General features: G+C 42.1%; 27 protein-coding genes (1 of these 27 running past the window's edge). 2 read left to right on the top strand and 25 right to left on the bottom strand.

The genetic code is table 11. The features are described 5' to 3' along the window. The 11 genes from ABZD21_RS02755 to ABZD21_RS02705 form a co-directional block, all read right to left on the bottom strand. Positions 1 to 159, bottom strand: partial view of a sulfatase gene (locus tag ABZD21_RS02755; protein ID WP_372772733.1) — the beginning only. The gene continues 1278 nt to the left of window position 1, outside the view; only the first 159 of its 1437 coding nucleotides appear in the window; it begins with the start codon at positions 157 to 159; its stop codon lies off the left edge, out of view. Between the two features lie 21 nt (positions 160 to 180). Then, positions 181 to 1566, bottom strand: a complete 1386-nt coding sequence (locus tag ABZD21_RS02750) for a cellulase family glycosylhydrolase (RefSeq protein WP_372772732.1) — start codon at positions 1564 to 1566, stop codon at positions 181 to 183. A 106-nt stretch (positions 1567 to 1672) separates the two neighbouring features. Then, the gene (locus tag ABZD21_RS02745) at positions 1673 to 2701 is read right to left on the bottom strand and encodes a DUF5627 domain-containing protein (protein ID WP_372772730.1); all 1029 of its coding nucleotides are present in this window, start codon (positions 2699 to 2701) and stop codon (positions 1673 to 1675) included. A gap of 41 nt (positions 2702 to 2742) precedes the next feature. Next, a complete protein-coding gene (locus ABZD21_RS02740; RefSeq protein WP_372772729.1) occupies positions 2743 to 4461 on the bottom strand; it encodes a RagB/SusD family nutrient uptake outer membrane protein in 1719 nt (572 codons plus the stop codon). 24 nt (positions 4462 to 4485) lie between these two features. Then, complete coding sequence (locus ABZD21_RS02735; RefSeq protein ID WP_372772728.1) at positions 4486 to 7518, bottom strand: SusC/RagA family TonB-linked outer membrane protein; 3033 nt, start codon at positions 7516 to 7518, stop codon at positions 4486 to 4488. 40 nt (positions 7519 to 7558) lie between these two features. Beyond that, the gene (locus ABZD21_RS02730) at positions 7559 to 9385 is read right to left on the bottom strand and encodes a RagB/SusD family nutrient uptake outer membrane protein (protein WP_372772727.1); all 1827 of its coding nucleotides are present in this window, start codon (positions 9383 to 9385) and stop codon (positions 7559 to 7561) included. Between the two features lie 13 nt (positions 9386 to 9398). Next, complete coding sequence (locus ABZD21_RS02725; protein WP_372772725.1) at positions 9399 to 12554, bottom strand: SusC/RagA family TonB-linked outer membrane protein; 3156 nt, start codon at positions 12552 to 12554, stop codon at positions 9399 to 9401. Between the two features lie 326 nt (positions 12555 to 12880). Next, positions 12881 to 16429: a family 78 glycoside hydrolase catalytic domain gene (locus ABZD21_RS02720; RefSeq protein ID WP_372772724.1), complete on the bottom strand. Its 3549-nt coding sequence runs from the start codon at positions 16427 to 16429 to the stop codon at positions 12881 to 12883. Between the two features lie 640 nt (positions 16430 to 17069). Further along, a complete protein-coding gene (locus tag ABZD21_RS02715) occupies positions 17070 to 17915 on the bottom strand; it encodes a hypothetical protein (protein ID WP_372772723.1) in 846 nt (281 codons plus the stop codon). Positions 17916 to 17932: 17 nt separating this feature from the next. Then, a complete protein-coding gene (locus tag ABZD21_RS02710; protein ID WP_372772722.1) occupies positions 17933 to 18565 on the bottom strand; it encodes an indolepyruvate oxidoreductase subunit beta in 633 nt (210 codons plus the stop codon). Positions 18566 to 18567: 2 nt separating this feature from the next. Then, complete coding sequence (locus ABZD21_RS02705; protein WP_372772720.1) at positions 18568 to 20373, bottom strand: thiamine pyrophosphate-dependent enzyme; 1806 nt, start codon at positions 20371 to 20373, stop codon at positions 18568 to 18570. A gap of 219 nt (positions 20374 to 20592) precedes the next feature. Between ABZD21_RS02705 and ABZD21_RS02700 the strand changes: the two genes are divergently transcribed. Further along, the gene (locus tag ABZD21_RS02700) at positions 20593 to 20766 is read left to right on the top strand and encodes an AraC family transcriptional regulator (protein WP_372772719.1); all 174 of its coding nucleotides are present in this window, start codon (positions 20593 to 20595) and stop codon (positions 20764 to 20766) included. A gap of 308 nt (positions 20767 to 21074) precedes the next feature. On the opposite strand, the gene ABZD21_RS02695 is transcribed toward ABZD21_RS02700, so the two are convergent. The 4 genes from ABZD21_RS02695 to ABZD21_RS02680 all read right to left on the bottom strand — a co-directional run bounded on the left by ABZD21_RS02695 (position 21075) and on the right by ABZD21_RS02680 (position 30586). Then, positions 21075 to 24335 (bottom strand): family 78 glycoside hydrolase catalytic domain, encoded by a 3261-nt coding sequence (locus ABZD21_RS02695; protein ID WP_372772717.1) that lies wholly within the window; start codon positions 24333 to 24335, stop codon positions 21075 to 21077. 14 nt (positions 24336 to 24349) lie between these two features. Beyond that, positions 24350 to 27586, bottom strand: a complete 3237-nt coding sequence (locus ABZD21_RS02690; RefSeq protein WP_372772715.1) for a family 78 glycoside hydrolase catalytic domain — start codon at positions 27584 to 27586, stop codon at positions 24350 to 24352. Positions 27587 to 27636: 50 nt separating this feature from the next. Then, positions 27637 to 29097: a sulfatase gene (locus ABZD21_RS02685; RefSeq protein ID WP_372772714.1), complete on the bottom strand. Its 1461-nt coding sequence runs from the start codon at positions 29095 to 29097 to the stop codon at positions 27637 to 27639. A 70-nt stretch (positions 29098 to 29167) separates the two neighbouring features. After that, on the bottom strand, positions 29168 to 30586 hold the full coding sequence (locus ABZD21_RS02680; RefSeq protein ID WP_372772712.1) for a hypothetical protein: 1419 nt from the start codon (positions 30584 to 30586) through the stop codon (positions 29168 to 29170). Positions 30587 to 30664: 78 nt separating this feature from the next. On the opposite strand from ABZD21_RS02680, the gene ABZD21_RS02675 reads away from it, so the two are divergent. Further along, complete coding sequence (locus tag ABZD21_RS02675; RefSeq protein ID WP_372772710.1) at positions 30665 to 31603, top strand: AraC family transcriptional regulator; 939 nt, start codon at positions 30665 to 30667, stop codon at positions 31601 to 31603. A gap of 98 nt (positions 31604 to 31701) precedes the next feature. Here the strand turns inward: ABZD21_RS02675 and ABZD21_RS02670 are convergent, their stop codons facing one another. The 10 genes from ABZD21_RS02670 to ABZD21_RS02625 form a co-directional block, all read right to left on the bottom strand. Beyond that, a complete protein-coding gene (locus ABZD21_RS02670; protein ID WP_372772709.1) occupies positions 31702 to 34227 on the bottom strand; it encodes a family 78 glycoside hydrolase catalytic domain in 2526 nt (841 codons plus the stop codon). An 11-nt stretch (positions 34228 to 34238) separates the two neighbouring features. Further along, positions 34239 to 37505 (bottom strand): glycosyl hydrolase, encoded by a 3267-nt coding sequence (locus ABZD21_RS02665; RefSeq protein WP_372772708.1) that lies wholly within the window; start codon positions 37503 to 37505, stop codon positions 34239 to 34241. Between the two features lie 64 nt (positions 37506 to 37569). Further along, complete coding sequence (locus tag ABZD21_RS02660; RefSeq protein WP_372772706.1) at positions 37570 to 40398, bottom strand: glycosyl hydrolase; 2829 nt, start codon at positions 40396 to 40398, stop codon at positions 37570 to 37572. Positions 40399 to 40424: 26 nt separating this feature from the next. After that, positions 40425 to 43313: a glycosyl hydrolase gene (locus tag ABZD21_RS02655; RefSeq protein WP_372772704.1), complete on the bottom strand. Its 2889-nt coding sequence runs from the start codon at positions 43311 to 43313 to the stop codon at positions 40425 to 40427. 13 nt (positions 43314 to 43326) lie between these two features. Continuing rightward, a complete protein-coding gene (locus tag ABZD21_RS02650; RefSeq protein WP_372772703.1) occupies positions 43327 to 46803 on the bottom strand; it encodes a glycosyl hydrolase in 3477 nt (1158 codons plus the stop codon). Between the two features lie 22 nt (positions 46804 to 46825). Next, a complete protein-coding gene (locus ABZD21_RS02645) occupies positions 46826 to 49585 on the bottom strand; it encodes a family 78 glycoside hydrolase catalytic domain (protein ID WP_372772702.1) in 2760 nt (919 codons plus the stop codon). Positions 49586 to 49851: 266 nt separating this feature from the next. Continuing rightward, complete coding sequence (locus ABZD21_RS02640) at positions 49852 to 51291, bottom strand: sulfatase (protein WP_372772701.1); 1440 nt, start codon at positions 51289 to 51291, stop codon at positions 49852 to 49854. A 41-nt stretch (positions 51292 to 51332) separates the two neighbouring features. Next, positions 51333 to 52814: a sulfatase gene (locus ABZD21_RS02635; protein ID WP_372772700.1), complete on the bottom strand. Its 1482-nt coding sequence runs from the start codon at positions 52812 to 52814 to the stop codon at positions 51333 to 51335. A 299-nt stretch (positions 52815 to 53113) separates the two neighbouring features. After that, positions 53114 to 54616 (bottom strand): RagB/SusD family nutrient uptake outer membrane protein, encoded by a 1503-nt coding sequence (locus ABZD21_RS02630; RefSeq protein WP_372772699.1) that lies wholly within the window; start codon positions 54614 to 54616, stop codon positions 53114 to 53116. Between the two features lie 50 nt (positions 54617 to 54666). After that, positions 54667 to 57671 (bottom strand): SusC/RagA family TonB-linked outer membrane protein (locus ABZD21_RS02625; protein WP_372772698.1); only part of this gene is annotated, 3005 nt, incomplete at its 5' end.

The following is a 57671-nucleotide window of genomic DNA, read 5'->3' as shown; positions in this document are numbered from 1 at the left end:
GTTTCCCATTGCCCCCATTCCATCCCATCGCTGATCATCGGTTAGCAAGAAAATAATGTTCGGTCGTTGTTTGGGCTCCACTTTTTGCTCTGAAAAACCGGATATTGAACTAGTTAACCCAAGCATTAAACAAGCTGCAGTTCGACTACTCTTATACATTATATTGTTTTTTGTGTGTGATTATTCATTCCAATTACTTGTTCCCGGGACGATTCTTAAATGCAAGTCTGCTTGATCTAGCGGCCATTTCAGTACAACCAATTGCTGCCGGCTGCTGTCCCAAACAAAATCTTCAGGCTTGCTGTTTCTATCGGATTTGCGGACCTCCAGTCCGGTATTTTTCAGGGGATTGTGACATAAAATGAAGGAATCGTTTACGACAATCGTAAATCCATCGGGGTAATGTCGGTCTGCACCAACAAATATTTTTGAAGCGCCTTTGCTATTATCCGATCTTAGATACAGATCGAAGCTACGGGTCGCGAATTCGTATTTGAATGATTGAATATCGCCTGCAATGCATTGAGGATATGGACGGGCGATGATATCGGTAATATATTTTCGTTCAACCGTTCCAACGGCATTTTTATCGCTAAAAATAGCCCAGGTGGAACGCCCTCCGGGCAGAAAGTTTTGCATTGTCGGATTTCCTGAAAACCAAGCCTTTATTGAATTCACGCCCAAGCTGTCGAACAACTCGGCTGTTCGGATATAGAAATCCATATAATTCAATTGCCCTAACTTTCCGTTCATGGTTGAATCGGTTGTAGCGAAGGTTGGAAATCCCCATTCACCAATAAAAACCGGAGCATGAAGCATCTTGGATTCTTTTTCGAACCGAAGCATGGTATTCTTCACCAAGTCCTTCTTTTCCTGATAAATATGAGGTGCAAAAAGAATATTTTTTCGTTTTATAGAAGCGGTGAATTCGGCATATTGGTTACCGTTTATCGCTTCTCCTTTATTCATAAAAACAGATTGGATCAGGCAGTATTTGGAGGGATTTATTTTTTGGCATTCATCGATTAAACGCTGATATAAAGGGATGAGGTATTGATTGGTTAAATCAGTGTACGAAATATCCATCGTTAGCTTTCGCGGTTTGTTTACAATGTCGTAACCAAGAACCGACGATTCATCTTTATATCTTTCCCAAATTACTTTCCAGGCATCGATATAAAGTTGATGTTCATTGTTTTCATTTACCCAAAATTCTTCCCATGAAAACTGACTCACACCATAAACCGTCATTTTAAAGACTGTTTTTAAGCCTGCATTTTTTCCAAATTGAACAAGCGAATCGAGTTTTAACAAATATTCGGGGCTGAGTTTTGCTCCCGGTAAGCTGCTTAGTTTTCCAAGTTCTAACCGAATAACCTGCGAATTGGCACCCAACCGAACCATACGGGCATAATCGTCGTTGGCGAAGTTACCATCATTCGTTACCACAACAAACCCACGATAGATGGCCTGGCGGCCATTTTCATCGCGAAGAGCATGTGGCAATTGAGCAGACAGAGTTAATGTGGAGCAAATTAACAGGCTCAACAGGATTAGGTTTTTCATGTCGGAATAGATTAGATTGAACGAGAGATTCATCGAAAAAAAAAGGCTGCCCAATAAACATGTCTGGACAGCCTCTCATACCTAAAACAACTTATCCATTAAACTATTATTCAGAGAGTTCAACTGTGAATTCTTCGAATACAACATTTCTATCTCTAATAACCAAAGTATCTTTTACGGTGTGGGTTTCATTGTTTGCAGCATCAGTATAGCTGTAATCCAAATAGATCACATCTTGCTTCTCGCCGCCCCATTCATCACCGTCAACAACAAATTTTCCTGAACCGGAAACATTGTAAGCATCTTCGCCGAAGCTACTGATGGTACAATTACCATCCTCACTAAATGCCAACTCAATGTTCACATTTCCAGGACTCGATAGTGAGCCCCTGCGAACAAGATTTGACAATTCAACATTGTTTTTCCCTGTTGTGGTGATGGTTACCAGCTCGTCTCTTTCAACATATTCCGCATGATATACGCTGCTCTCTTTTTCGCCGGCAGAATTTGTCATTTCGTCAACTCCGCGGCGCAAATACATGCCTTGGTATTTATTCATGAACTTAATTCCGAAAAGCGTGTAATCTTTAGGCAAAACTTCCCAATCGTCAGCTACAAACCTGTTCGGATTGCTAACCAGTGGTACACCTGTTAAAAGAGAGTCTAATCCTTCGATTTCGGTTATCAAAAGAGGGATTACATAATTAATCTGGTTTACACCGGCAAACGAAAGCGGATCATCGAAGAACGCATCGTTAAGTTGTACCGGAATGCGTCCTTTAATAGAGCCAGCTGGAATAGTTACCGGGCTTTCGGCCTCGATGGTATAATAGCTGGAAGGCAAAGCTTGTACATTGGCAACTCCATCCAGTAATTCAGGAGCCAGCTTATAATATACTTTCCGGTCTTTGTCATTGCTGTAAACACCCGTCATGGTGACACCGATTTCAAATCGGTGATTGTTGTCGTTGTCATTAAATCCCAAATCATATTCACCCAAAATCAACGATCTCGCAGGCGTTTGATATGGAAAATAAACTGAAGTACTACCATAATCGTCATAATCTATATCCTGGTTTTCACAAGCCACGAAACTTAGAGCGACAGCGAATAGTATTAATAATTTTGCTTTCATATTTAACGTTTTATCTTGTTCAATTAAATTATTCATTAATCCTACCAACCGCTATTCTGAACTAATTCTGAATATTTCAGAACTTCCTGATACGGAATTGGCATATAGGTAGCATAAGATGGATAATTTCGTGTTTCAACAGCTGGAATTTCAACATAAGCAGTTCCGTCATGGAAATAACCTTTAGCTGTTTCAGTTAGTGATAAGCCCCATCTTCTAAGATCCCAGAAGCGGTGTCCCTCGAAACAAAGTTCCAAACGACGCTCATTTCTGATCAATTCGCGCATAGCCTCTTTGGTACTAACAGTAGCCAAATAAGCATCTGGTTGCGTAATTCCTGCTCGCTTACGAATTGCTGATATAACATCCATTGCTGATATTCCATTCACACTATAATTGGGACCTCCAATTTCGTTGGCTGCCTCAGCAAGGATCAGAAACAGTTCGGTATATCTGAAATAGACATCGTAGTGCGGTTTACCAACAGTTGATCCATCATTATTGATCCGTACGTCAGGACGAAGCAATTTTTTAAGATAATAACCAGTCGTGGTTGATTGTTCTGAGATTGAATCCAATCGGTCAATTCCACCGCCAAAACCGGTATTGATTGTGCCTCCTCCGAAAGAAGAGCCATTAAGAACAATGTATTTCGCTAAACGAGGATCCCTGTTCGCGTAAGGATTTTGCGGATCAAAACCATTTTCTTCAGTTGCCGGCAAACCACTTTTCATCGGGAAAGCCATCACCAGGTTGTGTGTTGGATTAATCTCGCCTTTACCATTTACAGAAGGAGGGAACATTCTTGCTTCATAGGTTGAACTATTACTACCAATTGAACCTCGCCATAGCATTTCGCCGCTGTCTTTGCCATTGTCTGATGTATAAAACTCAACACCACCTGCAACCAAACCGGAGGTTCCACCAATAGTACTTAATACTTCACTCGACAGGTTTGCTGCGATTTCGTAATATCCTGCACCGTTTAAAAACGACGGACTAGCGGCAAATAAAGCCAAGCGAGCCTTTAGCGCTTTTACAATCCGACCTGAAATACGGAGGTCATACTGTGATCCGTTGACTACTTTATATTTTTCGAAATCGACATTTGAATATTTAGCATCAACATCGGCTTCGCTATCCGAGTAGTCAGTTGGCAATAAATCAAGCGCTTCATCAAAATCGGCCATAATTGCTTCTACGGTTGCCTCGAATGACAAACGTGGAAGATTGAAGTCACCATCAGAACCAATAAACTCGGTAAAGTATTGGATTCCCAACAATTCACCTGAAGCTGATTTACCTGCATGAGCCTGCAATACATAAAAATGATACAATCCCCTTAGTGCAAGCGCCTCTCCTTTTAAACGCTCGTTGAATAGCTCATTGATCTCCGCGTCCCGGTTCCATAGTACTTCACCTTCTTCAACAATATCAATAAACTGATTCAGGTAAAACACTTTTTCATACTTAGTCCAATTCGAAGCAGGATTATATTGCGCCGTCAACTCACCGTTAGCCATTCGCTTGTATCCATTGCTCTGTTGATTATTTACCGCATCATCGGTTCCGGCTTCCGAAAATATAAATTGATCGTTCAGCGAGGTGTATCCCTGCAACAATATTCCTTCTGCTGTTTCAGGGTCAGATCCAATATAGTCAATGGTTAAACGGTTTTCATCAACCGGTTCGAGCATGTTGCAAGCAACCATACCAGCAAAAGCCAGCACAATCGTTGTATATTTTATAAACTTTCTCATTTAATCTTAATTTTTGTGATTGAATTAAAATGACGTTCTTAAACCAAGCGTATAAGATCGAAATTGAGGATTTCCACCAATATTCAACTGACGAATATCGCTGTTCTTAGCTAGTTGCAAGAGATTAGATCCGGCAAGACTTACACTTAGTTTGTTCATCCCAATTTTCTTGCAAACATTCTTGCTGAATTCATAGGTTAACTGAGCACGTCTTACTGAGAAATAACTATTGTCGTACATCCAAAATGTTGACCGCTGGAAGTTGTTTTGATTTGTTTGCGACGACAATCTTGGGAAGGTAGCTGTACTGGCAGTCTCGGGAGTCCAACGTCCCAATACTGTTTCAGAGTATTTATCGTTACCATCAACCCAATAATAGTCGTCCGACAGATTTCCTTCGCTTCCAAACTGACCGGAACCAAGAACAAACAAACTAAATCCTTTGTACTTAAGCTTAAAGTTTACGCCATACGACCAAGGGCTGCTGGTTTGTCCAATGTGTTTTTTGTCTGTATTGTCAATCACATTATCACCATTTTGATCCAGGTATTTTATGTCGCCTGGTTGCACGGTACCATATGAGGGAACAGCCATGTCTTCCTGCAAGGTTAAGTTTCCTTCCCCGTCAACAGTAAAGTCATTTTCAGAATAGAAACCATCGTCGACCAAACCAAAGATGGCACTTGTAGGTTTTCCAACTGTATTCTGGTAATCGTAGGCGTTAATTTCGTCGCGCTTGGCCACTTCGGCTTTAGCGTACAAAATATTCGCGCCAATATTTACAGTAAAATCGTTACTCGTTTTCTTGTAATCAATCCCAAGTTCAAAACCACTGTACGAATCCTTATCGTAGTTGTTTAATGGTCTAAAGTCGGTATAATAAGAAGGGTACACGTTCGTCAATGAAGTCAACTGCTTATCCATGTCTGTTTTAAAGTAGTTAAATTCAACCCAGAGTGATTTAAACAAATAACTTTCAAAACCTAGGTTCAAGTCAATGCGTTCTTCAAATCCCAAATTGCGGTTCGCACCTTGTCTGAGGTTTTTTGCACGGTTTGAGCTTTGTCCGTCAGCCCAGGTAACCGTAGAACCATTGCTGTAGTCTTCGTTGTATAAATAGTAACCACTAATTCCTAAATCAGACTTAATAATTCCACCTGTTGCTTTCACTTTCAAAAAGTCGATGAAATCGATATCCTTAATAAATTGTTCCTGACTAAGAATATAAGCAACACCTAAAGTTGGTGATAGCCCACCTCGGTTACCTTCAGGCAATTTGATTGAGTTGATGTAAGCTGCATTAATTTCAGCGAACAATTTCTTCTTGTAATCGTAGGCTACCTGAAGTCCCACATGTGCATTCCGATCAGCCTGAATAACACCCTCTTCACTCTGTGAATTTACATACCCCAACAGTGTTGTATTAAGCGAGTGGTTCTCTTTAATCGTTGTTTGATAATTCAACAATCCATAAAACCCAAAACGTGATACTAAACTATTGGTACTCACATTTTCTGTTAAATCCTTTTCATCAACATCGCCATAAGGTGTCAGTCCAACAATCCGGTCTCCATCCCATGTTGGTTCGTAAACTGAATATTTATTGTTCAGAGTGAGGTTATACGCATCGTAGAAATCAAAACTCAAATAAGTTTTTGCCGACAAACCTTTCGTGATCATATCCAGGTCGAAATCGATTGAATTGTTGAACTGTGTTGAGCGGAAAATTGAATTTCGATAACCACCGGCAATAACATCGGCAACCGGAGCGTCTTCTTTAAACTGTTGAGATCCGCCAAGTAACATGCCACCATATTGCCCTGCTGCTGCCACTTGTGCAGCCAATTCGGGGTTTCCGGTTGTGTCAATCATTGAAACAGGAAACAAAGGAGCATACAAATTGGGTTTAAAGGTGGTCCCTTCGTCTAATAAATTCGACAAGGAGCTTTTGCTCGAACTGACGATTGCTACCGCATCAATACTGCTTCGGATAAAGTCGTTTACTTTAAAATCGATATTACCTCTAACATTGAAGCGGTTTGTACCGGCATTCGCATCCGGATTGGTTTTAACCAGCGACTGATCGTAGTTCCAGCCCATATTCACGTAATACTGGGTTTTTTCATCCCCTCCTGAAAACTCCGTAATAATGTCGGCTGAATTAGTAAACGAACGCAGATATTCACTGGAATAAAAATCGGTATTCGGGTAACGGTATTTATTTGTACTGGTTGCGAATTCTTCGATCAATGCCGAATCATAATAGTTATCCAAACCATCATTGTTTCTGGCTTCGTTGTAGAGCTGCATGTATTGGGTCGATCCCAGATATTTCGGTAACGAGATTGGCTCATTCATTCCGTAACGAATACTTACGTTCGCCTGTCTGTTGTTTACAGCTCCTCGTTTCGTGTTAATTACAATAACACCGTTCTTTGCCTGATTACCGTAAAGTGCAACTGCGCTTGCATCCTTAAGAACGGTTATTTGGTCGATCTCTTCGGTATTCAGGATATCGGGATTACGCCCAATTACACCGTCGATTACAAAGAGAGCAGTACCTAATCCTCTGATGTTATTAGAACCTTTAACGCCGAGCAATAAACCATCAATATAGTCTTTAACCCGCTGCGTGTGGTCGTAGGTCATGTTGTCATTGGGAGTAATCGATGAAACCGCGCCAACCATATCGCGTCTGTACTGGGTGTTGATTCCCATCTTTACTTTATCCCTTTCAGAAGCAAGAAATATCGACTTCTTTAAGGTAATATTTCCGGCTAGATCAGCGATTGAAAGGTATTGAGAATCGTAGCCTTTTTTCTCCACAACGATTGCCTTATTCCCTTCAACCGTGATTTCAAAATTTCCATCAGCATTGGTTGTTGCCTGAACTCCTTTGGGGGCGAAAATATCCACCCCGCTAAGCGGAACTCCTTGTTCGTCAACTATCGTTGCTGTTACATTTGTTCCTTTTGTTTGAGCTCCCGCATAATTAGCAAAACAAAATATAGCCAGGACCCCCAAAAAGAGTAACTTATATAATCTATTTTTCTTCATTTTTTCTTCTTTAAATTAATTAAAACAAATCGATCGGAATTTACCAGCCTGGGTTTTGAGGGAACCCTTCGTAGAACTGGGTTTGATTTGCTTCAAATGGCAACCAAAAGTGTTTCGGATAATCGCATACCCTGGTCGTCAGCACATATTCACGGAAATAGGAATGATCCTGTGGAAAATCCAGCGCTGTTTTAATTTTATATTTATCCAAGTGGGCTACTCCCCAGCGACGAATATCTACCCAGCGGTGGGCTTCATACGATAATTCAACACTACGTTCACGTCTCAATTCATCCATAAATTTATTGGCATTGGCTACAATTGCAGAATTAACGCGAGGAATACCAGCTCTGTCGCGCAATGCATTAATCGCGCCCTCTGCTGTCAGGTTGTATGAAGTAGGGGCTGTAGTTGCTCCTTTTGCCGCGTGTAGTGCTTCGGCATACATCAAGTATACATCCGTAAGTCTCATGTGCAGACGCATTCCGATGTATTGACTGATAATGTTATTCCATCTACTGTGCAGTGTAGGATAAAATTTCTTCTGAAAATAGCCTGTTTTGGAAGTATTGTTCCTTACACGGTGCTCACCGCCTGTATAAAGTTGAGCAAATTTATGCTCGTCGGGAGCAGTTGCTTTGGTTGCCAACACATCACCGTCGGCAACAATCCATTTATAAAAACGCGGATCGCGGTTTTCGAATGGTTCATTCGGATCATAGGTTGGGGTTCCGTAGGCGCCACTCATATCATCTTCGATTGACAAGCCATTGGCCATTCCAAAATTATTATAGATAAAGTTATGCGTAGGGCTCTGCATTGCAGATCCTGAAATTGCAGTGATATAAGAGTCCATCCCTGCGGTCATAAATCGTCTGGCCGACATTTCATGTCCTCCGGGTGCGGTAAAAATAAGCTCGGTACTGCCTGGCCAAACTCTGCGACTTGGGCTTTTCCAAAATACCTCTTCATACTGATCAAATGGCACTAAGGCATACACCCCCTCGTCAACCAGGTCAAGCACTTTTGCAAATGCATCAACGGCCATATTGCTCAACTCGGTATCGTACACATAAGTATCAATACTGGATTCATTATTAGAATGCATTAAAGGGCTGGCTGCAAAAAGAAGGTTTTTACCTTGAAAAGCGTAAGCAGCACCTTTCGTAACCCGACCTTTATTTTCGCCTAACGTTTTTTGCCCGTATGGCATTGTATCCCAATCAACAGGCAACAACTCGATTGCTTTCTTATAATCCTCATTGGCTTCCAATGCACATTCTTTGTAGGTTGCAGGACGAGGAAGTTCGTAATCATCGGTAATCACTTCTTTGATGTATGGGAAACGTCCCCAGAATTTCATGATCTCGTTATGGAAAAAAGCCCTGAAGAAATAGGCTTGTCCAAGAATAACGTCTCTTTCGTCCTGTGTTGCATTGACCATCAGATCAATATTCTGGATCGCTATGTTTGCTTTACGAATCCCCTGTAGGCTGGCATCCCAAAGACCAGGTCTGTTACGGGCCTGAGAATTACTGATATCATCTGTTCCGTTACCATTGAGATAACAATATTTGTGGCTCGACCAAAATGCCAGGTTTCCCCGATCAATATTGCTGCTTGCCTTAAAGGTCGCTTCAGAATAGGCGTCATCGCCAAATATGTATTCCTGGAACGTATGCCCGGCTGTACCGTAGTCAACCACAAGCATATAGATTTCTTCAACAAAACCTTGGGCATGATCGAAGTCTTTAAAGACATCCTCCTCGGCCAATGTTGATTCCGGAGCTTTGTCTAAGTAATCCTCACATGAAAATGAGAACAAAAGCGCCAGTATAAATAATGAATTTATGATATATCTTTTCATCTGGTCTTAGTTTTTAGAAATTTAAGTTTAAACCTAGATTAAATCTTTTCATCGTCGGATAATCTCCCCTGAAATCAGAGTCGGCTGTCGTAGTACCGTTATATTCACGATCATCAGGCAAGTCAGTCCATAGTGCCAGGTTGTTACCATTTACGTATACTTTCAGTGAGCTAACGCCTAATTTTTCACAAAAGTTTTTCGGTATATCGTACGAAAGCTCAACAGTTTTAAGTCTTAAAACCGATGCGTCATAATAGTTGGCTCTAGGATCGGTTGCTCCTTCTGTAACCCGCCAGTCATCAATTGTCTTGACTCCGTCAGGATTTTCTTTTGACCAGTAGCCCAAATCCTGTTCGAAAATTAAATCCGTTTGATTTGTAAAAGTTCTACTTCCAAAGTTTCTGGTAGAGTTTTGCGCTCCGTAGAGTTGTACCATTACATTGAACCCTTTATAACCAGCACCCGCAGTTAGGTTCCAGGTTTTTTGCGGACGTTCAGTATAACCAAAAGGTGCGTTATCGTATGCGCTATTGTATGATCCATCGCCGTCAAAGTCAACAACATCGTAGTAGCCTAAACGAGTATATTGCTGACCCGACACTTTTGGTGTGGACATGTATACATCGTCCCAACTAGTCATTATTTCTGTTGGTATTGCAGTTCGTATCTGCCCAATTGGGTATCCTTCAGCTTTTTGGTAAAACGGACGCAATGCCGGATCCTCTCGGTAAATAACTTCATCTTTGGCGTTGGTTAAGCTGTATTTAGCCCAAACATCAATCCCATTATGGAATTTATGATTTACGCCTAACACCAACTCATAACCTTTTACTTCTACCTCTCCACTGTTATAATCCGGTGGAGCTGTTCCATACAAATCAGGGACACTGCGCTGATCTCCGGAAATAAGAATATTGTCGCGATTCTCCGTGAAATAGTCAAAATCAACCGTTATCGCGTTTTCCCATATTGATACTTCGGCTCCGATGTTTGACTTAACCGCTGTTTCCCACTGAAGATCGGGGTTTCCAACACTCAATTCTTGATACATCAGATAAGGAGAACTTGCGGTATAGTTACTGGGAACCAGGTAGGCATTTCCTCCACTACCCCATTGAGTCAGATATTTCCATCTTCCGTCGAAGTTATCGTCACCAACTAAACCGTATGAACCTCTTAGTTTTAATTTGTCGAGCCAGGTTAAACCACCCATAAATGATTCATTTGAAATCATCCAACCCAAAGCGGCCGAGGGGAAAAGATCGAATCGGTAACCGGGTCCAAATTTTTCAGAACCGTTATACGCCCCATTCACATCGAGGAAATATTTTGAATCGTAGTTATAGGTTAAGCGCCCTACCCAGTCTTCGCGAAAACGAGGGAACATATTCCCTTTTGCATACTCTTCGCGTTTCATCAGAAATAATGCGGAAACATTATGCACCTTGGCAAAAACATTGGCATAATTCAGAGAAAGCTCATAATTCACGCGGCGCTCCCGCGTGCCGTCCTGAACTTCCGGCGTTCCTAAACTCCATGGCTGCACAACAAAGTCGAAGTCATTCACTCCACTTGGAGACAGAATAGTCTCGGTTTCACCGTCATACACCCGATAAATCACATTCTCAAGTCCATCAGATCCACTATCAGATAACGATTGTTTACTGGTCATGCTGTTATCGAACGAAAACTTCCCTTTAAAAGATAAGCCCTTGGTGATAAAATCAAGTTCTTGCTCCAGCATGAAATCACTGTTTATCTGAAACTTATTGTAGGTATCGTAGCCCGTGTTGGTTAAACTAACAATCGGATTTGTTATCCCAAAGGCGTCATTTTTGTATTGTCCATAGTAACCATCAGGATATACGGGGGTATACAGGTTCGGAGCAATCTCATAAATTCCGTTTACCACTGTATTCAAATTACTGGGTTTCTCCTGGATTCCCAAGTAACCTGAAAGGTTCACCGACACTTTTGTAGTCTTTGTAATATTAAAGTCGATATTACTTCGGTAGTTAAATCGGTCGTATTTATATTCACCTAAATACCCTTTTCCGCTATCGTAATTTGATCCATCGAAAATATCACTTACCGACTGGTATGATAAACTTCCGAAGTACTTTGCAAAATCAGATCCTCCACGTACCGATAAATTGATTCGGAAATCCTGAGCAAAGTCTTTAATGATTTCGTCCTCCCAATCCACATTCGGATACATGTAGCTTTCTTCTTCCGTTAAAGGGTTGCGATATTTTTCAATTATGCTCATTGGAGTATAATCAGCCCATGATTCATTAGAATACATCACTTCGTTCATAATGGCTCTGTTAGCTTCCATTATCGCGTCATATGAATCAAGTTTCTGTGGCAGCTTTGACACCATCTTAATAGTCGTGTTAGCCGACAAGGAAAGTTGTGCTTTACCGGTTTTTCCACGCTTGGTTGTAATCAGGATTACACCGTTTGCTCCTTTCACACCGAAAACGGCTGTAGCCGATGCATCTTTCAAAACTGAAATCTGGTCGATCTCGTTCATGTCAATATCACTCATGGTCCTTTCAACCCCGTCAACAAGGATCAGTGGTTGACCTGAACCGTTCCATGAACTTTGACCACGAATATAGATTTTCATATCGTTCTCGCCAGGAATACCACTACCTTGCAGGGTTGTGACACCGGGAAGGCGTCCTTGCAGAGCTTCGCCCACATTGGTTACACCACCTGCTTTTTGCAAGTCTTCGCCTGTTGCCTGGGTAATTGCTCCGACAACACTCTCCTTCTTTTGAACACCATAACCAACCACTACAACCTCATCAACACCAATAGAAGTCTCTTCTAAAACGATATTGAATTTTGTTGTTTGGCCGATGACGATTTCCTGAGTTGTAAAACCGACAAAAGAGATAGACAGAATTTTGGCACCATCCGGAACATTAATCGTAAAGATTCCATCGAAATCAGTAATCGCGCCGATGGTAGTTCCCTGAACAACGACTGTTGCTCCTGGGATGGGCTCACCTTGTCCGTCTTTAACTACACCGGTCAATTTTTTTTCTTTCTGCAGCGAACTATTATCGAGATTATTCTCCTGCAGATTCTGCTTGCTTCCGTCGTTAGCGCTTAATTTTGTTGCAGACACAAACAAAACAAGCAAACTCAACGTTATCATTAGCAGTAATTTTCTTAAGTTCCTGACTAAAGGAACCCAACCAATATTTTTTTCCATAAATTTGATTTGGTTTTGATTTGCACTAAAAAAGTAAATAAGATTTGCGGTTAAAACTTTGGGCAGGATATATTGCAACTATAGCCTGTCCTTTTTCATTTCCAAATTTTCCTTTGTTATTAAGCATTTTTAAGTCATAGTTATTAGCGTTTTTAAGTTCATTACGTTGTCAGAAAAAAGCAATTGTGACACCTACATAAATTCAAGTCGTACTCATCAGTTCCCTATATTGCTTTTCAATTAGTCGTATCGTACTGTTTAAAATCCGGTCAAAAGGTATTCACTGTAAGTCCGATCCTATTAGCTCCCGGTTTCAACATAATAAATCCCATGGCGGTATTAACCGTTTCTCCATTTAAGGTCACTACGTCTTCCGATGACAGGTTCAGGTGAAACTTACCTCCCATATTTGCAGGCAACTCGATTGTGTATGAGGCCGATCTATTATTTATCTTCCTGAATTCGGCTCTAATTTGCCCTTTGATTGTAGGCACAACAATGGAGTTCGATTTCAACGATCCCATTTGCGGTCTAATCTCGACAATATCAAATCCGGGTTTATTTGGCTTTATGCCCCACATCCCCCGGGGAATAATATTCGCTGGTACTGCCCCCCAGGCATGGTTCCAGTCGCCATTCGATTTGTATTTCATATCCCATGCTTCCAGTGTCATGGTTGCACCAATCTTTATCATGTTGTACCAGCTGCGATCGTGCGTTGCTGTCATTAAATCGAGGGCATAATCAGCTTCGCCAGCATTATATAATGCCTCCATCAAATATTGGGAACCGTAAACACTGCAGGCCATACCTCGTGATTTCACATATTTGACGACACTCTCTTTTCTGGCTTCCGGCACGACGTCAAAAGCAAGTAAAATCATATTGGCATGTAACGAGGCATGATCGGTACCAACACCATCAACGTAATACCCCTTCTCTTCATCGAACATGCGTTCGTTTATCGATTTTTTAACTTGCGCAGCTCTGAATTCGAAGTCCAAGGCTTCGTTCGCTTTATTTAAAACAGTCGCAAATTGAGCCATGATTTTCATATTGTGGTAATAAAAACCATTGACCACAGTATTGATGCGTTTAAACACGTAGCCATCTTGCTCTCCGGGAATTGGACCTTTACCACCAAAATTTTTCGATGGAGGTGGCCAGTCGACAATGTCTCTTAAACGCCTCGTTGTATCCGGGAAACCAAGCTCTAATAAAAAGTCGGCATTGTGATTTGGCGATTCTGTGCTAATAAAACCTTCTTCAACTTCAAGATCCATCAGTGTTTTCACCTTCAAACGCTCGTAATATTTTGCAATCAGCTCAGTATTACCGGTGTACATGTAATCCTGATACATCATCATAGCGACGTGCATTTGCCACTCTGTCGGCCAGGTTGGTTTGCTTTCAAAAAAATACTCAATCGTTTTTCTGGCGATTGCATATTCATTGTCCACACTATAATGGCTCAATTGATTCAAATAGGCATCCGCTTCATAAGGAATTCGTTCGCGATCACCATCAACGTAGTATCCGGTAAACGAGGTGCCTTTCATGGTATATTTACAGATATCCCAAACTTGGTTTAAAATTGGGTTTGAACTGTTAAACGAGCTTGTGGTATAATCGAAATACCCAAAATAAGCCAGCTGAAGAGCCTGCTTTGACTCAAAATTTTCCTCAAGTCCTTCTATTTCAGCATAACGAAATGGCATAATTACCGGAAATGAATCGGGCATAGCCACCGCGAGCTCATTTGTATTTCGCTCGTCCGGAACAAGTTCGAGCAGGTAAGTCTCTTTATCGGGTGTAACTACAAGGTTTACCTCCTGATAACGAATCGTCCCTCCCGGATTCCGATCAATTTTTCCATCCAGCAATTTCTCTCCCAACCTTACGGTTAGTGTTTGCCTGGCTTTTGGTTTATAATGCAGTTCCAATGTGCCAAAGGCATGTTTTCCGAAATCGAAAAAATAACTGCCATCGTTATTTTGGGTTGAATTAACCGGTTCAATTCGTTCTATCTGAAAAAAGTTTGACGAGGTTTTCTCCTCTTTCAATGTGCCTGTTTTAAATTTCTGTACAGCAGAATATTCTGATACTCTGTTGCCTTCATCAAAAATTCTAACTTTCCAAAAATAGGTCGTGTTTGGTTTCAATGGCGCGCTGCCCAATTCCACATCGGTAGATTTATTGCTGCGCACCTGACCGCTATTCCACACATCACCAATATTTTTTTCAATCAGTTCGTTCGTTGAAGAAACCAAAATCTGGTAAGCTTTTTGAATCTCTGCTTGCTCAGGTACAATCCAGCTAAACTCCGGTTTGCTGTCTTCGATCAGGGTTTTTGAAGGTTCCCGGATAAATTCAACATTTAATCCGATCGGAATTCCGGAATACGGATCGGCATATTTTTTCGCCAATTCATTGTTTTTAGCACGAAACTCCAGCAGTTTGTCGCTGTACTTTGGATTATTAGCGAGATTATCGATCTCTTTCGGATCCTTCTTTAGATTGTATAGTTCTTCTATCGACTTATCATTCACGTATCGCAAGTACTTCCATTCGGAAGTCCGCACCCCTTCACTTGGAGGAATACTTTCAAATTCCCAGAGATGCTCAACCAAAACAGTATCACGCCCGATTGATTTTTCGGTTCCTTTAACAATAGGCATTAAACTTTTACCATGCCATGATTTTGGGGCTTCAACTCCTGCCAAATCAGCAATAGTGGCTGGCACATCGGTGTTTAGAGCCATCTCGTCAATGTCCTGATGCTTTTGAACGCGGGGATCATAAATAATTAGCGGAACCCTGACTGAGTTATCATACATCAGCCATTTCCCCGAAACCTGACGTTCGCCAAGAAAAAAGCCATTGTCGCCCATTAAAATAATTACGGTATTATCGGCAAGCCCCTTCTCTTCAAGCTTCTTGCGTATTTTAGTAATCTCCAAATCAACCCCATAAAGCATTCGATAATAGCCCTTTACACTGTGCTGATATTTCTCTGGTGTATCGTATCTCCAATACCAGCGGGTACGATTAAATCCATCCCTTACAATCTGGGGCAGAGCATTAAAATATTTATCGTCGGCTAACTCCGGATCAGGCATGTTCATGTTCTGATACAGTTTATCCTCTTCTTCATCCCAGAAATATTGCTTCGGAGCTCCGTCATGTGCATGCGGTGCACTAAAGCACAACGACAGAGAAAAAGGCTCATCGCCGGAAACATTGTCAATAAAATCGAGCGCTTTTTGTCCGGTGTAACGAGTCAGGTGAACGGTGTCACCATTTAACGTTTTATAATAGTAACCTCTATAGTCTTTATATTGATTTGCCCGGTCGTAATCTTCAATAACGTCGAATAGTTTTTCTTTTTCAGCATACTTTACACCGAATTTTCCAAAAAAACCGGTATAATATCCGGCTTGCTTTAAAAGCGCCGGATAAGATGTCGCCATAAACTCGCTACGAATATCTCCTGTTTGGAACGTGTATTTGTGGGCACGCTCCTGCACCCCTGAAATGATACTGGCCCGACTTGCAGAACAAATGGGCGTTGTTGCAATAGCATTTCTAAAGTAGGTTCCGTTTTCGGCCAGATTATCCATCTCCGGAGTTGTGGCATATTTGTTTCCGGCATAACCTAAAGCACTCCAGCGCTGATCGTCGGTTAAAATGAAAATAATGTTGGGCTTTTTCGAAGTATTGTCTGGCTGGTTTGCTAATTGTTTTCCGGAGGCACTAGCACCAAAGCATAACAGTTGCCCGATAATTACAGAAGTTATTTCAAAAAATTTTCTGTTCATAGTTTGATAGGTTTAATCTCATTCGATTCAAGCTTTGCGGATAACCAAACTTATCCCTCAAATCTGTTTACCTCAAAGCTACCACGAGTAAGCATGTTATTATTATATTATTGTTTCATTAATAGCATGATTGTTTCACTTTTTCAATATTGTGCTAATGTGCAACAATAGTCCTAATATATTGCGAATAACCAGCTGATTTTACTCAGTTTGAAATGGACAATGGAAGATTGTTTTCTTAAAATTCGATCGCTACAATCGGGTGGTGAAGTAAAAAGAGACCATACTGGCGGGTCTGAAACAGGACTGATCCGGTTAATTATTTTGTAACAATAGCTATCGATTTGGGAAACGAATTAGCCTGGCGGACTTCATTTCAGTTGTCTTTTTACAGACTTATGGTCCACAAATTAAAACGAGCGAATTAAAACGAGCGAATTAAAACGAGTACTTTAAATCATAGAATACAACGAAACAAAAGAGTCTCTTAAATTCAATTTGACGACTAAAAAGTACTCCCAAATTTAAATGGAGATCTGTCGCGTTTGGTTTTAAGGTTAGCCAAAAAATCGTCAAACATCATCACCACGTTTATCACTTGGGAGCGATAACAGGTACTAAACGCTCTAGGGTTTCGAGGTTAAATAAATTTGATGGCTTCTTTAACCATCATTTTTTCTTCGATGTTTCGGGACTTTGCCAATTGATTGCAAAGAGAGATCGTTCCGTTCACCAGTACGTCTTGCCCGTTAAAAATTTCTGCACTCATACAGTCTACCGTGCAGGCCAGAATTCCGGCATCGTTTAAATATTCGAGACTTTTTACACCGGCATTATTTTTACCGATTCCGGCATCGTTGAAAAACACGGCCTTAACACGGTGTTTTTGTGCATAATGTCCGGCACTCATACCACCATGAGATCCACAGACAACGATATCGCCGGCATTGTTCTCATTTAAAAAAGTGATACTATCGGTGACGGTGATGGGCACTCCATCAATTTGTACTTGAGCTTGTTTCTTTAAGTCTGCCTTGCTCGCCTTTTCTTCATCGTTATTGCCAGCATCAAAATTCGCGCTTGACTTTGGCGATAAAGGTTGATTGATACTATCGCCTATTTTGGCAACGGCCTCTTTTACTGAATTACCGATTTGGATTCCCGCTGCTTCCGCTTTGGAGTTGATGTGACTAATAATTCCACTTTGCCAGGTATCGCTGGCAATACCAATTTCGGCACTATTGCGATCAACAGCACAGGCCAGAATATTCTCAGCCTCGTAATGTATGAGACCTCTAATTCCTGCCTGGTTTTTTCCAATCCCTGCATTGTTAAGAAAAACCGCTTTAACATGGCAATTCTTTACTTGTCGGGCAAGAGCGCTGTTGCCTCCACAGTGTGATCCACAAACCAAAATCGGGCTGATATTGCCCGGTTGCAAATCACCTAAACTATCCAGCAACACAACACCTTCAGGTAATTCCATATTGTTCCGCTTATGCTCTAGCAATTTACTGCAACTGACTCCCTTACAGCGAGTTCAATGCGGGCAATCTCTACACCCTTCTTGTAGGCCTTCATATTTCCTTCAACAAACTTTGCAGGGACGTTTTCCTTAACAATCTGAATCATTTCATCATGCGAATAGCCTCTGAACTCAGCATAGTAGCCAAGCATTACAATATTCATCATTTTGCTGATATCAAAATCGGAACTTTTGTTCTCATCGGGATCAATAATAAAAGTCTTCTTTCCCGACCGCTTTATCAATTCTGTTTTCGATTCGGGCATATCTTTTTCCAGCTTGGTATTTACACTGGAAGTGCTCAACTCAAAGGTGCTTGAAAAAACGATACCGGCATCTTTCAGGCAATGCAAATAGCGGAGCGTTTCCGTTTGCTCAAAGGAAATCACGTAATCAACATCGCCAGCCTTGATGAAAGGAGAATAGATTGGTTGGGTTGAATATCGGAAATGGCTTTCAACACCTCCGCCGCGCTGGCCTAATCCAATCACATCAGATATTTTCAGCTCGTAGCCATGTTTTAAATAAAACTTGCTTAAGAGGTTGCTGAAAAGGAGAATTCCTTGTCCTCCAACACCAGCTATGAGAATATTTTTTCCTGTATCCTGCATTTTTATGAATTTATGCCATTAAACTTACATGCAGTAGAACAAAGTCCACAGCCCACACAAAGATCCTTGTTAATCACTATTTCAACCTTTCCGTCCTTGCCTTTTTTACTCTCGATAGCCAAACACCCAATATTGATACACTTCCGACATTTCGTGCACAGATCCTGATCAATATATCGAGGGGCATTTTTGGGTAGTTTGAATTTTGTAACACATGGTTTTTTAACGATCACGACAGAATTTGTCTTTGCATTTACCGCCTTTAGAATAGCTTCTTCCAGGTTTTCAAATTCGTAAGCGTCAACCGTTACAATATCTTTTACCCCAATGGCTTCGCATACTTTCGCTATTTCGAGTTTATTTTCAGGTTTGTAATTAAACCCAAACTCACTGGAGGCTATATGCTGACCACCGGTCATTGCCAAACAACTATTGTCAACAATAATCACTGTAGATTGACTGTCGTTGAATATCAGATTCATTAGTCCATTGATTCCGGTTGCCCAAAAGCCCCCGTCACCAATCATTGCCACAAAATTTTCTTTGTGATCTGTTGCAACGTTGTAACCATGAGCCAGCGCAATACTCGACCCCATGCATTTTTGCAGCGAATAGGACTCCATATGCGGAAAGCAACCAATCAGGCCACAGGTAACATCGGCAGCTGCCTTTATTTTGTGCTTTCGTAATATTTGTGATATGAAGAGATGCGAACATCCGGCACAACTAACTGGAAGCCTGAACGGAATACCTTCCATAACAGTTCTTTTTGGTGCATTCGGAACAAGTTTTTCCTCAATGATATCCGGAGTAAAACGAGTCATTTCGGGGAATTTCGGGAATAATTCTTTTCCAATTACCGAAACACCCAGGTCCTTGATGTTCTTTTCCATCAAATCATGACCATCTTCAATCACATAAAGCTCATCCACATGATCGGCCAATTTCCGAATCAACTTTTCAGGAAGCGGCATAACAAGCCCCAACTTTAAAATCGACGCTTCGGGTAGAACTTCTTTAGCATAAAAGTAAGGAGTACCTGCTGTAATTATCCCAATTTTTTTGCCATTCAATTCCAGTTTATTGATATCGAAGCCATTGCAGTCTGATGCCAGGCGCTTCATGTGCGCCGGAAAATCATTGAAGCATTTAGTCAACTTTGGATGCTCGGAGCCTTTGGCATTCATCATCATGGTTGTCATAATAACCTTGCTGAAGCTTACGGGATATCTAACGCTGCATTTTGCCTTGTAAGTATAGTCTTCATCAATGATAACGCTACTGGTAGTCTTACAGATCACGGATGTAATTTTTAGTATTACTGGCGTAGTGTATTCTTCGCTAATCTCAAATGCTTTAACCATTAGGTCTTTAGCCTCTTGGCTGTCGCTTGGCTCCAATACCGGTATATTGAACATATTTCCATAATGACGTACATCATTATAGTCATCACCAGCAATACGGCCTACATCATCGCCAACAACCAATACCAAACCGCCATTAATCTGGCTTCCGGCAGCTCCCCCCAATGCATCGGCTGCTACATGTAAGCCCACTGTTTTCATTACCGCCAAGCTGCGATAGCCCGCAAAAGAAGCGCCAATGGCTACTTCTAAACCCACTTTCTCATTGGTCGACCACTCACAATAGATATCGGGGTATCTCTGCTGGGTATAATCCATTACTTCTGTGGAAGGTGTACCCGGGAAACCAGAAGCAACTTTTACGCCTGCTTCAAAAGCGCCTCTGGCAACTGCTTCGTTGCCATTCATCATTTGCATTACTGTAACCTCGTTTTCTATCTCCATATGTCAAAAGTAATTCCTCTCATACTGAGGATATATCTACAGATTTTTAGTGATTGGAGGCAAAAATAGATTAATTATAGTTTTATTGAAACTTTTACTGATAAATTGATAAAAGAAAGTGGGATTTTTATCTTAATTACAACAATAAGATCTGTAGCCAAAGTTGTCTTTGAGGCCACAAACGAGCTGTTTAACATGGCTTAAGATTTACAGTTTGCAGTGAAACCTTCAGTCGCATTTAAGTTAAAAGCGAGTTCATTAAATTCATCAAAGGCCAAATATCAATTGGCTGATTTAATGCACATGAGTCGCACGAGTTTTTACAGAAAATTTAAGAGTATTACAGATATTTCACCGAAAGATTACATTTTCAATTTCATTCAAAAAAGTTAAAGGAGTTTCTCCGCTTCAGTTTAAACGAATAAAATAATTGCAGCAGAGTAAAATCTTGTACTATCCTCCTGACTTAAACTGCTTCAGAAAGTCATCATCCAGTAATTCTTCTTCTCAGTGTAATTTTAAATTAACGAAAAATACCGGGAGATAACCCTCGGTATTTTAATTTTTACACAGTTAATGAGATAATACTTAAAATCTTGTATCTATTCTACATGCTGTCTGATTTCTGACTCGACTTTCTTATTTGGTTGGATTGGCATTGGTATCACTATCGGTCTGTTGGTGAATTTGGCCAACTCCCTTTATTGTGCCGACATAAGACTCGGGTTTGCCTTTATGATTGCCAACTCGCCTATTGATGGTCTTTCCTTTGCATTGCTGATATATATGCGACATTTGCCCGCTGTTACTGGAGAAAACGCAAGAGTCTTTTCGGCTCCAATCAAGTCGCCCTCAACAATGTCAACCCAAGTCTGATTATTCCAGTATTGAATTTTATAGCGTTCAATACTATTGCCTACCTCATGAATAACAACTGAATTAAAGATCTGTGGTTTAAGCCATTCAACCTCCAGCCATTCATCACTCAAACCATTCGCTTTCCAAGCTGTTTCCTTGTTTTCATCATTGGCTTTAAAGGCTTCGAAACCCGGATCTTTTTCCGTTTCAATATACATCGATGAAGCATTCATGCGTCCAATTACGGACAGGTTGTAGCCGTTATAAATCGGATCGGGAAATGTAGTTTCAGGCAATTGGTTTACCTTGAAATTGTAAACTCCGGAGACTGCTTCAAATACGACATAGTTACCCATAGCATCGCTTTTTTCTGTCCCTAGGTAAGTTACACCCTCAGCGTTTTCAGCCGGAAGATCTCCTTCCAACACCTTTTCCTTAGCAACAGCCGGAAGATATATTTTAGATGAAGTGTTAACCGGGATTTCAACATGAAATGTGGCACCATCACCGGATTTTTCCCAATTCACCACTACTTTTCCATACATCGATTCAAAAGAAGTATTCGCGTAAGCTAAATTCCCAACAAGAGCTGGTTTGATGATAAAATCTTGCATTCCACCGTTCTCGCCTGAGCGAATGCCACCAAAACCTTTGATAAAATAGCCCCCAATACCCGTATCGCAAGTATGAATTTGACTATTGCCTACAGCCGACCACCGCTCGGGCCAGGTGGTATGTCCCTGGCGCAGAAAGTAGCCATAACTTGGGTGACGGGTATCTTGCAGGAGTTCGTAAATCAAATCCATGCGCTCGCCCCCCTCGATAAAATAGCGCGTATAAAGTGCCTGACCCGAGCTCCCGGTATCGTAGTATGGGAAGCGATAAAGCATGTTATCTTCCAGTTGTGCCGTAACTTTAGCCACTTCCTCCGGCGGAGTGACGCCGGATAACAAGGCAAAAGCCTGATTTACCTGACGGCCATCGAGGTATTTGCCCGTGGCCGCATCGTACGACAATGCATGTGTGGCTTTTTGTTGTACTATTAGTCGGTCTGCAAACACTTCAGCATCGTCACTTTTGCCCAATGCTTCGGCCATTTTCATGGAACACTGAAGCATAAACGCGTAAACACAGTTGTTAAAATGTGCCGCTTCGGGCGAATTGCTGCTGTCCCAAAAATTGCCGCGTGGCGTACACCAGTCGCCCAAACCGGGCATTTCGCGCAAACCTTGTGTGCCAATTTTAAGCGCGCCTCCGGTTTCATAGTTGGAAGCATTGTGCATCCAGGTCATCCATTTTTGCATCGATTCGTAATTGTTTTCCAAAAACGATTTATCGCCGGTGGTATTGTAGGTTTCCCACAGGGTAATGGGGCTATTGGCTTTCCACATTAGAAATGGCCGATCCTCCTCGTTGAGCACCGCCCGTGTTTGTCCGTCATTAAACTGAGCATCGCGCATGTATTGCGCATATTGATCCATATAGGCCCCACTTTCGAAGTTAGGAAAGGCATCGCCATACATGGCCGCTACGGTAACTTCGCCCCATCCACGGCGTTCGCGGTGTGGACAATCCACCAAAATACCGTCCATGGTGTTGGCAAGGTAGGTATTCAGGTTCACCTGATAAATTTGGTTGAGCAGGGTATCTGAACTTTCGAAACGACTGATTTGTTGGCGATCGTTAGTCACCACATAGCCTTTGATATCTTTCAATACGGGCTTGTAATTCAATCCGTAAACCGTAATCCAACGCCCTCCTGCCACATTAAAACGGTTGGAGAATGTTCCCTTTCCGCTTTGGCCATAAATGTATTTGCTTTTCTGTTTCCAGTTCATTACCACTTCGGTTTGATCGCTAATTTCGAACAACACAGAATCGCCTTCGTGGCCATTGTACAAATTCATTTCAAAGAAGCCAGTATAGTTCTCCCCCATATCGATACGGTAGGTGCCGTCGGCGTTGTCTTTTACTTCTATAGCATCTAACTCTTTAAACTTCACTTGCGGCTCCACCATTTGTGCACTTAATTCGGCAGTAATGGGTCTGTATTCGGCTCTTAAGGTTCTATTTTTAGCTGAATTAAGCGCAAAGCTGATGTTATCGCCCTCAGGTAATTTTTCGTTGAGTTGCTTGTAATCATACACCACCGCATTTTGCCATGAAGAGTCATCATATTCGGCTGTATTCCAATCGTCCTCGCGGTTTCTATCATCGATAGTTTCGCCCCCAAAGCGAAGAATGTCCCAATCGCCGTAATATTCGCTATAACTTTTCTTACACTTCCAGCTTTCGTCGGTACCCAAACTTAGGTGTTCGTTGCCGGCAGTAATCTCTAGCTGTGCTTTAAAAACGAATGGAATGTTTCTGTATTCGGAGATACGACGCCAACGCGCCCAACCTGCCGCGTGCCAAACGGCAATTACATTATCGCCTTCTTGTAACTTATCGGCAATATCGTAGGTCAGATAAGGAATCCTTTTTTTCATGTAGGAGGATACCGGATTCAGCACATTTTCAGTTACTTTTTTACCATTCACATACAACTCGTGATAGCCAAATGAGCCCACGTAAACCAAGGCAGATTGCGGCTTGTCTTTTAACTCAAAATTTTTGCGGTACCAGTTGTGATCGGTTTTAAGCTGATCTTCTTTTAGGATCCAATCGCCTGTCCAATCTTCCGGATGTAAAAGACCGACAGTGAATTTGGCAGGAGTACTCCAAGCAGAAACGTTTCCATCCTTATCCCACACCCGTACTTTCCAGTAGCACTCTAGGTTGGAAGTAAGCTCAGCCCCCTGATACACAATATTTACCGACTGATTCGATGCGTTTTTACCCGAATCCCATAAATCGCCCTTATCCTTTTTTAGGTTACTCAAACTATTGGAAACCAACACTTGATAAGCGGTTTGATTTTGTCCACGCGTATTTTCACTGTCAATTATTTTCCAGCTTAAGCGCGGACTAGTATTGTCAATGCCTAAGGGATTTTCACGGTATTCGCAACGGAGATCGTTGACCTGCATTGAGCTTGAACTACATGCTACCATAAACGTGGCTAACAGGACTACCAGCACACTATTTTGAAATATTGATTTCATCTTCATTGTAAATTTTATTTGCACCAAACGTCAAACTCTGCAATTGTTGGTTTGTCTGTGGCATTTAGAATTAATACTCTACACTTGTTGGAGGAAACGTCTTTGAATCGGTGTTCTTTTTGTTCTCCCATAGTATTCGCAGATATGATGTCCATCCACTCACTACCTTTTTGATATTGTAATTTATACGATTCAATATGATTTCCTTTTTCTCTGATACGGATTTGGTTAAATACTTGCGGTTTTACCCATTCGATTTCCAGCCATTCGTTGTTTGCCTGATTAGCTTTCCATGCCGTTTCCACGTTTTCATCGTTGGCTTTAAAAGCCTCAAAACCGGGGAGTTTTTCTGATTGAATAAACATGGACGAGGCATTCATTCGACCAATTGTAGCTAGATTATTTGTTGGATTGAGCGGTTCCGGATAACTTGTTTCAGGCACTGCATTTACGGTGAAATTATACTCCCCTGAGCCTAGTTCATAAATCACATAATTCCCCACTGCATCGCTTTTTTCGGTGCCTATGTAGTTAACGCCATTTACTTTTTCAGCCACGATTTCGCCTTCCATCACATCCTCCTTATGCTTGGCAGGAAGATATACTTTTGCCGTGGTATTTACCGGTATTTCAAGGTGATAGTGCACTACTGTGTCGCTTCTCTCCCAATTCACCACAATCGTTCCGTACATCGATTCGTATGAGGTATTGGCATAGCTTAGATCGCCCACCGGTGAGGGTTTAATTAAAAAATGTTGCATACCATAAGCTTCCGAATCGGGCCGAATACCACCAAAGCCTTTAATGAAGTATCCGCCAATTCCGGTATAACAAGTGTGAATTTGACTTCCGCCTACAGCCGACCAACGCTCTGGCCACACAGTTTTTCCTTGCTCAATAAAGTACCCATAGCTTGGGTGTGATTTATCTTGCAATAATCCATAAATCAAATCCATACGTTCGGCATACTCGGTAAAGAAACGGGTGTAAAGTGCCTGTCCCGAGCTCCCGGTATCGTAATAGGGGAATTTATACAACACCTGATCGACCAAATTCGCATATACTTTCTGCCTTTCGGGCTCAGGCGTCACACCCGAAATCAGCGCAAAAGCCTGATTTACTTGATGCCCTTCGCCATATTTTCCCGTTTCCGGATTGTAGGTTTGCTGATGCGTGGCTTTTTGTTGTACGGACAAACGAGCGATATATGTTTTTGCTTCTTCGGTCTTGCCCAACACTTCAGCTATGCTTGTAGCACATTCGAGCATATAGGCATAAGTGCAGTTATTAAAATGAGCTGACTCTGGCGAATTACTAGCCGACCAGAAATTACCACGTGGCGTACACCAATCGCCCAAACCGGGAAATTCCATTGAGCCCTGTTCTCCAATTTTAAGTGCGCCTCCGCTTGTGTTGTCCGAATGCGCGTGGAGCCAATCCATCCATTTCACCATTGTGGTAAAATGATTCTCCAACAAGCGTTTATCGCCCAACATACGGTAGGTTTCCCAAATGGTAATTGGGCTGTTAGCCATCCACATCAGAAACTGAAAATCGTCTCCGTTTATCACAGCCCGCATCTTTCCATCATCGGCCTGAGCATCTTGCATGAATTGGGCGTATTGCGCCATGTAAGCCCCACTTTCGAAGTTGGGTAAGGCATCGCCATACATGGCCGCAACCGTTACCTCTCCCCAACCACGACGTTCGCGGTGCGGACAATCGACTAAAATGCCGTCGATGGTATTAGCGAGGTAGGTATTTAGGTTGATTTGATAGATTTTATTTAATAGTTCGCTCGAACTTTCAAAGCTACTAATCTGCTTGCGGTCATTTGTAATCACATAACCTTTAATATCTTTTAACTCTGGCTTATAGTTGATACCTGTAATGGTTATCCATCGGCCACCAGCCAAATTAAAGCGGTTGGTGAAATGACCAGTGCCTGATTTATCAAAGATATACATGCTCTTCTGCTTATAACTAGATGAACGCCCTGTTTGGTCGGCTATTTCAAACATGACAGTGTCGCCCTCTGAGCCATTGAATACATTCATTTCGAAATAGCCTGTATAACTTTCGCCCATGTCAATTACATACGAGCCGTCATTGTTTTTCTGTACCCCAATAGGCTTTATTTCTTTGAACTTTACTTGGGGCTCCACCATTTGAGCGCTAAGTGTGGCAGTAATTTTACTGGTAGGTGGGTTATCATCGGTACTTGGCACCAACACTGCACCTTTGGGGCCTAAGGTTATATCAGCAACGCCAACTTCAGTGGCTGTGGATTGATCGAAAACTACGGCATTGGCCCAATCAGAATCATCGTATTCGGCCGTATTCCAATCATCCTCTCGTAAACGTTCGTCAATAATTTCGCCTCCGAAACCTAAAATATCCCATCTTCCGCTATATGAGCTGTAGCTTTTTTTACATTTCCACGATGTGTCGGATACCAGTATTTGATCTGAGTTGTTAACAGAAATCTTAGCCTGAGCTTTAAACACAAATGGTGGGTCGTAATACTCCTCTACTCTGCCCCAGCGCGCCCAACCGGCAGCATGCCAAACTCCAATAACATTATCACCTTTCTTTAGATAATCTTTAATATCGTAGGTGAGGTAAGGCAAGCGTTTTTTCATGAACGAATAGACGGGATTCATGACGCCTTCGCTTACTTTTTGCCCGTTTACATAAATTTCGTGATAGCCGAATGAAGCTACATAAACCTTGGCCGAAGTCGCCTCATCGTCTAAGGTAAAATTCTTGCGGTACCAGTTATGGTCTTTTTTGTTTTGATCTTTCTTATAAATCCAGTCGCCTTTCCAATCGTTAGGATAGAGCAATCCGATGGTAAATTTAGCAGCATCGCTCCAATCAGAAGGTTCTCCGTTTAAATCCCAAACGCGCACCTTCCAGTAACAGGCTTGTTCTGAAGACAATGCATTGCCTTGGTAAAGCACATTTACAGATTGATTAGAATTGGTCTTCCCCGAATCCCACAGGTCGCCTTGATCTTGAGCTAATAATTCAGGGCTACTGGCTACTAACACTTGATATGCCGTTTGTTTTTGTCCGCGTGTATGTTTAAAATCTACCAGTTTCCAACTTAAACGAGGAGAAATATTGTCGATACCTAAAGGGGCGACCCTGTATTCGCAGCGCAGGTCGGTTAGTTTTACGTTATTGGCTCTGTTCCCGCATGAAACCATGAAGAAACAAAACAGAATAAAAAGAATTGGTTTTATCATGTTAGTTTTGGTATGTGCGTTAAGCACCCGTTTGGGGCGCATACGAGTGATTAGTTTAAGCCAGGCGATTGCACGACACCCGTACCTTCATTGAAACCCCAATAATTAATGGCGTGTTTTTTTTGATCCAGCACATAACCCCATTTTTGCATGTAATAATCACGCGCTTTAAAGTCATCGCCTATCATCTCCAATTTGCTATTTAAATGCTGATCCAAATCCTGTTGAACTAATGCGAACGCTGGTTTATTCACCAAATTATCCATCTGAAAGGGATCATTCAGGTTGTCGAAAAGCATCGCCGCACCTTCTGGCGTACGTGCATAGGTGTACTGTTTTGTGCGGATAGCGCGATATTCCTGATCTTTATAATTACCCCCAAATGGAGCAGGATTCATCACCAAAGCAACTCTATCGACATTTGGATCGGGCTGCTTAATCAACTGGGCTAGATTTTCGCCCTCAATGGTTGGTGGTATCTGCAGGTTTGCCAACCCCAGCAATGACGGAAGTATATCGGGGGTGTTAATTGGTGCATTAACGACTGCCCCTTTATTGTTGCCAATGGATGGATAAGAGATTAGGAACGGGACCCGGATGGATTCGTCCCACGCGAGTTGTTTAACAAAAGGTTTTACGCCGTGAGCCCCCATCATTTCGCCATGATCGGATGTAAATACAACGATGGTATTCTCCATTAAATTGAGGGTTTTAAGTTTTTCGAGAATAGTTCCAATGGCTTTATCGGTAGCAGTACAATGACCGTAGTATCCTTGCAACTCCTTACGCGTTTTTTCTTCCATTTCTGCCGGAACGTTGGGACTAAGTATTAATTGATCCGTTGGATACATGTCCTTCATCTCTTTGGGGGCCGATCCGTGTGGGTAATGTGGTGTGGCAATAGAAACAAACAACAAAAACGGTTCATCGCCGGAGGCATGGTCTGTCAGGTAATTATTTGCCTCGTTTGCAATGGCGTATGGAGAATAGCCTTCCCAATATTTCATCTCGGGATCGTTGTTGGCATAATAGGGCTCCTTGCTATAATCATGCGAGCATTCCAAACCCTTCCAAAAGTCGAACCCCTGGCGCCTTTCCGGCTCAACATTGTTCAACCTGCCATGCCCGTCGAGATGCCATTTGCCAAGGTATGCGGTATTGTATCCTTCAGCCTTAAAAATTTCGGCCATACAAAGCTCCTCACTTGGCAAATACAAGTCGTTTAAAAACATACCAGTTGTAGTTGGATAGCGACCTGTGAGTAGAGATGCGCGGTGGGGAGTACATACCGGCGCAACCGACACCGCGTTGGCAAAATTCACTGCCTCTTTTGCGAACTGATCCAGATGGGGTGTTTTTACATTTGGGTCACCGGCATAGCCCAATGCCGAACCACGCCACTGGTCGGTGAGAATGTAAACAATGTTGGGCTTTACCTCCGGGTCTTTTTTTTGACAACTAAAAAAGAGGGGTAAAAGCAGTATTGAAAAAGCTATTTTATTGTTTCCCATAACGTAAACTCGTTTGATATCTATTAAATACAGCAACTCATAATCCAATTGAAACCACAATCCGCACTCATTAACAAACCCGAACTACATCTAACCCAAGGATATGTCCCAGTTTCTCAATCTTATCAGCAATATGCCCAACGCCAATTGCGCAATGATGCGCGGGTCCTTGTTTTGACCATTGATTCATAAATTCTTTGGCACCAATCGGGAAACGATAGCGACTGTTGGTGTTTCCAATTTGCAATACAGGGCCTTTAACGGATTCTCCTTCGGCAACCAACAAGAAAACCTTTTCGCGATCTTCAACAACCGATAGAATGGTGACCGGACCGTGTTTTACAGTCATCTGAATCGACAGACCTTTACCCGGTTTTCCGTGATAAATTGGAAGCGGAACCAGTTGGACATTTCCTTCGGCAATGGCAACGTGTGCCGGGCCATCGTGACCAAGCATCACAATATCGTCGTTAAAATCCATGGCGTAGAATTCGGAGAAAGAACCTCCAACTCCAAACGAATCCATGATCTTCATAGCCTGCGCATTCTTAACTTCGCACTCACCGGCTACCGGGACATTACGACCTGTTAGCAAGGTATTTCCGGCAATAACCGAAGTTACTATGTTTTCATAGTCATTCCCACTTTCACCCTCGTAATAGTAAGCCATGGACCCCAGCTGATGTGCTTCAACCAATTTATCGAGCGCAATCGATGTGCGTGCTGCACGCTCAATTTCGTCTTGCTCGCACGCTTCAACCACCTCAAATGTGCTATGGAACTCCTTAATTTTTTCTTCCATCTCGGTATCCGTTACAGCATCGCGGAATTTTTTCACTTCGCACATTTCTACGAGCTCAATATGGGTACCAAAGGCAGCCGCTTGCTTGGTTAAATCGGTGTACACATCCAACATACCACAATAATAATGACCCAACACGCCTAATCGGTTGTTGCGCATTACTGCTGCCACATTCGCTGCATCAATCCATCCCTGAATATCATCCCAAACAGCCTGTTCTCCTAAATAACCGGTTACAAACTCGTAGCCAATACCGGCACGATTGAATACGTTGGCTAACTCAGGAACTGAACAAGCCTGACAATGCGCCAACCATTCGCCGGTCATTTTTCCCCGATCGCCCAATTTATTGAAATTTTCATAGTCAATAGCGGCAACGGGTTGAATGTTTAAAATAATAATCGGGCATTTTAGCTTTTGTGCGACTGGCAAAACTGTTGATGACAAAGCATAGGTTGAAACGTAAAGAAAAACGATATCAACATCACTTGTTTTTAAGAAATTACCAGCTTCTCTTGCTTTTTCGGGAGAGTCAACTAATCCCGCATCGACCACATCTGCTCCAAATTCCTGCATTTTTTCTGCAATTTGCTTTTGGTAGCCGTTTAATCGGTCCAGTAATCCTTCAAACTGATCCCAATATGTATCTAATCCAATTCCGAACAGTCCTATTTTTGCTTTGTTCATGTAATTCCTTTTAATAAATTAAATCACTTTTTGATATTACTTTAACTAATTTTGAACACAAACTTAGACTTACAATCAATGGTTTCAAATATAGAATCTGACAAATCGATAGCACAATATGACAACTCAAAACGAAATTTCAAGAAATATCTTGTCATATCAGAGCTGGACCTTAAGTGGGGTTTTGTTATTAAAGATAGCGGCTATACCACTTACCCTGAAAATTCGGTTTATCCGGCACAAGGCCATCCGGGCACTTACATGTTTTCGTGGAAAACAGGACGTGTCTTAAATGAGTATCACCTGGTACTTATTTCTAACGGTGAAGGGATATTTGAAAGTCAATCAGCAGGGAAACAAAAAATACGCTCCGGTGATGGCTTTTTACTATTTCCGGGCGAGTGGCATCGATATAAGCCGCTGAAAAAGTCAGGGTGGACCGAACACTGGGTGGGTTTTTCAGGTAAAATGGCTGATGAATTAATTAAGGAATACTTTTTCAAAAAAGAGAACCCAATTGCAACTAAGTTTAACAATCAACTCGTATCAAAACTCTTCAAAACAATTCACCAACTGATCGAAGAAGAACCATTCGGATTCCAGCGAACGGCTTCAGGGTTGTGCATCCAACTTATGATTGAGTTTTGCAACACGCAATATAAACCCGAGCTCAAACGAGAGTCATCTATTTCGCGGGTGAAATACATCATGAACGAGAAAGTCGACGAGAACATTGACTTTAAAACACTTGCAAAAAACCTTGGAATAAGCTACTCGAAATTACGAAGTGACTTTAAAAGCCAGACCGGCTTGCCACCGCTGCAATATTTTCTACTTCTTAAAATTGAAAAAGCCAAAGATCTTTTACAAAGTACAACTTTAAGTTCGAAGCAAATTGCTTTCAACCTTGGCTTTGAATCTGATTTCTATTTTTGTCGTCTATTCAAAAAGAAAGTAGGTTTAACTCCCCAAAAGTTCCGTGAAAACGAGTGGGCAAAAATCGAAAAAATGAGTTGACCAGCCCTCTGAAATATTTCATTTCCATTCCGAACCGGTCTTCTCAATTCTAATTTCTTTCTGTAAGCTCCTCTTAAATTTCGCTATCATCATCCGGATCATTGCGAAATTGATATCTGATATTGTCCCGCGTTCAGTGTTATCCTATTGTCCTCAACCGGTTGCCGATTCAGTTTTATTTGTTCGTTTGTATAGTCACCGAGCTGAACATCTGCTGAGGTATTTTCAGGAACAGTTACCGACCAAATAATCACACCCTCTTCGCGCTTCCATGAACTTTTGATTAATCCATGCGGAGAACGGTAAGATACTTTTACCCACTCCAAATCGGGTAAAAAACAAGGCTTCAAAAAGAAGTGCTTGAATCCGGGATGGTCTGCATCCGGACGAATTCCTCCTAAACTTTCGTGAAACGATGCAGCAAAACCACTGTTCATTGGATGGTTAAACGAGTTTCGATAATAGCGTTTCCCCTCCGGCCAATTGTTTGGCGTCTCCGGCCAGGTTGTGAGGTCATGCTTTTCGGTCATAAACCCAAGGCTCGGATAATCAGTAATCGTCCATAAATGATGCGTTACATCAGCATGCCCAAAATCGTTAAGCATGGTATATAGTGGCCGGTGACCAAAAATGCCCGTGTTATAATGTCCCTTATGGTCGGTCATAATAATAGTGGCCAGCTTATCTGCTACGGCTTGTTCGTTCGCTTTAGGAACAAGCTGCGAGAATAATGCAAATGCGTTTCCGGTTTGCGAACCAAAGGAGTTATTTGCAGCGTCAAAATACTTGCTATTAAATGCCTCCTTTACAAACTCCGCTTTTTTTGCATAGTCTAATGCAGCATCAGTTTCACCTAAAACAAGCCCCATTTTATGCATGGCCAGCAAGCTTTGATAATAGAGAGCCGTGGAGGTAAGTGCCGGTGGAGTATCCATCTCTGCATTTCCACCCGGAGGACACCAGTCGCCATAACCGCCATCGATAATACCTTCTTTTTGAACCTTTTCGTCAACATAAGCCATCCAGCCCACCATCATCGACCAGGCATTTCTTACGATCTCCTTATCGCCATTATAAACATACGAATACCATGGAACCATTACAGTTGCAGCTCCCCAATCCGGACGCGCTTGCAGGCACAAGCGTTTTCCTACCGCTATATTTGAAGGAGTACGTGGGTCGTACGGAAAATCGTCTTTAAAATGAGCTGGAGATTCACCCAGTACCGTTTGCATATCAGCCGATACTTTTCTCCAAAAACGCGTAAGATCGAAGTTAAAGGTTACAGCTTCGGCCACAGCATAAGCATCACCAAGCCAGGCACAACGCTCGCGGTGTGGACAGTCGCTTAAAAGTCCCTGCAGATTATCTTCAATGGTCCACATGGAAACATCGTAGAATTTGTTGATTAATTCGTCTGAACATTCGAATGTACCAATCCGGTCAACATCGGTTCGCACCAGCCAACCGGTAAAATCGTCCAAATTTGGTTTTGTGCTTAATCCCGTAATTTGCACGTACCTAAAACCATGGTATGTAAAACGTGGTTCCCATTCTTCCAGACCTTCTCCCTTGCAAATGTAAATGTCGGTTTGAACATCGCCAGTAACGTGAATTCCAGTTGACGCCGGGTCTATATTTTTCCCATCAGGCATTAGCAATTCAGCAAACTGCATTTTAATAGCCGTTCCTTTGGGTTCCTTCACTTTTAACTGCAACCATCCGGTCATGTTTTGCCCCATGTCGATAATCCAACCTCGTTCTGCCGGGAGCACAGCAATTGGCTCAACTTCCCGAATTTTGCGCATGGGCTCCATCTCTTGTTCAAGCAGATTGCTCGTTGGTGCATCCAACGTTTCAGCTGAATCCCACACAGAATCGTCGAAGTCTGGCATACTCCAATTTTGAACTTCACGCCGGGCATCATAAGTTTCGCCGTGGTAGATGTTATCAAAAAGGACAGGACCATTCTGTGCTTTCCAGGTGTTATCAGAAACAATGATTTCGATTGAGCCATCTGAGTAAGCGATCTTCAAACTTAACAAAGCTCTTGGCGTACCATATTCCAATTTACTCCTAAAGGCTACATTTTGACCAAAGAAACCATTCCCCAACATTATTCCAATCGCATTATCTCCATGTTGTAGTTTTTCTGACACATCGTGAACCACATAAAACGCTCGTTTATCGTAGGACGTTTGTGCCGGGTCAAGCACCCTGTCTCCTACTTTGTTGCCATTCAGATAAAGCTCATGAAGTCCCAGTCCACAAATGCGAACCTCTGCCGACTCAATCGACTTAGAAACACGAAATCTTTTTCGTAGCAAGGGTGAAGGGTATGATTTTTTGAATGTTGTTTTCAGTTCTTCTTGAGTAGGGTTCCATGTGTTAATATCCGAGGGCGGTTGATTAAATACCATATCTCGTCCGGCCCATTCACGGGGACGGTTATCAGTGGTATAGCCAATCCAAACCGCTTGTCGCCAATCTGTACTATCTTGGTTCTGAGATTCTGGTAAATGCGACAAGTTTGAACCTATTTCATCGGTCTCTTTTTGCCATTGTTTAGAAATATTACCAAATGTTGTAATCGAAAGTATATGAAGAATAAATAAAATTTTCATCTGTACAGGAATTAGTTAATTATTTCAATCGTTACCGGCCCCAATAATCCCGACGAATGAGGTGTTTCACCTTCTTTAATATCATCAACAACCGTCCAGGTGTACCTTTCCGATTCCGGCAACATTTTATCTTTAATCATACGGTTGCGCCAAAGGTTCACCACTTCAATTTCGAGTGTATTTTCGCCTTGTCTCAGCAAACCCGAAACATTCAAACGATAAGGCGCCATCCAAACACCACCAGCTTTTTTCCCATTAATTTTAACTTCAGCCATAACACTTACCTTACCAAGGTTGATAAACAAATCGCCATCCCCGGGCAGTTCTTCAACCTTGAAAGAAGTGGTATAAACAGCAGCGCCCGAATAGTATTTAATCAGCTCGTTATCTGATTCAGCCCAATCTGCAAGTTCATTAAAAACCAACTCTTTGTCCGGGCCGATTTCTTTATTGCTGAAATCGACAGTAAAGGCCTTGTTTATGGTTTGAATGACTTTCGGCTCCTGAAAATTCGTTTGATAACCAGCATTAATATCATTTAATTTGGCGTTGGTAAATACCACAAACCAGCTTTGTGCTGCTTTTAATGTAATAGGAACTGAAATGCCATTCTCCACTTTCGAGAATTCGTTCAACCGCTTTATTTCGCCGGTAACAGCATCCCACAGTTGAGGTTTTAGGTTTTTATCCACCCGAAATACTGGATTAATTTCAATCTCGTCATCGCTTTGGTTGCTCATGAAATAAATATCCATTCCGGGCATTGTGCGGTGGGTCCAAAGTATTGGCGTTTCTTCGGGTACATCAACATCCTTTTTCAGTTTTAAAAGGCTGAAAACTTCGCTAAGTTCCTGCCCATCCAAAACCATTCCTTCACCGTATTTATTGGTCATTATCCCGTCCACATAATCTGTTGCCCAAAGCTTGGCAGCTATTTTCTGCACTTGGTTATCACATTCAGGATAGTTCTGAAGACTTGGTGATTTTTCAGGTCTCGAACCGAGTACGACGCCACCCTGTTGAACCAGTTGTTCCAATTTTGCCAAAATTTCCGGACGCATTGAATGTACCGGAGGAAGTACCATCACGCTGTAACTCATTCCATCGGGTAAAACAAATTTGCCATTTTTAACCGAAAGGCGGTCGAGAATTACTTCTCCGTTTATGTAATCGTATGAATAACCTTTGGGAATTTCCGGGTTGCGACCACCTGTCATTATAGGCGCATTTTCGCCAATAAAATAGCAAACATCGGCAGCGTATTGTCCCTGCTGCAACAAATACTGGCAACGGCGCAAGTAATCGAAATAATTATGAGTCTGCCCGAACCAAGTGTTATGCCGGTTAAATTCGGTACTAAACCAGGCATTCATTCCGGGCATTCTGTTGTCGTCGGGTTGCTGAATATACAGGTGCAACACCAAATGATTGATTCCTTCGGTGAAACTCCAATCACCACGTTTTTTAAGCATGGCCGGATGACGTAGATACGACTTTTGCCCGGCAGTAAATGCCTCGGCCGAAGTTCGCCTTTTGCCATAAGCGTGCGAAGTTGAAGAAGAAGCCTTACACTCAATGTTCCCTAAAGTGCCTTCGTTCCAGAATTCACCTGCTATTAAGTCAGACTGCCCGCCGTACATCATAAATTCCGATGGAAATCCCCAGTGACCATAGTTTTCCAACCATGTTTGCAGGTAGTGCTCATTACTGGCTTTTTTCAAACCACCCACGTATTCATAGGCCACATCATCGGCAACCGAGCGCCGCAAATCCCAAAGAAAACGCTCCGATTCTTCCACACTGCCAACAATTCGTCCCGATAGAACAGGCAAGTATTTTACGGGGTCGTAACCGTATTTTTCGCTGAATTTCACCTCATAATCATCGGTCCAGTTTTGCGAGCCCATTTCGTAACTGTCGGCAATCACATATTTAAAAGCCGATTTACTGTTTTCCGGGATTCGTTTTAAAAATTCTCCCACACAATTATCGAAATGATATTTCGCCAGTTTGCTATTCATTTTATCAACCTCGTACCCTTGTCCTTGAGGCGCCGATGGTGAATTTTTTGTGCCGGTTGGTGTCATTCCAATGCGCATAATGGTCCACTCCCCTTCCGGAGCATCCCAATTCAACTCGCCGTTTTTATTTACAAATTTGCTCACATCGATTACTTCTTCCGTATCAACAAAAAGCTCGGGATCTGTATTTGAATTCTGGGTTTTCCATAAATAGGTATCCCATTCGGGTTTTGGTGTCGGATGCATTTTACCCAGCTGTTTTTCGATATACTTTTCTAAAACCGGCGCTTCCGAAATACTAATTTCAGCAAATCCTGCTTGTTTTGTTCGACTGCTAAATTGCGTACACTCAAGCCTAAACTGCTTGGATTTTATTTCATTTAAAGAAAGGGCCAGCGCCCCTTTTGCAATTGGACCAACATTTATATTGAAATTGCTTCTATCAAATTCAAACTGCTCGATTAGTTTGTCATCGCCATCAATTATTGCATATAACGAGCACAAACATTTAAAAGCATCGGCTCCCGGAGTTATTGAGATTTGACGTGCGGTTAGTTCTTTATCCAGTTTTATATCAATTGAAACACTGGACGTTCTATCCACTTTAAAATTTGCTTCTGTCTCCGAATTTCCATCAAATGACTTTTGCAGGCTTTTAATTGCAGGCGTACTTTGCACTTTTGCATGCAAAGCGATTAAATTTTGTTGCTCAGCTTTTGGAGCTAAAAAAGCCAACGTGTGCGTATCCTGAAATTCTTTTTGAGGTTGAACCAATCGTACATTTACCTTTCCGGGGCCTTTTACTTTAGTTTCACTAAAATTAAGGTAACGCATAGCCTTTTTGTAATCAACCCAAGGCCCACCCGACTGGCTCCATCCGGGACAGTTAAAAATACCGATATCAACTCCAATCCGTTTTCCTTCGGTAACTGCATGTACCATATGCGACCACCAGTCTTCGCTTAACATTGGCACTTTGCCATCAATGCCGGCAGGATTTATGTTACCAATTAAAGCAGCTCCAATACCGGCTTCTTTCATGGCAAGCAAATCGTTGGTAATGCCTACTTTCGAAATATCGTCATTAATCCAGTACCAATAACACCAAAGAGTATTATCATCGGTTGGAGTTTCAAATCCGGCTTTTAGTTCCTGAAACTTCGTTTCTGAGAATTGAGTAGATTCATGACATGAATAGATTGCCCAAATTGGTAACAAGAGGACGAAAATGGTTTTGATTTTAGTTATTGGTCTCATGAGTTATTGATTTAAATATCTCTGGTTCTGGCATTAAAAAAGCTTATCATTTTTATCAGTTTAGTTACAAAAGCATTCTCAGCAACTTCACATCCGATTTAAGCCCGATCGACTCCGGTTCTTTTAAAATAATCCATCGTTTTGCCGCACTGTTTTCGGTTAACGAATTGGCATAATTGGCCAAGGTGGTGGTGTACTTTATTTGCAGCTTGTTTTCGCCTTTTCTCAGCGTATTTTCAGGAATGGCATACAAATGCCTGCCCCACCAACGTGTACCAAGTTCAACGCTGTTGATTTTTACTTCTGTGATTTGTTTTTCAATTCCAAGGTCAACAAAGGCCCAGGCAGCGTCTTCTAGTTCTACATTGGTTTCGTAGCAAACTTGCCCTGCAAAAGTTGCAATCCGTTGATCGGTGTGATTGCCAAACTCAAACAATTTTTCGCTTGCTATCTCAAATTCTTCTCCTTTAAAAGGCTTGAATTTCATTTTCCAATCGCCACCAATGGCAACACCCGATTTTTCATCAGGATAACCCATTGAAGCGACCTCTCCATCCTTTCTATCGTCCAGTACAACCAGCATCGATTCAAGCGGCTGCAATTTGATATTTATGACTCCCGGCTCATAGGCAGTCATTAAATACCGTTCACCTGTTTGTGGATTCCAACGCCATGCCGTTTTTTCCTTATTTGCAAAAATGGCCTTAAACACTTGTTCTTTTGCCTCGTCCTGGTTTGATAAAAAGAAAATTTCGCAACTATTGGTTTGGTGTTTTAGCACATAAAGTTTTTCATCTTCACCATCGATGGTAATCCCCACCTGTAAATTAAATTCGGCCTTAACTCCTGACGCCCAACGGGTAACCGACTCGCCCTTTTCGGGAGCATTCTGCACGACAACATTTTCCAACGCCAAAGCTTTACTCATTACAGACCGCACTTCCTGATCGCCTTTTTCTTTTTCAAAATACGATGGTGTTTCCGATGGAAGCTGGTCGACAAAAAGAAACTTTACACCTTGTTTGGCCAGTTCGTAAATAGCCTTTGCAGTTGCTGGCAAAATTGCGTTTGCGCTTGAAACTATTACCAGCTTATATACAGCCTTTTCACTTTTCAGTTCTGTTCCTTCTGCAGTTGCCCTTTGCAGCACACCTTCATTAATATAATCCGCGGCAACACCAATCCGGCTGAATCCTTCCCATAAATCGTGGTTGTACCAAGGGTTTATATAGAAAGGAGTTCGCATGAGCCCCCACTCTTTCCAAATATCGGCCTCGGGGGTTAGAATTGCCACATCGGTAACCGGTGTAGAGTTTTGGAACAAAGCCGACAGACGGGCGTTGTACTTACTCCAATGTTTAAAATAAGGCCACCAGGTATTTTGGTCGCTAAAGTAGGCACCATAGCGAACCCAGCCGGGAAAACCGGCTTCAGGTGGAGAATAGTTGTACCCGTGCAATATGGAATGGTTAATGCCTGAAATAAAGTTGAAGTCATCGTTCTTTTTAATCGTATCGAGCGTGGCACGAAACACTCCTCTTGTGTTTGTCATTGCCTCGCTGCTTACCACCTTTGCCCCGCTTAGGTGGGCCGCCGACGATGTGTATTTATTCCAGATCCAGTAACCATGCGATTTGGCATCGGGTGAATAAATCCAGTTGTTACTTTCCGGAATATCGACCATACGATATCCATCCAACATGCCCATCAACCAAGGCATTCCGTAGGCCTGGTAACGGCTTTTCATTCCGTGTTCGTTTGCCCAATTATGAAAAGTTTGAGTAAAGCGTTCCAAAAACAGCTCTACCAATGTTTTATTAAAATCGTAACGAATTCTTTTTATATCCTTGTTAAAGCTTTCGGCATAGTTCAGTTTGTCCGTAAATCCCTGATACGGATGATAATAAACCAGCGGGATGAATGGTTTTAGATTGTACCCCCTTCGGGTTTCAAACGCCTCAAAAAAGTCATCAGTGATATTGGCACCTGATAGTTCTATACTGTCGCAAAATAACGAGCGGATGTGGTCTCCCATTTTGCCTCCCAGTTCAGGTTCCAACGCATCGGAAAGCTTATCCATGTAGGCTCGCACATCATCGGCATCGTAATGATCTACCACAGGCCCTTTCGAACCAGGAGCCCCGTGCATAACGGTTCGATAAGCCCTCTGTTTGGTTCCAATGTACAGGTCGTGTTTACCTTTGGGGACTTTAATTTCAACCGTCCCATCTTCGTTAACATCTGCTATCAAATCAACTAGATCTGCTTCGCTGCTTGCACCGTGTGGAATTAACTGCAAGAAGAAAAGCTCGGCATCGGGTGCATCCGGATTTATATGGGCACTATCGTTACCCGGTAATTGCCATTCTTCCTTAATATTTAATGGAACGGTGAGCGGCCCATCAAATTCCATTTTGCGAATTCCTACCCCTTGCAGGAATTGGTCTTCTTTTAAAAACTCACCACCAAAAGGCCAACCCGAACCCATAATCAGGTCTACGACCATACCGCGTTGTTTAGCCATTTCAATGGTTTCTTTAACGCGTTTATTCCACTCGGGGCTAAGCCAATCGTAGCACTCGCAATCAACCGGGTGTCCACCATCGGGTTTGGCGATCGGATTTATTTCAACGCCACCAATTCCGGCAGCCTGCATTACATCCAACTCACGTTCCAGTTCATCCGGTTCAATACAATCGCCATTCCACCACCATCGCACAAAAGGCTTGGCACTTGCCGGTGGATTTTGAAAAAGATTAAACAAATCTTCACCGCCCATGATGGCTTTATTGCCCGGGGTATTTTTTTGCGCCCACACATTTCTGCCAAGTGGCAAAAACACGCTACTACCGGCAATTAAGGAGGTTTGGATAAATTTTCTTCGGTTTAACATGGTATTGATTGGTTTAGTGATATGATCTATTCGTTTTTAAGTCTGGTTTGTATCCGCACAGGACCTATTAATCCTGATCGCAAAAGTTTAGTCGCTTTTGTGAATTTACGAATATTGGTGCTTGTATATCTTTCATCTTCCGGCAAAAATTCATCTCCAATCAAGCGGTTGGGCCAAAGATTTACCACATCAATTTCCAGTTTATTTCCTTTTTCTTTTAATGCTGAAGTGATATTCACTTTAAAAGGCTTAGTCCAAAGAACGCCCAAATCTTCGCCATTTAACCGAACTTCGGCTACTTCATGTACCTCTCCCAGATCGATATAATATTCTGAACCAGTATTTTGAAAACTTTCAGACATATCGAATGTTTTATGATAGGTAGCTTTGCCCGAATAGTATTTTATTCCTTTATCACGATTCATTGTCCAATCGCCTAACTCCTCAAAAGTTGCTGAGGCGGGACCACCCCACTGCGTATCAAAACGAACTTCCCAGGAGCCTTTCAGTTGATGGACTGTTTGATAACTTGCCCAGTTTTGTCCGGTATTTTGCTCGGTAACCGGCTCTTGAAATACAATAAAGTATGAACCACATGGATCAAATTCAATGGGGATTATCGTTCTTCCGTTTTCCTGTTTAAAATTGGTCAGTTTTCGAATTTCGCCCGTTACAGGATTCCATAATTCAGGCTGTTTACCGGTTACCCTGAAAGTACATTCAACCTTTTCAACAGGTTGCCACCTGCTGCTTACAAAGTAGATGTCTGTATCACCTGTTTCACGGTGAATAAAGTCAACTACACCCTGTTTGCTTACGCCAGAAACTTCAAAATCAGGCAATACTTTCTTTTGCACCAACGCTTCGCGAATGGTAGCATTCCAAACAAAACGTCCTTTACCAATTTTGCTTTCTCCTTTATGCTGTTCTCCCCAAATACGCCCGACTAGTTTTTTATAGCCGTCAGCATCATCTGCGTTTCCAAGAAATGCCCCAGGAGCTTTGCCCACTATGGTTGCTCCCTGTTCAGCCAATTCAACTAACTTTTGCATGGCCTTAAACGATACCGGAGAAATTGTGTCGAGCACCAACACCGAATAACTCAATCCATCGGGCAAAACCAATTTTCCATTTTCAACACTTAGCCGGGTTAAAAGCACTTCCTCGTTGCACTTGTCGTAATCGTACCCAATGCCCAGGCTTGATGGCGGATTTTTCAATCCATCTTCCCATTCACTTGCATCACCATTTGAGCGCATTCCATGCCCTTTATAAAACAGCACATCGGCAACAAACAGTCCTTGTTGCAACATGTGCGAACAACGCGAAAGGTAATCGACAAAAGAGGCTGATTGATTCCACCAGGTAATGGTTCGGTCGAAATGCGTTCCGGCGCTGTGAGTCATTCCCGGCACATCGGTTATCGACGGGCGGTGCGAAAAGGTATGAAAGCAAATCCAGTTTAGACCATCGCAAAAAGCCTGGTCGGCAGCAGCTTTCATCAGAAACGGAGACTCCTCCCAATTGGGGCCAACCGAAGTAAACGATTCGGCAAAAACCCGGTTAATGCCATAAATATGTGCCGCAGTTGCAGCTTCTCGCACCAAAAACCGCCCCGATGGTTTTTCGCGGTGTGGCGATGGCATCCAGAATTCGCCCATAGCCACGTCGCATCGGCCCACACATTTCAGTAAATCGGACTGAAACTGATGCGGACCGGCAGCTTCGGCATACGATTGCAAACCGTGCTGATGCGCCACATCGCGTTGATGTTCATAATGGTTTTCAGAAATCAAATCACTAATGGTTAACTTAAAATCGTTTTGAAAACGGTCGCTTTCTTCGGTTGAATTAATGGTTGTTCCGACCAAAACCGGTAAAAACTTGACAATATCGTACCCACGACGTTTTTTGAATTCTTCTGCAAAATATTTCGTCCAGTTTGGGTCGCCAGCTTCCCAGCTGTCGCATTCCACATAGCCAAATGCCTTGCGTTCTTCGGGACTCATTTCATTCAGCAACAAGCCGGCTGTATTTTCCCAGTGCAAATCGAAAACTTCCTTACTCAAATGGTCGATATAAAATACGCCGTTCAGATTTCTTCCGGTCGGGCGATATCCAAAACGAAGAATTTTCCAGTTTCCTGTCGGCGCATTCCAGCGCAGGTTTCCATCCTCATCAAGTTTGTCGGTCAAATCAACAAGCTCGTTTAGTTGAACTGTTGCTTTTTCAGGAATTGCTAAAATGGCAATATCGGTGTACTGCAAATTCTGGGCGTTTTTCACTAGTTCATTTTCAGCCTGCCTTTTGGTTTGCACCGGCTTTTGTGGTTTATCTAGTTTTAAATTCAAAATTTCACCCCCTGCAATTGTTGTATCGCCCCAAACCATTTCCTGCTGACCATATTCAGGAGTTACCCAAGGAGCAGCACAACCTGCCGGGCCAATGAAAACGCCAAAGTCGAGTCCTAGCCGACCCGCTTCCTTCGATGCAAATCGCACCATCTCGCGCCAATGTTCCGACCACATTTCCATCTTTTCTTTTGCCTGCTCCAAGGTTCCTCCGTTGTATTCATCGGTAAACTCATATCGGATTTCAGTGCTATCGATAATCGTTTTCTTTTTCCATTTATTCGGACCAAAAGGAGCAACACCTCCATCCAGCACCATACAACCCGAAAGGCCTTTTGCTTTCATTTCCTCCAAATCGAGCGTAATGGCTTCTTTTGTTGTAGGCGTTTGCAGCCACCACCACCAGGCTTGCGGGCGAGCTTCGTGGGGCGGATTTTTGAAATGGGCTTCCAGATTATTATTACTCGAACGTGAGTTATTTTCATCAGCAACTTTATCGCTGAGCTTCCATCCGTTCGAAAACGAAATAAAAACACAGGTGAAAACGAGTAAGAAATTCTTCATACCTAAAAGTTTTTTAGCGAATTTCAATTTCCTTAGAAATTATTATTCGTACACGTCCAATTAAACCCGAAGGCAACAGCTTAGAATCTTTTCCCCAATGTTTGTATGCAGGAAAAGTGGTTCGTTTTGTTGGACGTTCGGTTTCATTAATTAACCAATCGGGCCATTGTTTTATTTTGTTTCCTGTTCGCTCATAATCTAAAGGCAATTGCTCGTCGCCAATTAAGCGATTGGGCCATAAATTGGTCACTCTTACTTCAAGCTTATTTGTTCCTTCCTTAACAGCTTTATCCATATTTATCCGGAAAGGTGCTTTCCATAAAATTCCCAGATTTTGTCCGTTCAGGATGACTTCGGCTATTTCTTTTACACTGCCAAAGTCGATTTCCAATGAAGTTCCGTCTTTCAGCATCTCTTTTGTAAGCGTAAACTCCTTTTTATATGAAGCAGTACCCGAAAAGTAACGAATGTTATCATCGGCGGATTCTGTCCAGGAAATCAACTTATCAAAAGTTGTTTTTTCAGCATTAGGGAACTGAAGCAGCCACGCTCCGCTTAGCTCGACAGGTTTTGGAACAGATTTGACTTCTAGTGTTTTTGTTTCCCCAGACGAAGTCGTATAAGTCAATGCTCCCGGATAAGGAGTGCGCCATAGGGTTTTACCATTTTTGTATACCAGCTTGGGTTCTGAAGTAGCTTGGGTTAGTTTTAGTTTACCTCCGTCAGGAACAGTATTGGTTTTTTCCTCTCCGTTTGTGGAATACACCAAACGTAAAGCTTTCTTTTTATTGTTGTCGGATATTTCATCAACGAGGCTGTCGGCTACCGGAATTTCCAACACACCTGAGGTAACCAACGATCTTATAGCTTCGGTTATATCATAAACTGGCTTATTGGCAGGAATACCGGGGACTCCTCGTTCAAACTTACCGAATACGGCTTTCCGGATTTTCAATTCCGCTTGACCGGTTGCATCCAGTATCAGGTACTCTGTTTCCATTGCATTTTTTGCAAGCACAACATTACCCATTTGGTATTCAATCCGCAATTCTTTTTTGTATCCAGGTGCCGGGTCGCACGAACAAAGATCGCGACCTGCACGAATATTCAGTGTATTGTTTTGGACACTGTTTGCAACAATTTCAGTCACATCAACCAAACCATCAGGCAGAAAAGTTCCGTATTCGGCTTTACTGATTCTTAAATCCGGAAGCGGATCAGCTTGGGGTTTTTGAAGTTCCATTGCCATGCTTTCAATATGACTTTCGGTTGCGATTGGATTTCTGAAAACAACAAATACAGAACCTTCCGCCTCCAATTGAATGTGCACACTTGTGGTTCCATCGCCATTATCCTTCCACACTGTGGCGTTTGTAATTTCGCCTGTTTCGGCATTCCACAGCTCGGGTTGCTTGCCGGCGACCCGAAAGCGGCATCGCTGTACCCTGCTTTCTTTTCGCGAGCTGGCCACAAAATAAATATCGGTTTCCTTTGTTTTTCGGTGGATATAATTCAGATTTTCCCGACTTCCTTCCTCGATGGAAAAATCAGGAGGAAGTGTTCCATTTTTCAGGAAATCCAAAACAGAGCCCTCTTTGACCAGGCTTGAATCCCACAATTCGGATGAAAGCTGCACTACTTGCTTGTCACATTCGGGATAATTTTGAAGACTTGGCGATTTCTGCGGTCTGGAACCAAATAATTTTGCACCCGACTTAGCCAACGTTTCGATTATTTTTAGTGTTTCGGGCGTCAACCAGGTGGTTTCAGGCAATACCAATGCCTGGTATTTTCCACCCACCGGAGTACAAATCAGTCCTTCTTCTACTGTTAACAGGTCTATTTTATTTGCGCCAATTAAATCATAATCATATCCCAAGGCTTTCAGCTCCGGCATAAGCAAACCATCGTTGGGCGAGGCTTCACCGGTAAAAACCAAAATATCAGCAAAACTTTTACCTTCCTGCAGAAGGAACTGACCTCGCGCAACATAATCCAGAAAAACTTTTCCTTCGTCCCACCAGGTGTTAAGGCGGTTAAAATCAATTCCAAAAGGACCTAAAGTCAGTCCGGGAGCTACATTCCAAGGTTGATGGATGTAGGTATGAAAAATAAAACGATTAATGCCTTGCGCCCAGGCCATATCGCCAATGGCCTTAAAGTTTGCCGGATGCCGTGTCCATCCTCCCATATCGGTAAATGCCTCGGCACCAACGATTGAACTGCCATTTAAATTGGCAATGGAAGCCACAAATTTAGGTGAATCGAAAAAAGCCAGCTCACCGCTCCAGTATTCGCACATGACAATATCGCCAGTCGCCCCAACCTGCATATTATCAAATGGTCCCCAATAAGGTTCTACCGAAAATTTCAGGTTATGCTCATGGCATTTATCCCGAAAATAGGCGTAATAGTTTTCAGCAATTAAATCGCCAATTGTACGGCGGAAATCCCAAAGAAAACGCTCTGACAGTTCACCGCTTTCCACATAATAACCGGCCAAAGCTGGTAAGAATAACGAACAATCGTATCCACGAAGCCGGTTAAATTCGTTTGCAAAACCAGGTGTCCAGTTGGTGGCTCCTACTTCGTAACTATCAATCAAACAATTTGTGAGAACAGAGCCAACCAAAGTATCCAGCTTTTCAATGATTGGACTGATTGCAGCCGCCCAAAACACGTCAACAGCTTTTCTGCTCATTTTATCACACTCCAGGCCTTGCCCACCAAAGGGCGCAGAGATGTTCTTATGCCCCGTTGGCGTATGGCCCATTCGCAAAATAATCCAGTCGCCTTCCGGAACATTCCATTCCAACATCCCATCAAGGGAAAATTTATCAGTCAAATCGATGATGTCCGCTTGATGCACCAAAGCAGATTCAGGAATTGGTTTAGCATCCGGGGCAAGGTGGTTGCGCACTCTGTCCGACAGGTTTTTGATATCCAGCTCTTCAATACGTTCATCTGTTTTAGGCTTCGGGAAAGCCAGTACCGCAATGTCTTTGTAATAGTTTAAGCGTGTTTCAGGCTGAGGCAAAAAGTCATTAAATGTTTTGCCACCTTCAACCGCCACTTCGCTAAAAACCAGCGTTTGCATGGCCTTTTCGGGCGTAATCCATGGGCCACCACTCGACGACCAGCCCGGGCCATTGTGAAATGCCAGTTCAAGCCCTAAACGCTGGGCTTCGGAAGCTGCAAATTGAAACAGCTCCAACCACTCATCGCTTAAATAAGTTGCCGACCCTTGCGGCTCACCGATACTGGCACTAAAAAGTTGAGCCTCCTGAATGCCGACTTTTTTCATCGCCTCCAAATCGGCTGTGATTCCTTCTCTGCTGACATTCCCATTCATCCAGTGCCACCAGGTGCGGGCTTTAGCTGAGGATGGTGGGTTTTTAAAATTGTCTTCCAAAAAAACACTCCCTTTTTCCTGAGCAAATAAACCCAGTTTTAGAAGCAGTATAAAAGCTATCTGCAAAAAAAATTTCATCTGTTTATGTTCTAATGTCTAATTATAGTTTCGACTCAAAAACATAGTTGCCCGGCTGAACTTCCAGTTCAAAACTGTTTTTGGCTTTCTTTATCAGTTTGACCTGCGCATCTTCAGCAAAATCAATTCCATCCAGAATCAAACTTTCGTCCGTATTTGCAGGTATCACAATCTTTGCCGTTGTATTTGGTGGCACCGTAGTTTTCAGTTCAAACACTCCATTTTCTATTTTCCATGCTGAGCTTACTTTACCATAAGGCGTATTGTAAGTTGCTTCGGCTGATGTCAGTGGCCCACCCGTTAGCGGAGCAATCTGTATTTCTTTGTAACCCGGCTTTAAAGGTTTTATTCCGGCAATTCGTTCGTACATCCATTGTCCGATTGCACCGTAAGCATAATGGTTGAACGAATTCATCCCTCCTTTATTGAATCCATCCTGGTGTGTATAACTGTTCCAACGTTCCCACATGGTTGTGGCGCCCTGATTGATGGAATAGAACCACGAAGGATAAGTTTCTTTAAACAGCATCTCGAACATGAGATCCGGTCTGCCAATTTTTTCGAGCACAGGAGCCAAAAGCGGTGTTCCCAGAAAGCCGGTGCGCAAATGATAATCCGCTTTTTCGATTTCGGCGAGTAAATGCGGAATGGCCTGCTCTTCCATTTCCGGAGAAAGCAGATTAAAACCAATAGCCATTAAATAAGCAGTTTGGGTGGGTTTCCCTTGGCTCACACTTCCATCAGCATTAAAAAACCGGTTTTGAAAAGCAGTCTTTATTTCGCTGAGCCAGGATTGCAGCATGGCCACATCATCGGTTAATCCCAATACTTTAGCGGTTTGCAAGCTTAAGTCAACCGACCGTGCATAATACGCTGTATTCACCAATTTTTCATCGGTTTCGCCCTTGCGTTCATCGGTTGGATGTTCAGAGTAGGGTTGAAGCCAGTCGCCATAGGTGAACATATCAACAATATGATTTTCAGATACTGAGCGATAATAATTTATCCACCCCAGCATCGTTTGATAACTGTCCTTCAATATTTTCTCGTCGCCTGTGCGGAAATACGTTTCCCAGGGGATAATCGTTGCGACATCGCCCCATCCTGAAGAAACACGTTTTCCGTCAATGTCGGGCACTACGATGGGTATCGAACCATTTTCTCGCTGATCATCGCGTATACTTTGCATCCAACTGGCCCAGAACGAATGTGCATCGGCAATAAAAAGTGACGTGGGAATAAAAACCTGTGCATCGCCGGTCCAGCCGGCACGTTCATCGCGCTGCGGACAATCGGTTGGAATGTCGAGAAAATTACCACGCAGGCCCCATTCAATGTTATTTTGCAGTTGATTCAACTTGGCATGAGATGAAGAAAAAGTACCGGACTTATCGAAATCAGAATACTGAACCAATCCGGATACCCAAGATTTTTCGGGTGTCACACTTTCATCAAAACCACTCAATTCAACATACCTGAACCCGTGAAATGTAAACTTTGGATACCACTCAATGACTCCGTCTTTTTCGGGCAAATAAAAATCGGTTGAAACGGCACTACGGTAATTTTTGGTGTAAATCTCCCCATTGGGTTGAAGCATTTCGGCAAATCGGATTGTTACCTTTTGCCCTTCTTTAACCGGGATGTTTATTTGGGCCACACCAGCCATATTTTGCCCCAAATCGAACACAAAGTTTCCTTTAGCAGGTTCTGTAATTGCAAGTGTTGGCAAAGTTATTTTTGTTATTACCGGATTGTGACGTTTGGGAGTTAATTTTACTTCGTCTGAGATTGGCTCTTCCACCACTGCAAACCAAGAGGAGTCATCAAAACCGGAAGTACTCCAGCCTGGTATTTCCAAATTGGCATCGTAACTTTCGCCATCGTACAAGCTTGAATATTGTATTGGGCCGTTCACCGTGCCCTTCCATGAGTTGTTGCTGGTAAACGTTTCTTGCTCTCCGTTTGTATAGGTCACTTCAAGTTGAGCAAGAAGCTGAGGACTCTGGGCTGCATATCCACGAAAGATGAAACGACCTGCATACCAGCCTTCGGCAAGTTCAACACCTAGTGTATTTTCTCCTTTGCCAAGCAATGTGCTTACATCGTAAGTCAGGGTCTCAATGCGTTTTTGATAAGATGTCCACCCTGGGGATAGAACATCATTGCCTACTTGTTTGCCATTAATGTGCGCTTGAAATAGCCCTTTTGCCGTGATATAAAGGCGGGCGCTTTCAATGTCATCCCGAACTTCTATTTTTTTGCGTAAATACTGAACCCTGTGTACCTTCTTCCCGATTTCATCTATTTCAACCGCATTTTCATCAGGCAGGCTAATCCATTCTGCTTGCCAGTCGCTGTTATTCAATAATCCTAACTCAAAAAAGGCAGTTTCGCTCCATTCTGACTCATTCCCTTCATTGTCCCAAAACTTTATTTGCCAGTATCCTTTTTGTTTCGATAACAATTTTTCACCACCATACTTTACAAACAGAGTTTGGTCTGTTTCTACTTTCCCACTTTTCCAAAGATCAGCTTTATTTGGTAGTAATTCCGGTGAACTTGCTACCACAATGGAATAGGCACTTTGCGATTGAACACCTACGGGTATTTTCCAGGAAAAGGTAGGAGCATCATCGTAAAACCCAAGAGGGTTTGTAAAACCTTCGCTTATCTGTAAATCAAAAGGTTCTATGGTTCTTTTATTGTTATTACACGAAATAAAAACTAAGAGCATTATTGCCCCCCTTAAATAGCTAATTGTTTTGGTGTTTTTTCTCATGATCTATCAGTTATAGTTTTCGCCATCATTTTCTTAATCGATTATTTGACGATTTACTCTACTAATTTTACCATCTGTTATTGTTGAGCTTAAACAACCGGCAACTTGCAGATAAAAAAATCCTCAACTTCATATTGTTAAATTTTCCAACAAGAAATTCATAGAATGAATCGTAAATATATATTGATAGCGGAGCTCAAACGTCTGACTCCGCTTACACTATTCTGATTATACAAGTGGTACATGATAAAGCTACATTTTCCGAACTAATGGTCGGTATTTGCTGGACGGGTATCAATCAAAAAGTCTTTTCCCCACCGTTCACGGAGTTCAATAGATAGCTTAGATACGATTTCTTTATATTCACTTTTTTCAGCCAAATTATCCAACTCTAATGGATCTGATTTGTGGTCAAAAAGCATACGTGCATACGCTTCACCCTTGTCATCTGTCCATTCCGTGTAAAATAAATCTCCCTTTATTAAAGTTACAGCATCCTTGAATTTACTAACCGCCCAATCTTTATCACTAGTACCTCCATTAATTATTGGGACAAAACTTTTACCTTCTACAGTCTTCGGAATTTCCAAACCCGCCAGTTCGCACAAGCTGGGATAAACATCAATGTATTCGGTAATGGCATCAGTTTTCTCACCTTTTGTTTTGCCCGGAACTTTTATCATTAAAGGTGTACGCAAAGCTGTTTCAAACGTGCAATGTTTGCACCAAAGCATATGATCTCCGAGGTTCCAGCCATGATCGCCCCATAAAACAACAATCGTGTTTTCGGCCAAACCAAGATCTTCCAATTCTTTTAATACCTTTCCAATTTGAGCATCGACATAACTCACACAAGCATAGTAGCCGTGAATAAGCTCTTTTGCCATTTCGTTCGACAATTTCTCTTTTTGCGGAATACTTGTATACTCTCGTAACTCTCCGTAGTTGTGAAATGCCTGACGAGGTGTGGTTTCAGGTTGCAGATAACTATCCGGGAGTTCTATTTGCTCTCTGTCGTACAAATCCCAGTATTTCTTCGGTGCGTTAAACGGAAGATGTGGTTTCATAAACCCCAGTGCGAGGAAAAAGGGTTTTTCATTAATTTTAAGTCTGCGCAAATCTTCTATTCCTTTTAGGGCAATTCTGCCATCAAAATAAACAGAATCATCTGCCTCCACCATTTCGAATGGTTTACCATAGTCTGTTAAAGCAGTAAGCTGTACATTTTCGTCCAACTGATAGTCGCGTATGTTCCCCTCCGGAAACCAAATATTATCCCAGGCCACACTATCATCCATATTATGATGATATATTTTTCCGTTTGAGATGGTTTTATATCCATTCTGCTTAAGCAGCATAGGTAAAGATATTGCCTCCGGATAATCATGGTCTTTCTCGGTGAAGGCATTAATAAACCGATAGCGGGTTGGGCGGGTTCCCGTTAGCAGACTCGCACGCGAAGCCCCACACACCGGAATATTACAATAGCTACGATCAAAAATCAGACTCTCATTAGCCAATTTATCCAGATTGGGCGATTTTATGTGCTGGGCGCCATAGAAATTTAGCTCAGGGCGCAAATCGTCAACAGCAATAAACAGGATATTGGGCTTTGTATTTGACTTGGAAGGTACTGATTTCTTTTGACCACAAAAGGAAAAAAGTAAGACTACAACTAACACAACACTAAGCTTTACGTATTTCATATTTTTTATTTTGAAACATTCTTCATACTGATAGCAGCGAACTACCAATGATTAATTATCAAATAATCTTCTTTACGTAGCGTATTCTTTATGGAATCTGGGATATTTCGCGTTGGTGTATCTTGATCCAACTTAAATCCGTTTTCCCCTTTAGCGCTAATGAGTGGCATATATCCAACTTCTTTGTTTAAGAAATCACCTTGAGACTCCATCCATTTAAATAAATCTGTTTTTAACCTGTTTTTGATATCTTGATGGTTTGCATCTTTAATCAGGTTATTCTGCTCAAAAGGATCATTTTGTAAATCATACAGTTCTTCGAAGGGTTCATTTTTATGTGCCATTGCACCCCTGCGTATAAAGTAATTTACCTGAGGTATGTTGCCAATGTTTTGCTCCATAACCTCAATAGAATTGAAATTCCGAATGTATTTATAGCGTTTGTCACGAATCATCCGCGAAGGAAAAACTTCAGAATTTAAAATATTTTGATTCGTTCTTACGCCATAAACATAGGTATGTATTTCTTTATCTTCGCCGCGAAGCAAAGGTAAAAAGCTCTTTCCATCCAACTCATCAGCAGGCTTTCCACCAGCAATATCCATAAAAGTGGGGAGAACATCTACATAGTGGACCAATTGAGCTGACTTTGTTCCGGGCTTAATCACATTAGGCCAACGGGCCACAAGAGGCACTCGAAGCCCCACATCTTTCACGGTAAACTTTCCAGAAACACCATGATCGGCACTGTAAATAAATAGCGTATTGTTTTTATCTAAATACTTATCTACATAAGTCAACACGCGCTCCAGCTGGGTATTATCTTCCTGAATGCTTCGGTAATAACCGGCTTTCCTTTTTACAAATGCAGGGTCTGATTTTTTATTTTCATCAAAGGGAAAGAACTCAATATCCTCAGCGTTAAAATTTTCTACATTAAAGTATTCGGCATGTGGATAATAAGAAGCGATGTACATAAAAAAAGGCTTTGTAGCCAGCTTCATGTAAGCTTCGATACTATCTAGAGGAATATACTCTCGGGGTACCCCTTCCTTATGTACAGCGTCCCATTTTTTATCCCAGTCGAATACCGAACCTGGGTTAAGGTGACTTTTACCGGCACGCACCACCTCATACCCCAGAGCACGCATTCGTTTGCTTACACTCTCAATATCAGGCTTTACTGCGGTGTGGTTGGCAAAGCAACCATTTTTTAATGGATATAAACCCGTTAGTAGTTGAGAGCGACTAGGGGCACAAATTGCCTGTGCTGTAAAAGCATTCTCGAACAAAATACCTTCGCGCGCCAAGCGATCAACGGCAGGTGTATATACCTTATCATTTCCATAACATCCATAATCATAAATGTCCTGATCATCGGCTATATAAAAGATAATGTTTGGCTTTAGCCCATTTTCATTCGTACTTTCTTCATTTTTCGTATTGATTTTACAAGAGCTGCCAAACCCGAATATCAAAATTGACAAAAGTCCGATCAGCACAATCGATTTAGCTTGTTTCATAGTGCACATTTTACTACACATTTATTTTTTATTTTTTAGTAGTACTATTTAATCAGAATATCAATGCCTTTCTTCTTCTTCAATATTAAGCACATAATCACCTGAAGCTAGTGTAAAATGATTTGTTTTAACAGCTTTAGTATTCAATTTCATTTGATCTGCGGTATAAGCAGGCAGTTGAACCTGAACCGTACTGTTTTCTGGCACAGTCAGCGATCATCCCAGGATTTAAATCAAATCAATGCCCTGGGATAACCGCTGACAACTAACCAGACGAACTATTTAAAACTAATTCTCCTCTAAAAATGCGGACTTAAATCTGACTCTGATGCCGGCAATGCGTAGGTTAAACTAATATCCTGAAATCCATGTGGATAAGGAGTCTCTCCTTCAGGGAAATAATAGTCCCCAGGATTAGCCTTAACTCTTTGACCATAAGCTGTTATAACACTCACCGCCCTTCCTGTTCTAACCAGGTCGTACCAGCGCTTGTTTTCAAAGGCTAATTCTACGCGGCGTTCTTTAAAAATGGCTTCACCCACATCTCCGATAGGTTCATCCAACAAACCAGCACGTGAACGCACCTGCATTAAATATCCCATTGCACCCGGTTTGTTTTGTTCGTCCAAGACTTCTGCCAAGGCCAGAAGAACCTCGGAATAACGGTAAACCGGCCAGCTCATTCCATGATTGCCATCTAATGCATGCGTTTTTGCATACTTTTTAATGTAGGGATAAGTGCCATCTCTCCATAAACCATTGCTTAGAGTTATATAACCAATAGATGCATCTTTCCTGTCATCACCATCTTCATAAGCGGCAATAATGTCCGGAGTAGGAATATTGTTTCCTTCGTTGGTTATATTTAAGGCATTTGAAGTTCCTGTAAGTGACTGAACTTCTTCTGCCGTTATTGGTCTTGGAATCATATGGTAAAACCAACTTCCACTCAAACCTTCTGAGCCCTCTTTGTATTGAATTTCGAATAATGATTCTACATTATTTTTATTTGAAGAACTTTCAGAGAAAGCCTGAGCATAGGTTGGCATTAGTTCATACTCATCACTACTGACAATTTCAAGCAGTTGGGTTTCTGCATCACCCCACTTTTCTTGATTCATGTAGGCATCGGCCAATAACATTCTGGCTGCTCCCGAAGTCGCCCGACCGGCTTCCTGCTGTGATTTTGGAGGTAACAATTGAATAGCCGCTTTCGCATCCAGCTCAATTTGTTCATACAGAGCCGCGGCATCAGATACAGGTAATGCTGCTTCCTGGCGATTTGTAACTGGGACCAAGTGTAGCGGAGCTTTCCCAAACAGGCGTACCAATTCGAAATATGAAAAGGCGCGTAAAAAAAGTGCTTGCCCTTTTAAATTGTCTTTCACGTCCGCATCAAACTCTGCCCCATCAATCGTTACCAATATTTGATTGGCTCGGGCAATAATTTGAAACAAATCGACGTAAGCATGTTTTACATATAGATTCGCGGTTACACCATTGGCCGTTGGAACGGCATGTTGTGCTACATCGTGCCATCTATCGCGAGCTCCGAACTGAGCAAGCCGCTGAAAGATTGAATTATCTGAATGCATTTCTGTTAGAACCCATATGCCACCGCCTTCATGGTTATTAAGTAAGCGCAACGGAGCATAAGCACCATTAACAGCTTGTGTAAAATCGGCCTGAGTTTTATAAAATGTCGGCACACTTAACGACTCTTCAGGATATATCGTAAGGAAGTCATCGCAGCTCGTTGCAAAAAGACTTATTAGCCCGAGCAATATGAATATTTTTTTCATCTTAATTGTTTTTAAAATTAACGTGGTTTTAGACCTATTGAAGACTGTTATTAGAAGTTGATATTTACCCCAAAGTTATAGATACGAGGTACAGGATATCCTGACCAATCAACTCCCTGGCTTAAGTTTCCACCATCATCCTGTCCGTTTGGACTAACACTTACCTCGGGATTTGGCCCCCCCCAGTAATTGGTGAATATATGCACGTTTTGAACAGAAGCATAAATACGTGCTGATTTGAAAAACTTCCCTTTGCTATTGTAGGTATAACCCAACGTAATGTTACGTAGATTTAAATAAGACGCATCTGCAATCTCGCGGTCATTGTTCCAGTCCCGTTCAATCCCGGTTACACGTCCACCACCTACGGTAGTACCATATTTACCTTTTCCCGGGTTTTCTTCCGATCTCCAGCGGTATTTCACTTCATCTAAAAGATTGAAAACACCATCAAGGTTCGCGGTTGTAACCATCGTGCGGACCATCACTTCTGCACCATGCGAACCTGTCATTAAAATGGAAAAGTCCCAGTTTCCATAGTTTAATGTATTCGTCATCCCATATTCAAAATCAGGAAACGGATTTCCAATTATTGTCCGGTCATCGTCATCACCACCTCTGGTAATCACGCCATCTTTGTTCACATCAACCAATTTTATACTTCCAATGGTTGAACGACCGGGTACAACAGGTGAGTTATCCAGATCTTCCTGATTCATATAAAGGCCATCCGCAATACTCCCATAAAACTGACCAAATGGTTCTCCAACTTTTGTGATGTGGAAAGCTCCGTAAACCCGGTCAATTCCTTCGGCTAGCTTTTTTACTTCATTTCGGTTCACCGAAATATTGGCGCTTGTTGTCCATTTTAATTTACCGGTAGTATTGATGGTTTTTAGGCCCAATTCGTGTCCCCAGAATGCAATCTCACCAATGTTATCACTGAAAATACTGAACCCGGATTCCAATGGCACTTGCACGTTGTACAATAAGTTCGTAGTTCTTTTATTATAATAGTCGTAAACTACCGAAACACGGTTGTTGTATAAACTCAAATCGAAACCAATGTCGAATTGTTTGGTTGTTTCCCAGCCTAAATTAGAATTCGCCATTGAGCTTACAGCCGAACCGGCTGCAAAATTATCGTTGAATGCAGCGCTTGCCGTATTGTCAACCAAGGCATATTGTGTATAGTTCCCAATGTTGTTATTACCTGTAACACCATAACTTGCCCTTAGCTTCAACAAAGATATTGCCGCCGCATTAGCCATGAAATTTTCGTCCGAAGCGATCCAGCCTACTGATACGGAAGGGAAGGTACCCCATGCATTTTCGGATCCAAAACGTGAAGAACCATCAGAACGAATGGCAGCAGTCACTAAATATTTCCCCTTGTAACTATAGGTTAACCTTGAAAGGAAAGAAACCAAACTCCATTCATCAACAATATCTTGCGTGCCAGTGCGATTGATATTTGTTGCCGTTTGCACAAATGGCAAGCGGTCATCGGAGAAGTTATCCATGTTTAATTGAAACCTGTCCTGACGAAATTCTTGTATGGTTGCGCCACCAAGTATAGAAAAATTGTGGTTTCCTAAACTTTTAGTATAAGTCGCGGTATTCTCATTCAACCATGATAGATTACTAAACTCATCTCTTGTTGAAGTAGAAGTGGTTGGGATACCAACATTTATCCGATAGGTAGCAGTAGATGGGTTAAAGAATTTGAATTTGGAATTCGTAAGCTGGGCATTCATACTCGACTTTAATACTAAACCTTCAATCGGTTTATATTCCAGATATCCGGTTGAAATCAAGTCTAAGTCTTTTGTTTCATTAACCAACTCCTGAGCAGAACGCACCCAGTTTGGGTAAGAAAAAATATTCCCAACGTTTGCGGGGAGCTTATTAAAAAGAGTCAATTCTCCATTGTCGTCATATATTGGCATCATTGGCCATGTATGCAAGGCATTAAAAAGAATCCCATTACCACGGTTACCATCAGTACGTGGTGTGTTATCCTTAATATAAGATGGAGCCAGGTTAAAACCAATGGTTACTTTATCCGAAATATCGTAATCCATATTTAACCGAAGTGAATAACGTTCGTAATCCGAATTAATCACCACCCCTTCTTGCTTGTAAACCCCAGCCACGGCAGCAGTTCTCAGTTTATTTGTATTTGATGTAACCGTTAAGTTGTAACTCTGCACCGGTGCTGTCTGCAGCAGGGCATCGTACCAATCGTTGTTTTTGCCTTCGTAAATCGATGGATTTTGGAACATCTCAGGTACCGGCTGGCCTGCATCCTCGTAGAATTCCTTCTTAAACTGGGCAAATTCAACGGCATCCATCATATCAATTCGTCCGCGTTCTGGCACCTCCTGTATTCCGTAGGATACATCTAAACTGACGTTTGTTTGACCGGGTTTTCCCTTTTTAGTTGTGATCAGAATTACACCATTGGCAGCTCTGGATCCATATAAGGATGTAGATGCAGCATCTTTCAACACGGTAATATCTTCAATCTCATCCGGATTAATTTTATTTATACCACCTACAATCGGGAAGCCATCAACCACATAAAGCGGTTCGCTACCTGCCGATATGGAGAACTGACCACGAATACGAACATTCATTCCTTCACCCGGCTTACCTGTGGTTTGTTTAATTTGAACCCCGGCCATTTGCCCTTGCAGTTTTTGGGTAATCTGAGAAACAGGTAGATCCTTCAGCACCTCCGCATCGACAGTTTGTACAGAGCCACTAACCTCTCTTTTTACTTGAGTTCCATAACCAATGGCCACAACCTCATCCAGCCCAATTGCATCGGCCAACAGGGTTACATTTATTGTCGTTTGGTCACCTACGGTAATTTGCTTTGTTACCATTCCAACAAATGAAAACACCAACACGTCCTCAGCCTTGATTGATGACAAATTAAATTTCCCATCTAAATCTGTAATCGTTCCATGAGAAGTTCCCTTTATCACTACGGTAACTCCGGGAAGTGGCTCACCGGTATTGTCGGTAATCTTCCCTGAGACAGGTTTTT

The sequence above is a fragment of the Mangrovibacterium sp. genome, assembly GCF_041596335.1.
Lineage (GTDB): Bacteria > Bacteroidota > Bacteroidia > Bacteroidales > Prolixibacteraceae > Mangrovibacterium.
The sequence above is the reverse complement of the archived record's forward strand: the minus strand, read 5'-3'. Positions and strand labels throughout refer to the sequence as shown.

Bases quoted from the DNA above. Each gene is read 5' to 3' on its own strand.
- ABZD21_RS02750 (WP_372772732.1), bottom strand. From the start codon at position 1,566: ATGAAAAACCTAATCCTGTTGAGCCTGTTAATTTGCTCCACATTAACT.
- ABZD21_RS02745 (WP_372772730.1), bottom strand. From the start codon at position 2,701: ATGAAAGCAAAATTATTAATACTATTCGCTGTCGCTCTAAGTTTCGTG.
- ABZD21_RS02740 (WP_372772729.1), bottom strand. From the start codon at position 4,461: ATGAGAAAGTTTATAAAATATACAACGATTGTGCTGGCTTTTGCTGGT.
- ABZD21_RS02735 (WP_372772728.1), bottom strand. From the start codon at position 7,518: ATGAAGAAAAATAGATTATATAAGTTACTCTTTTTGGGGGTCCTGGCT.
- ABZD21_RS02730 (WP_372772727.1), bottom strand. From the start codon at position 9,385: ATGAAAAGATATATCATAAATTCATTATTTATACTGGCGCTTTTGTTC.
- ABZD21_RS02725 (WP_372772725.1), bottom strand. From the start codon at position 12,554: ATGATAACGTTGAGTTTGCTTGTTTTGTTTGTGTCTGCAACAAAATTA.
- ABZD21_RS02720 (WP_372772724.1), bottom strand. From the start codon at position 16,429: ATGAACAGAAAATTTTTTGAAATAACTTCTGTAATTATCGGGCAACTG.
- ABZD21_RS02715 (WP_372772723.1), bottom strand. From the start codon at position 17,915: ATGGAATTACCTGAAGGTGTTGTGTTGCTGGATAGTTTAGGTGATTTG.
- ABZD21_RS02710 (WP_372772722.1), bottom strand. From the start codon at position 18,565: ATGCAGGATACAGGAAAAAATATTCTCATAGCTGGTGTTGGAGGACAA.
- ABZD21_RS02705 (WP_372772720.1), bottom strand. From the start codon at position 20,373: ATGGAGATAGAAAACGAGGTTACAGTAATGCAAATGATGAATGGCAAC.
- ABZD21_RS02695 (WP_372772717.1), bottom strand. From the start codon at position 24,335: ATGAAATCAATATTTCAAAATAGTGTGCTGGTAGTCCTGTTAGCCACG.
- ABZD21_RS02690 (WP_372772715.1), bottom strand. From the start codon at position 27,586: ATGATAAAACCAATTCTTTTTATTCTGTTTTGTTTCTTCATGGTTTCA.
- ABZD21_RS02685 (WP_372772714.1), bottom strand. From the start codon at position 29,097: ATGGGAAACAATAAAATAGCTTTTTCAATACTGCTTTTACCCCTCTTT.
- ABZD21_RS02680 (WP_372772712.1), bottom strand. From the start codon at position 30,586: ATGAACAAAGCAAAAATAGGACTGTTCGGAATTGGATTAGATACATAT.
- ABZD21_RS02675 (WP_372772710.1), top strand. From the start codon at position 30,665: ATGGTTTCAAATATAGAATCTGACAAATCGATAGCACAATATGACAAC.
- ABZD21_RS02670 (WP_372772709.1), bottom strand. From the start codon at position 34,227: ATGAAAATTTTATTTATTCTTCATATACTTTCGATTACAACATTTGGT.
- ABZD21_RS02665 (WP_372772708.1), bottom strand. From the start codon at position 37,505: ATGAGACCAATAACTAAAATCAAAACCATTTTCGTCCTCTTGTTACCA.
- ABZD21_RS02660 (WP_372772706.1), bottom strand. From the start codon at position 40,398: ATGTTAAACCGAAGAAAATTTATCCAAACCTCCTTAATTGCCGGTAGT.
- ABZD21_RS02655 (WP_372772704.1), bottom strand. From the start codon at position 43,313: ATGAAGAATTTCTTACTCGTTTTCACCTGTGTTTTTATTTCGTTTTCG.
- ABZD21_RS02650 (WP_372772703.1), bottom strand. From the start codon at position 46,803: ATGAAATTTTTTTTGCAGATAGCTTTTATACTGCTTCTAAAACTGGGT.
- ABZD21_RS02645 (WP_372772702.1), bottom strand. From the start codon at position 49,585: ATGAGAAAAAACACCAAAACAATTAGCTATTTAAGGGGGGCAATAATG.
- ABZD21_RS02640 (WP_372772701.1), bottom strand. From the start codon at position 51,291: ATGAAATACGTAAAGCTTAGTGTTGTGTTAGTTGTAGTCTTACTTTTT.
- ABZD21_RS02635 (WP_372772700.1), bottom strand. From the start codon at position 52,814: ATGAAACAAGCTAAATCGATTGTGCTGATCGGACTTTTGTCAATTTTG.
- ABZD21_RS02630 (WP_372772699.1), bottom strand. From the start codon at position 54,616: ATGAAAAAAATATTCATATTGCTCGGGCTAATAAGTCTTTTTGCAACG.